The 57,671-nt window shown below is 59.4% G+C and carries 51 protein-coding genes and 1 pseudogene (1 of these 52 cut by a window edge); 28 read left to right on the top strand and 24 right to left on the bottom strand.

The features are described 5' to 3' along the window. Nucleotides 1-407: hypothetical protein (locus TK42_RS26910; RefSeq protein WP_158254349.1), on the bottom strand; the 407-nt coding region annotated here is incomplete at its 3' end. Between the two features lie 194 nt (nucleotides 408-601). Continuing rightward, nucleotides 602-1,174, bottom strand: coding sequence for a DUF2780 domain-containing protein (locus TK42_RS23470; protein WP_103735257.1), 573 nt, complete (start codon nucleotides 1,172-1,174; stop codon nucleotides 602-604). A 136-nt stretch (nucleotides 1,175-1,310) separates the two neighbouring features. On the opposite strand from TK42_RS23470, the gene TK42_RS23475 reads away from it, so the two are divergent. From TK42_RS23475 to TK42_RS23490, 3 genes are all read left to right on the top strand, one after another. Further along, nucleotides 1,311-1,769: an anti-sigma factor domain-containing protein gene (locus TK42_RS23475; RefSeq protein WP_005792120.1), complete on the top strand. Its 459-nt coding sequence runs from the start codon at nucleotides 1,311-1,313 to the stop codon at nucleotides 1,767-1,769. 403 nt (nucleotides 1,770-2,172) lie between these two features. Next, the gene (locus TK42_RS23485; RefSeq protein WP_248089971.1) at nucleotides 2,173-2,433 is read left to right on the top strand and encodes a hypothetical protein; all 261 of its coding nucleotides are present in this window, start codon (nucleotides 2,173-2,175) and stop codon (nucleotides 2,431-2,433) included. Nucleotides 2,434-2,585: 152 nt separating this feature from the next. Next, complete coding sequence (locus TK42_RS23490) at nucleotides 2,586-3,011, top strand: DUF3757 domain-containing protein (protein WP_103735260.1); 426 nt, start codon at nucleotides 2,586-2,588, stop codon at nucleotides 3,009-3,011. 89 nt (nucleotides 3,012-3,100) lie between these two features. Here the strand turns inward: TK42_RS23490 and TK42_RS23495 are convergent. Next, nucleotides 3,101-3,235, bottom strand: a pseudogene (locus TK42_RS23495) (formaldehyde dehydrogenase, glutathione-independent); the annotation flags it as partial. A gap of 204 nt (nucleotides 3,236-3,439) precedes the next feature. On the opposite strand from TK42_RS23495, the gene TK42_RS23500 reads away from it, so the two are divergent. Then, nucleotides 3,440-3,709 (top strand): hypothetical protein, encoded by a 270-nt coding sequence (locus tag TK42_RS23500; RefSeq protein WP_103735261.1) that lies wholly within the window; start codon nucleotides 3,440-3,442, stop codon nucleotides 3,707-3,709. Nucleotides 3,710-4,103: 394 nt separating this feature from the next. Here TK42_RS23500 and fdhA read toward each other — a convergent pair whose 3' ends face one another. The 8 genes from fdhA to TK42_RS23545 all read right to left on the bottom strand — a co-directional run bounded on the left by fdhA (nucleotide 4,104) and on the right by TK42_RS23545 (nucleotide 13,942). Further along, nucleotides 4,104-5,303 (bottom strand): formaldehyde dehydrogenase, glutathione-independent, encoded by a 1,200-nt coding sequence (gene fdhA / locus TK42_RS23505; protein ID WP_005792122.1) that lies wholly within the window; start codon nucleotides 5,301-5,303, stop codon nucleotides 4,104-4,106. A gap of 185 nt (nucleotides 5,304-5,488) precedes the next feature. Beyond that, on the bottom strand, nucleotides 5,489-6,346 hold the full coding sequence (gene purU, locus TK42_RS23510) for a formyltetrahydrofolate deformylase (RefSeq protein WP_005792124.1): 858 nt from the start codon (nucleotides 6,344-6,346) through the stop codon (nucleotides 5,489-5,491). A gap of 10 nt (nucleotides 6,347-6,356) precedes the next feature. Next, on the bottom strand, nucleotides 6,357-6,989 hold the full coding sequence (locus tag TK42_RS23515; protein ID WP_032879088.1) for a sarcosine oxidase subunit gamma: 633 nt from the start codon (nucleotides 6,987-6,989) through the stop codon (nucleotides 6,357-6,359). A gap of 130 nt (nucleotides 6,990-7,119) precedes the next feature. After that, on the bottom strand, nucleotides 7,120-10,137 hold the full coding sequence (locus tag TK42_RS23520; protein ID WP_103735262.1) for a sarcosine oxidase subunit alpha: 3,018 nt from the start codon (nucleotides 10,135-10,137) through the stop codon (nucleotides 7,120-7,122). Further along, a complete protein-coding gene (locus TK42_RS23525; RefSeq protein WP_027605979.1) occupies nucleotides 10,134-10,436 on the bottom strand; it encodes a sarcosine oxidase subunit delta in 303 nt (100 codons plus the stop codon). Before TK42_RS23525 ends, TK42_RS23520 begins: the two co-directional genes overlap by 4 nt. 15 nt (nucleotides 10,437-10,451) lie before the next feature. After that, nucleotides 10,452-11,702, bottom strand: a complete 1,251-nt coding sequence (locus tag TK42_RS23530) for a sarcosine oxidase subunit beta (protein WP_003176546.1) — start codon at nucleotides 11,700-11,702, stop codon at nucleotides 10,452-10,454. Nucleotides 11,703-11,724: 22 nt separating this feature from the next. Beyond that, a complete protein-coding gene (glyA, locus tag TK42_RS23535; protein WP_032879086.1) occupies nucleotides 11,725-12,978 on the bottom strand; it encodes a serine hydroxymethyltransferase in 1,254 nt (417 codons plus the stop codon). A 235-nt stretch (nucleotides 12,979-13,213) separates the two neighbouring features. Further along, a complete protein-coding gene (locus TK42_RS23545) occupies nucleotides 13,214-13,942 on the bottom strand; it encodes a TraX family protein (protein ID WP_103735264.1) in 729 nt (242 codons plus the stop codon). 90 nt (nucleotides 13,943-14,032) lie between these two features. Between TK42_RS23545 and TK42_RS23550 the strand changes: the two genes are divergently transcribed. After that, nucleotides 14,033-15,073, top strand: a complete 1,041-nt coding sequence (locus TK42_RS23550; RefSeq protein ID WP_032879081.1) for a low specificity L-threonine aldolase — start codon at nucleotides 14,033-14,035, stop codon at nucleotides 15,071-15,073. A gap of 193 nt (nucleotides 15,074-15,266) precedes the next feature. Further along, nucleotides 15,267-15,467: a hypothetical protein gene (locus TK42_RS23555; RefSeq protein ID WP_032879079.1), complete on the top strand. Its 201-nt coding sequence runs from the start codon at nucleotides 15,267-15,269 to the stop codon at nucleotides 15,465-15,467. A 94-nt stretch (nucleotides 15,468-15,561) separates the two neighbouring features. On the opposite strand, the gene gbcB is transcribed toward TK42_RS23555, so the two are convergent. Further along, nucleotides 15,562-16,662: a glycine-betaine demethylase subunit GbcB gene (gene gbcB, locus TK42_RS23560; protein WP_005792144.1), complete on the bottom strand. Its 1,101-nt coding sequence runs from the start codon at nucleotides 16,660-16,662 to the stop codon at nucleotides 15,562-15,564. A gap of 281 nt (nucleotides 16,663-16,943) precedes the next feature. Here gbcB and gbcA point away from each other — a divergent pair, with 281 nt between their 5' ends. Beyond that, nucleotides 16,944-18,239 carry a glycine-betaine demethylase subunit GbcA gene (gene gbcA / locus TK42_RS23570; protein WP_103735265.1) on the top strand — a complete coding sequence of 432 codons (1,296 nt, stop codon included), beginning with the start codon at nucleotides 16,944-16,946 and terminating at the stop codon, nucleotides 18,237-18,239. 778 nt (nucleotides 18,240-19,017) lie between these two features. On the opposite strand, the gene TK42_RS23575 is transcribed toward gbcA, so the two are convergent. The 6 genes from TK42_RS23575 to TK42_RS23600 form a co-directional block, all read right to left on the bottom strand. Then, on the bottom strand, nucleotides 19,018-19,788 hold the full coding sequence (locus tag TK42_RS23575; protein WP_005792147.1) for an electron transfer flavoprotein subunit beta: 771 nt from the start codon (nucleotides 19,786-19,788) through the stop codon (nucleotides 19,018-19,020). A 10-nt stretch (nucleotides 19,789-19,798) separates the two neighbouring features. Further along, nucleotides 19,799-21,019 carry an electron transfer flavoprotein subunit alpha/FixB family protein gene (locus TK42_RS23580; RefSeq protein WP_103735266.1) on the bottom strand — a complete coding sequence of 407 codons (1,221 nt, stop codon included), beginning with the start codon at nucleotides 21,017-21,019 and terminating at the stop codon, nucleotides 19,799-19,801. After that, complete coding sequence (gene dgcB / locus TK42_RS23585; RefSeq protein WP_103735267.1) at nucleotides 21,019-22,959, bottom strand: dimethylglycine demethylation protein DgcB; 1,941 nt, start codon at nucleotides 22,957-22,959, stop codon at nucleotides 21,019-21,021. Before dgcB ends, TK42_RS23580 begins: the two co-directional genes overlap by 1 nt. Nucleotides 22,960-23,133: 174 nt before the next feature. Further along, nucleotides 23,134-25,194, bottom strand: a complete 2,061-nt coding sequence (gene dgcA / locus TK42_RS23590) for a dimethylglycine demethylation protein DgcA (protein WP_032879068.1) — start codon at nucleotides 25,192-25,194, stop codon at nucleotides 23,134-23,136. A gap of 15 nt (nucleotides 25,195-25,209) precedes the next feature. Further along, nucleotides 25,210-25,740, bottom strand: coding sequence for a DUF5943 domain-containing protein (locus TK42_RS23595; RefSeq protein WP_005792152.1), 531 nt, complete (start codon nucleotides 25,738-25,740; stop codon nucleotides 25,210-25,212). Between the two features lie 52 nt (nucleotides 25,741-25,792). Then, nucleotides 25,793-26,770: a dipeptidase gene (locus tag TK42_RS23600; protein WP_005792153.1), complete on the bottom strand. Its 978-nt coding sequence runs from the start codon at nucleotides 26,768-26,770 to the stop codon at nucleotides 25,793-25,795. 218 nt (nucleotides 26,771-26,988) lie between these two features. Between TK42_RS23600 and TK42_RS23605 the strand changes: the two genes are divergently transcribed. From TK42_RS23605 to TK42_RS23615, 3 genes are all read left to right on the top strand, one after another. After that, complete coding sequence (locus tag TK42_RS23605) at nucleotides 26,989-27,390, top strand: lysozyme inhibitor LprI family protein (protein ID WP_005792155.1); 402 nt, start codon at nucleotides 26,989-26,991, stop codon at nucleotides 27,388-27,390. 131 nt (nucleotides 27,391-27,521) lie between these two features. Next, a complete protein-coding gene (locus TK42_RS23610) occupies nucleotides 27,522-27,989 on the top strand; it encodes a hypothetical protein (RefSeq protein WP_103735268.1) in 468 nt (155 codons plus the stop codon). A gap of 72 nt (nucleotides 27,990-28,061) precedes the next feature. Next, nucleotides 28,062-28,478 carry a DUF3010 family protein gene (locus TK42_RS23615; protein ID WP_103735269.1) on the top strand — a complete coding sequence of 139 codons (417 nt, stop codon included), beginning with the start codon at nucleotides 28,062-28,064 and terminating at the stop codon, nucleotides 28,476-28,478. A 31-nt stretch (nucleotides 28,479-28,509) separates the two neighbouring features. Here the strand turns inward: TK42_RS23615 and TK42_RS23620 are convergent, their stop codons facing one another. Then, entirely contained in the window at nucleotides 28,510-29,688 is a 1,179-nt protein-coding gene (locus tag TK42_RS23620) for a hypothetical protein (RefSeq protein WP_103735270.1), read from the bottom strand. Nucleotides 29,689-29,756: 68 nt separating this feature from the next. Continuing rightward, nucleotides 29,757-30,701 (bottom strand): GlxA family transcriptional regulator, encoded by a 945-nt coding sequence (locus tag TK42_RS23625; protein ID WP_005792161.1) that lies wholly within the window; start codon nucleotides 30,699-30,701, stop codon nucleotides 29,757-29,759. A 193-nt stretch (nucleotides 30,702-30,894) separates the two neighbouring features. Here TK42_RS23625 and TK42_RS23630 point away from each other — a divergent pair, with 193 nt between their 5' ends. The 5 genes from TK42_RS23630 to TK42_RS23650 all read left to right on the top strand — a co-directional run bounded on the left by TK42_RS23630 (nucleotide 30,895) and on the right by TK42_RS23650 (nucleotide 34,800). Beyond that, complete coding sequence (locus TK42_RS23630; protein WP_103735271.1) at nucleotides 30,895-31,839, top strand: choline ABC transporter substrate-binding protein; 945 nt, start codon at nucleotides 30,895-30,897, stop codon at nucleotides 31,837-31,839. Nucleotides 31,840-31,912: 73 nt separating this feature from the next. Beyond that, nucleotides 31,913-32,800, top strand: coding sequence for a 3-keto-5-aminohexanoate cleavage protein (locus tag TK42_RS23635; RefSeq protein WP_032879052.1), 888 nt, complete (start codon nucleotides 31,913-31,915; stop codon nucleotides 32,798-32,800). Nucleotides 32,801-32,841: 41 nt separating this feature from the next. Beyond that, complete coding sequence (locus tag TK42_RS23640) at nucleotides 32,842-33,807, top strand: L-carnitine dehydrogenase (RefSeq protein WP_078822524.1); 966 nt, start codon at nucleotides 32,842-32,844, stop codon at nucleotides 33,805-33,807. 12 nt (nucleotides 33,808-33,819) lie between these two features. Beyond that, nucleotides 33,820-34,311 carry a thioesterase family protein gene (locus TK42_RS23645; protein WP_032879049.1) on the top strand — a complete coding sequence of 164 codons (492 nt, stop codon included), beginning with the start codon at nucleotides 33,820-33,822 and terminating at the stop codon, nucleotides 34,309-34,311. Nucleotides 34,312-34,536: 225 nt separating this feature from the next. Then, entirely contained in the window at nucleotides 34,537-34,800 is a 264-nt protein-coding gene (locus TK42_RS23650; protein ID WP_032879047.1) for a hypothetical protein, read from the top strand. Nucleotides 34,801-34,888: 88 nt separating this feature from the next. Here the strand turns inward: TK42_RS23650 and TK42_RS23655 are convergent, their stop codons facing one another. Further along, on the bottom strand, nucleotides 34,889-35,992 hold the full coding sequence (locus tag TK42_RS23655; protein WP_005792167.1) for a GlxA family transcriptional regulator: 1,104 nt from the start codon (nucleotides 35,990-35,992) through the stop codon (nucleotides 34,889-34,891). 497 nt (nucleotides 35,993-36,489) lie between these two features. After that, entirely contained in the window at nucleotides 36,490-37,866 is a 1,377-nt protein-coding gene (locus TK42_RS23660; RefSeq protein WP_032879045.1) for an L-serine ammonia-lyase, read from the bottom strand. 416 nt (nucleotides 37,867-38,282) lie between these two features. On the opposite strand from TK42_RS23660, the gene TK42_RS23665 reads away from it, so the two are divergent. The 3 genes from TK42_RS23665 to choV all read left to right on the top strand — a co-directional run bounded on the left by TK42_RS23665 (nucleotide 38,283) and on the right by choV (nucleotide 41,320). After that, nucleotides 38,283-39,230, top strand: coding sequence for a choline ABC transporter substrate-binding protein (locus TK42_RS23665; RefSeq protein ID WP_032879044.1), 948 nt, complete (start codon nucleotides 38,283-38,285; stop codon nucleotides 39,228-39,230). A 69-nt stretch (nucleotides 39,231-39,299) separates the two neighbouring features. Continuing rightward, nucleotides 39,300-40,145, top strand: a complete 846-nt coding sequence (gene choW / locus TK42_RS23670; protein WP_003194913.1) for a choline ABC transporter permease subunit — start codon at nucleotides 39,300-39,302, stop codon at nucleotides 40,143-40,145. After that, a complete protein-coding gene (gene choV, locus TK42_RS23675) occupies nucleotides 40,142-41,320 on the top strand; it encodes a choline ABC transporter ATP-binding protein (protein ID WP_005792170.1) in 1,179 nt (392 codons plus the stop codon). The genes choW and choV overlap by 4 nt, the downstream gene beginning before the upstream one ends. Before the next feature lie 73 nt (nucleotides 41,321-41,393). On the opposite strand, the gene TK42_RS23680 is transcribed toward choV, so the two are convergent. Beyond that, complete coding sequence (locus tag TK42_RS23680; RefSeq protein WP_228309931.1) at nucleotides 41,394-43,328, bottom strand: BCCT family transporter; 1,935 nt, start codon at nucleotides 43,326-43,328, stop codon at nucleotides 41,394-41,396. A 390-nt stretch (nucleotides 43,329-43,718) separates the two neighbouring features. Here TK42_RS23680 and betI point away from each other — a divergent pair, with 390 nt between their 5' ends. The 3 genes from betI (at nucleotide 43,719) to betA (ending at nucleotide 47,742) form a co-directional block, all read left to right on the top strand. Further along, the gene (betI, locus tag TK42_RS23685; RefSeq protein WP_032879040.1) at nucleotides 43,719-44,312 is read left to right on the top strand and encodes a transcriptional regulator BetI; all 594 of its coding nucleotides are present in this window, start codon (nucleotides 43,719-43,721) and stop codon (nucleotides 44,310-44,312) included. Nucleotides 44,313-44,422: 110 nt separating this feature from the next. Next, entirely contained in the window at nucleotides 44,423-45,895 is a 1,473-nt protein-coding gene (gene betB, locus TK42_RS23690; RefSeq protein ID WP_032879038.1) for a betaine-aldehyde dehydrogenase, read from the top strand. A gap of 143 nt (nucleotides 45,896-46,038) precedes the next feature. Further along, the gene (gene betA / locus TK42_RS23695; RefSeq protein ID WP_032879035.1) at nucleotides 46,039-47,742 is read left to right on the top strand and encodes a choline dehydrogenase; all 1,704 of its coding nucleotides are present in this window, start codon (nucleotides 46,039-46,041) and stop codon (nucleotides 47,740-47,742) included. Nucleotides 47,743-47,839: 97 nt separating this feature from the next. Here the strand turns inward: betA and TK42_RS26855 are convergent, their stop codons facing one another. After that, nucleotides 47,840-48,427: a hypothetical protein gene (locus tag TK42_RS26855; RefSeq protein ID WP_146097895.1), complete on the bottom strand. Its 588-nt coding sequence runs from the start codon at nucleotides 48,425-48,427 to the stop codon at nucleotides 47,840-47,842. Between the two features lie 257 nt (nucleotides 48,428-48,684). On the opposite strand from TK42_RS26855, the gene TK42_RS23700 reads away from it, so the two are divergent. From TK42_RS23700 to dbpA, 7 genes are all read left to right on the top strand, one after another. Then, entirely contained in the window at nucleotides 48,685-50,127 is a 1,443-nt protein-coding gene (locus TK42_RS23700; protein WP_103735272.1) for a TldD/PmbA family protein, read from the top strand. Continuing rightward, entirely contained in the window at nucleotides 50,127-51,443 is a 1,317-nt protein-coding gene (locus TK42_RS23705; protein WP_032879031.1) for a TldD/PmbA family protein, read from the top strand. Before TK42_RS23700 ends, TK42_RS23705 begins: the two co-directional genes overlap by 1 nt. Before the next feature lie 247 nt (nucleotides 51,444-51,690). Then, nucleotides 51,691-53,208, top strand: a complete 1,518-nt coding sequence (locus TK42_RS23710) for a hypothetical protein (protein WP_146097896.1) — start codon at nucleotides 51,691-51,693, stop codon at nucleotides 53,206-53,208. Nucleotides 53,209-53,509: 301 nt separating this feature from the next. Beyond that, complete coding sequence (locus TK42_RS23715; protein ID WP_146097897.1) at nucleotides 53,510-54,022, top strand: hypothetical protein; 513 nt, start codon at nucleotides 53,510-53,512, stop codon at nucleotides 54,020-54,022. Between the two features lie 214 nt (nucleotides 54,023-54,236). Then, nucleotides 54,237-55,127, top strand: coding sequence for an alpha/beta fold hydrolase (locus tag TK42_RS23720; protein ID WP_103735275.1), 891 nt, complete (start codon nucleotides 54,237-54,239; stop codon nucleotides 55,125-55,127). Nucleotides 55,128-55,162: 35 nt separating this feature from the next. Further along, the gene (gene mdtD / locus TK42_RS23725; protein WP_032879027.1) at nucleotides 55,163-56,590 is read left to right on the top strand and encodes a multidrug transporter subunit MdtD; all 1,428 of its coding nucleotides are present in this window, start codon (nucleotides 55,163-55,165) and stop codon (nucleotides 56,588-56,590) included. Between the two features lie 130 nt (nucleotides 56,591-56,720). Then, nucleotides 56,721-57,671: the 5' portion of an ATP-dependent RNA helicase DbpA gene (gene dbpA / locus TK42_RS23730; RefSeq protein ID WP_235165500.1), read on the top strand. 387 nt of this gene lie beyond the right edge of the window; only the first 951 of its 1,338 coding nucleotides appear in the window; its start codon is at nucleotides 56,721-56,723; its stop codon lies beyond the right edge, outside the window.

Consider the following 57,671-nt stretch of genomic DNA (forward strand, 5'->3'; position numbering starts at 1 on the left):
TGACCGTCCGCACCCTTCACAAGGTGCACGCCGCCTTCAGGCAACGGTTTGCCTGCCGGCCACTCTTTAGCAGCAGTGACTGCTTCTGGTTGACCGTCCGCCCCCTTTACAAGGTGCACGCCGCCTTCAGGCAACAGTTTGTCTGCCGGCCACTCTTTGGCCCGAGCATTGGTAGAACCCGAGATTTGTTGCAGCCCAGACATCAAGTTATTGAGTGCCCGCTCAGGATTCGATCCATTAGCGACGGCACTCAGATCGTTGCGCAAGTTCTGCAACAAATTCGCGCTCAACCCCAGGTTATGCAACACATTGTGGTCGATCAGCCCAGCCTTGCTGGCCGGCACATTGGCGCCAACCTGGTTGTATATATTCTGGAGTGTGGTTTGCAGCTGGTTAATAGAACTCATCAGGCACCATGTAGTTAGTTCGTCGATTGACCTTCGAACAGCACCACGTGATGCTGCGAAAGTTACTACTACGTGGCACCCAACTTTCCTGCCGTTCCTACTGGTTCACTACAATTTATTTCGTCCACATCCAACGCATCATGAAAGATGATTCAGAAATAACTATAGGAAACGCGATTCTTGGAGAAGGCCGCTTAACTGCTGGCCCCCCAAGCCTGGACAAGCTTGCCCAGCACCGAGTCGCTGGCGCCTTGCCCGCCCAGGTATTTGAGGATCACCGGGGCAAACTGGCTTACCATCCCACTGTCCATGCCCAAGGCACTGAACGCGGTATTCAGGTCGTTGGTGTTCTTCACGTTACCCAGCAAACCATCAAGGCCGCTGGTCTTGCTGCCGCCGCTCTGGCCGAGCATCCCGCTTAAAGCGCCGAGACTGCCCAATGCGTTGTTACCCGACAATTGATCGAGGCCCGGCACGCTGTTGCCCAGTTGCGAATAGTCGTTGCCGCTCAGTTTGTTCTTGGCCAGGCCCAGCATGGCGCCCGTGCCGCCCACCGCTTGCTCGGGGGTGATGTTCAGTTGCGAGGTCAGGGCGCTCAGCAGGCCGGCCGTCTCGGACGAGGGTGCGGCGGCAGCGGCTTTGTTGTTGCCACCCTGCATACCGGAAATCGCGTTGGCTGCATCGCCAAGGCTGAAACCTGCGGCGAACACCGGGCCGGCGGCCATGGACAGCAGGCAGGAAAGGGCAAAACCGCGTGAAATCTTCATCAATACAACCTCAGGAGATGGATGCAAAAGCAAGCGTTGGACTAGGTATCCCGTCGGTTGTTCCAAGCCCTGCCCGGAACCCAATCGGGATAATCGGGTCCATGGATAGACTACAAAATTTGTCGAGAAGAGACTTATGACTGCGATCCAACCCCAAGTGATTGAGCAAAAGCCTCCATTCTGGAGCCGCCCACGCCTGTTCATCGGCGCCTGTGTGGTGGTGGTTGCCGGTATCGGCGGCGCGCTCTACACCCAGGACAGCGTCAAATCCGCGGCAACGCTGGTGAACACTACCCAGCAGCCGGCCGCGCAAATCATGGCCCACAAAGATTATCTTGAAGTGCAGCCGATTGCCTCCACGGCGCCGGCGCCAGACCAAAGCCTGGAGCTGTGGGCAATCCCTAAAGATGGCACACCGGTGTCGCTGGGCCTGTTGCCGGAAGACGGCGAGGGCATCATCGGCCTGAACCCGCGCCAGCAGGAAACCATCAGCAAGCCGGTGGAGTTGATGGTGAGTTCGGAGACCAAGGGTGGCTCCATCAGCAAACAACCGACAGGCCCGACTGTATACCAGGGCGCACTGGCCACTCGCTGATTCCTAAACACCATAAAACCCTTGTCGGAGGGGGCTTGCTCCCGATAGCGGCAGGCCAGTCACAGCAGTACCGACTGAGCCACCGCTATCGGGAGCAAGCCCCCTCCCACATTTTGATATTCAGTGCCTGGGTGGCTTACTCATGGCAAGGGATGGCGCTTATAGTTCGGCCGTCGTCCACATGGCGACACGGGTTTGGCGACCCGGTGAATGGTGCAAAAGCTTCTGCTTTTTTGCAGGTTCTTTTGCGTCCGCAATAGCTGCCTTCATGGTGGCTGTGCGCGGGAGACCTTCGGGTCTGCCGGTTCCATTCCCGGTTCGCCAACCTGCGTACAGCTGCCACCCAGTTCGTTTGGCGACGAACAAGTGTGTAGCCCACCTCTACTTGAATGGGTTTTAAAACATGAACCGATACATGCCGCTCACCGGCCACGACGCCACCACTCCCTCCCTACTCATCGACACCCAGGTCCCGCTTGACGTGCTCCACGACGCCGCCGTCTACCGCATCCGCGCGGTCACCCAAGTCATGGAAAACCTGGCGTTTCGCGAGGGCCTGCAAACCGACAACATCGTCCTCCAGGACTTCGCCCTGCTGTGCGCCATTCCATTACGCGATGGATGCGATTTGCTGGATGTGATCAGCCGGCGCTTGCAGGCGTAAATTCCAAAAACAAATAGGGCGACTTTTATCATCCTTCGAAATAACCTCGGATTGGTTAATCAGAACGACTTCTAAAAACTGTCATCTTTCACAGTATCCTCCTCCTTCTCTTTCTCATACTCTTTCCGAAACGACATAAAGGAGTATGAAAAATGAACACCTACAACACCCTTTGTCTGATGACACTTTTTCTCCTTGCGAACACCGCGTACGCCACTACCTGCCCGGAAGTTTCCAAAATTGAGCAAAAGCCGATGGTCGGAGGTGGTTTCAGCTACACCGCCGCAGGGCCAGACGGCAACGAGTGGGTGGGCGGAGATAAATGGACTGAAAAAAACGATCTATCAAGCTACGTCTTCACATCGGTACGCCTTCAAAAAGCAAGCTTCGACCCGGTCACTAAGAAGAGCAAAGACTCAGCTGTCATCTGCCGATACGAGGGAACCGGAGAAAACAGCAGGGATGGCGAAGCCAACACCGTCATGGTGCTAAAGACAGGTAAAGCACTGCTCCCAGTTGAAGGCAATTGGACTGTTGATTGCCAGGCCAAAGAACCGTCAGGCTGCACCTTCAATTGATCAGCGTGGTGCAGCAATAGTGTAATTGCACCGAATGCCTGGAATGTCAAACAAGAACGACGACCTGAAGGTCGCCGTTCATTTTCCACTTACGCCGCACTGAACAACTTATGCGGATCAATCACAAACTTCTTCGGTACACCTGCATCGAACTCGCCATACCCGCGTGGCGCATCGTCCAGGCTGATCACATGTACGCAGACGATTTCGGCAATGTAGATGCGCCCGCACTGCCTAAGCTATTTATTTTGAAAAATACTGCCGCAAACATCTTCAATGAGATAAGCAAAATTTTTTTCCAGTAAAAACACAATACATCATTCCAAAAAAATATAACAACCTGTCAACCTTGACAGGTTCCCATAACGCGCATTCTTAATACCATTACCACTCAAACCCTAAACCAAGCATTCATAAGGAATACCGCAATGAAAGAATATAACTTTGATTTCCGCATAGGTTCGACAACTGGCTACCGCAACGTACAATATGAAACTATAACTGCAGCTAGCGAGGCGGCAGCGTTTGAGAAGATGAAACAAAAGTACAACGACTCCCGCGATGTTATCACCTGCACTCGTTCGGGAGAAGCTGAGACAAAGGAAGATATAGCAAAGATAGAAGAAGAATTAAAGACCGAAACGAACCCGCAAATGATAAACATCCTCAAACACCAACTAGAAAAATTACAAGAATAGTTAAATGCAACACACTGGCTCAACACAACTTGCAGCATTAAAAGTCTACGACAGTGTGAAACAGAGACACTCAACGCACAGAATCGGCGACTCTTGCCCCCTAGAGTCGCCATTTTTCAGCTTTGGCTTTACGCAGCCCTTTGGTGTCAGGGTAGTTGTCGTGCTCACCGCCCTTAAAAAAGTATTTCAGGCGCGGCAAGAAGCAGCACCTGGTTCATCACTCGGATCGTAGAGTCCGATACTGCTCAGAGCTTTACCTGCGATTGCACGCCAAAAACACTATGTCAGATGTTCAATGAACGATGGCACTGAAATACAAAACACCCGATGCGGTGCATCAGGCGTTTTGAGGTTGAAATGGGTGTAAACCTATTTCAGACTGGACACGGTGTCATTACGCCGCACTGAACAACTTATGCGGATCAATCACAAACTTCTTCGGTACACCCGCGTCGAACTCGCCATACCCGCGTGGCGCATCGTCCAGGCTGATCACCTGCACACCGACGATTTCGGCGATATTGATCCGATCCCACATGATCGCCTGCATCAGTTGGCGGTTGTACTTCATCACCGGCGTCTGCCCGGTGTGGAAGCTGTGGGATTTGGCCCAACCCAGACCGAAGCGAATGCTCAGGCTGCCCATTTTCGCGGCGGCATCGACAGCACCCGGATCTTCGGTGACGTAAAGGCCAGGGATACCGATCTTGCCTGCCACACGCACCACGCCCATCAGTGAGTTGAGCACGGTGGCCGGGGCTTCGGCCTTGACACCGTCGTGGCCATGGCCGCGTGCTTCAAAGCCTACGCAGTCGACGGCGCAATCCACTTCCGGTTCGCCCAGCAACGCAGCAATCTGTTCGTGCAGCGGCGTATCGGTGGACAGGTCGACGATTTCAAAACCCTGGGCCTTGGCGTGGGCCAGGCGGATGGAATTGACGTCGCCAATGATTACAACGGCTGCACCCAACAGCCGTGCCGAGGCAGCAGCGGCCAGACCGACCGGGCCGGCACCAGCAATGTAAACGGTGCTGCCCGGGCCAACGCCGGCAGTGACGGCGCCGTGGTAGCCGGTGGGCAAGATGTCGGAGAGGCAGGTCAGGTCACGGATTTTCTCCATGGCCTTGTCGCGGTCCGGCAGTTTGAGCAGGTTGAAGTCAGCGTACGGCACCAGCACGTACTCGGCCTGGCCGCCGGTCCAGTCGCCCATGTCGACGTAGCCGTAGGCACCACCGGCACGCGCCGGGTTGACGGTCAGGCATACGCCGGTGTGTTGCTCCTTGCACGAGCGGCAGCGGCCGCACGCGACGTTGAACGGCACGGAAACCAGGTCGCCGATTTTCAGGTTCTCGACGTCGCTGCCTTTCTCGATCACTTCGCCGGTGATTTCATGCCCCAGCACCAGGCCGGTCTGGGCAGTAGTGCGGCCACGCACCATGTGTTGGTCGGAGCCGCAGATGTTGGTGGAGACCACGCGCAGGATGACGCCGTGCTCAATCTTCCTGCCGCGCGGGTCCTGCATTTTGGGATAGTCGATTTTCTGTACTTCGACCTTGCCGTTGCCGAGATACACGACACCACGATTACCAGACATGCTTTCACCTCGCTGTTGTTTTTATGGAACTGCGTTGCCGCTTGGGTGGCAGCGCGTTAGTGCTCGGGTACAGATGCTGTTTCTTGTGTTGCTTGTAATGGCCTCATCGCAGGCAAGCCAGCTCCCACAGTGGATCGGGTTCACACATCCTGGAATGTGGGAGCTGGCTTGCCTGCGATAGCGATCTAAAGAACGACGGTGCGATTGGCATTCAAGAACACCCGCCGCTCAATGTGATACCCCACCGCACGCGCCAATGTGAGCCCTTCGATATCGCGCCCCTTGGCGATCAAATCCTCGGGATAGTGGCTGTGATCAACCACCTCCACACCCTGGGCGATGATCGGCCCCTCATCCAAATCGTTGTTGATGTAATGCGCCGTGGCCCCCACCAGTTTCACGCCCTTGTTGTACGCCTGGTGATACGGCTTGGCGCCCTTGAACCCCGGCAGCAACGAGTGATGAATGTTGATGGCCTTGCCATCCAGCTTGCGGCACAGCTCCGGCGACAGCACCTGCATGTAGCGCGCAAGGATCACCAGTTCGGCGCCGGTGTCTTCCACCACTTGCCACACCTGCCGCTCCTGGGATGGTTTGTCGTTGGGGTCGAGCGGGAAATGGTAGTAGGGAATCTGGTGCCAGTCGGCCAACGGCTTGAGATCGGGGTGGTTGGACACCACCGCGACCACGTCCATCGACAGTTGGCCGATGCGCTGTCGGTACAGCAGGTCGTTGAGGCAGTGATCGGCCTTGGAGACCATGATCACCACTTTCGGCCGATAGTTCGGCGCCGTCAGCTCGAAGATCATGCCGAAGGCTTCACCACGGGTCGCCAGGCCATCGCGGAACGCCTGCTCGTCAAAACCGTCAGGCTGACGAAACTCCACACGAATGAAAAACCGGCCCGAGAGACGATCATCAAACGAGTGGTGCTCAGTGACATAGCAGCCCTGCTCGAACAGGTAGCGGGTGACCGCGTCCACCGTGCCGAGCACGCTGGGGCAGTCGGCAGTCAAAATCCATGTATCGGGTGCGCGGCTCATGGGCGATTCCTCAGGCTTGAACGCTCAGACCGAATTCGGCCGAGGCATCCTGCAGCCACAACCACCAGTAATCGGAGAAGCTGCGACGGATCAGCAGTTCCCAGGTGTCTTCAGCGGTATGGCGGATCACCAATTGCGACTTGGCGAACACCGTGCCCACCGCCTTGCCCACCGGGAAATTATTGGGGTGTACGTCGTAGCTGGTGGACTTCATCAGCACATCGCGCACGTTAGGGCCGCTGAGTTCGAGAATCTGCTGGCCGCCGCTGACGTTGACGATCTGGATGTGCAAATCCCCCAAGGCGGCACGCAGGTTTTGTTCAGCGGCAAATTCATCGCCGCTCGGCACGATCAGCAGCCACTCGTCCGGGCCGAGCCATTGCAGGCTGGTCTCGCCGTTGACGGTCACGCTTAGCGGGCCGGGCAGTTCAATGCCGACGGCCTGGAGTACGCCAGCGGCGAAGGCGGCATCATGGCCATCGCCACGGATAGTCAGGTGGCCGAGGAGTTTCTTTTCACGCACGGTCACGCCGGCGTTCTTGCGGCCCTTGCCGACCAGGCTGGCGAGGTCTGCATGGTGCAGCGACGACTCGGCCTTGGCGCTGGTGGTGGGGCGTTGTTGGTAAACATTGGCTGCTGTCATAAAGCACCTTTCCTGAATTCTGTTGTGAGGCTGATGGCCTCATCGGGAGCAAGCCCCCTCCCACATTGGAAGATATTCACAAATCAAAATGTGGGAGGGGGCTTGCTCCCGATGGCCGCGACGCGGTCTATCAAATGTTCTGGCGATCACCTTTCGGGTCAAAGAACACCGAGGACACAATCTCCGCCTCGATCACGCTGCCATCGGCCTGCGGTGAGAACACCCGCTCACCGATGCGCTTCAAGCCGCCCTTCACCACGCCCATGGCAAACGAATAACCCAGGGAGTTGTGCGCATAGCTTGAAGTGACGTGACCGACCATCTTCATCGGAATCGTCTGCTTTGGATCGAACACCAACTGCGCGCCTTCCGGCAGCCATACGTTTGGATCAATCGGCTTCAAGCCCACCAGTTGCTTACGCTCTTCACGCACACAGTCTTCGCGATTCATGCCGCGCCAGCCGATCCACGAGAACGGTTTGGTACGGCCTACACACCAGCCCATGTTCAGGTCGTCCGGGGTCATCGAGCCGTCGGTGTCTTGCCCGACGATGATGAAGCCCTTCTCGGCGCGCAGGACGTGCATGGTCTCGGTGCCGTACGGGGTCAGGTTGTACTTTTTGCCGGCCTCGACGATCTTCTCCAGCACGCCCATGGCGTAGTCGGCCTGCACGTTGACTTCGTACGACAGCTCACCGGTAAACGAGATACGGAACACCCGCGCCGGTACACCGCCGACCAAACCTTCCTTCCAGGTCATGAACGGGAAGCCGTCCTTGTCCAGGTCGATGTCGGTGACTTCCGCCAGCAGCTTGCGGCTGTTGGGGCCAGACAGGGTCATGGTCGCCCAATGGTCCGTGACCGAGGTGAAGTACACCTTGAGGTCAGGCCATTCGGTCTGTTGGTAGATTTCCAGCCACTGGAGAACGCGGGCGGCGCCGCCCGTGGTGGTGGTCATCAGGAAGTGGTTGTCGGCCAGACAGGCAGTGACGCCGTCGTCGAAGACCATGCCGTCTTCCTTGCACATCAGACCGTAGCGCGCCTTGCCCACATCGAGCTTGGTCCAGGCGTTGCTGTAGATGCGGTTGAGGAACTCACGCGCATCCGGGCCCTGGATATCGATCTTGCCGAGGGTGGAGGCATCCAGCAGGCCGACGCTGTCACGCACCGCCAGGCATTCGCGCTTCACCGCGGCGTGCAGATCTTCACCGTTACGCGGGAAATACCATGGGCGTTTCCACTGGCCGACATCCTCAAACTCGGCGCCGTTCTTCACGTGCCAGGCTTGCAGCGCGGTGTAGCGCACCGGTTCGAAAATGTGCCCACAGTGACGGCCCGCCACCGCGCCGAACGTCACTGGCGTGTAGTTGGGACGGAACATGGTGGTGCCCATCTGCGGGATGGTCACGTTCAGCGAACGGGCGGCGATGGCCAGGCCGTTGACGTTACCCAGCTTGCCCTGGTCAGTACCGAAGCCCAGCGCGGTGTAGCGTTTGACGTGCTCGACCGACTCGAAACCTTCGCGGGTGGCCAGTTCGATGGCGGCTGCGGTGACGTCATTTTGCAGGTCGACAAATTGCTTCGGCGCCCGTGCAGTGGCTTTTTCGTGGGGCACCTGGAACAGCGCCAGCGTCGGCTCTTCCAGACGGCTCAAGGCTTTAGGCAGCACACCTTCCACCGGCGCAAAACCGGCTTCACTGGCCGCACGCACGCCACCTTCAAAACCATCGGCGAGGGAATCGCCAAGGCCGTAGACACCGTTGATACCGCCGACGCACACGCGTTTCTGCGGTGCTTCGCCCGGTACAAACCCGAGGATATCTTCACGCCAGGTCGGCTTGCCGCCCAGGTGCGAGGCCAAGTGGACCACCGGGCTGTAACCGCCTGAACTGGCGACCAGGTCGCAGTCCAGCCACTCGCCGGGGCTGGTGACTTTATGCGCTTTCACATCGATCGCGGCCACGCGGGCAGCGGTCACATGCTTGCTGCCACGCGCTTCGATCACGGCGCTGCCGGTGAGGATGCGAATGCCTTTGGCGCGGGCTTCTTCCACCAGCGCGCCACGTGGGTTGTGACGGGCATCAGCCACCGCCACCACCGAAAGGCCCGCATCAAACCAGTCCAGTGCGACGCGATAGGCATGGTCGTTGTTGGTCGACAGCAGCAGTTTTTTGCCCGGCGCCACACCGTAGCGGCGCACATAGGTAGAGACCGCTCCGGCCAGCATATTGCCCGGCACATCGTTGTTGCCGTACACCAGCGGACGCTCGCACGCACCGGTGGCCAGCACCACGCGCTTGGCACGCACACGGTGGATACGCTGACGCACCACGCCAATCGGCGCACGGTCACCGAGGTGATCGCTGAGGCGCTCGTGAATGGTCAGGAAGTTATGGTCGTGGTAGCCGTTGACGGTGGCGCGGGGCAGCAGTACCACGTCCGGCAGGGCTTTCAATTCGGCAATGACGCTGGCAACCCATTCGGTGGCCGGCTTGCCGTCGAGGCTTTCACGGGAATCGAGCAGCGAGCCACCGAACTCTTCCTGCTCGTCGGCGATGATCACCCGCGCACCGCTGCGCGCAGCGGCCAATGCAGCCGCGAGGCCGGCAGGGCCTGCGCCCACGACCAGCACGTCGCAATGACGGTTGAAGTTGTCGTAGGTGTCCGGGTCGTTCTCGGTCGGCGAGCGGCCTAAGCCTGCGGCCTTGCGGATGTACTTCTCGTAGGTCATCCAGAACGACTGCGGGTACATGAACGTTTTGTAGTAGAAGCCCGGCGGCATCAGCTTGCCGCCGACCTTGCCGAGAATGCCCATCACGTCGTTGTTAACGTTCGGCCAGCCGTTGGTGCTGGTGGCAACCAGGCCCTGGTACAGCGCCTGTTGAGTGGCGCGCACGTTGGGAATCTGGGTGGCTTCGGTGGCGCCGATCTGCAGCACTGCGTTCGGCTCTTCGGCGCCGGCGGCAAAGATGCCGCGAGGGCGCGAGTACTTGAAACTGCGGCCGATGATGTCGACGCCGTTGGCCAGCAACGCGGCGGCCAGGGTATCGCCTTCAAAGCCTTTGTAAGTCTGGCCGTTGAAACTGAAAGTCAGGACTTTATTGCGGTCGATGCGGCCACCGTTGGACAGGCGATTGATCTGGCTCATACCTTCTCTCCAGAAGCCTTGGCGGTGAACTGGGGTTTTTCGCCAATCTTGTAGGTTTCAAGAATTTCGTAGGTGACGGTGTCGCGGGTGGCATTGAAGTACTGGCGGCAACCGGCGGCATGGATCCACAGTTCGTGGTGCAGGCCGCGAGGGTTGTCGCGGAAGAACATGTAGTCGCCCCACTCTTCATCGGTGCAGGCATTCGGATCCAGTGGGCGCGGGATATGCGCTTGGCCGGACGCGTGGAATTCCTCTTCGGAGCGCAGTTCGCCACAGTGAGGACAGAAGATATGCAACATAGGGAATTTCTCCTGTTAGTGGGCGACGGCCGCAGCGCCGTGTTCGTCGATCAGCGCACCGTTGTGGAAACGGTCGATGGAGAAAGGCGCGGCCAATGGGTGCATTTCACCTTTGGCCAGGCTGGCAGCAAAGACGTTGCCTGAGCCCGGAGTGGCCTTGAAGCCACCGGTGCCCCAACCGCAGTTGAAGAACATGTTCGGTACCGGGGTCTTGGAGATGATCGGGCAGGCATCCGGCGTGGTGTCGACGATGCCGCCCCACTGGCGGTTCATGCGCACCCGCGACAGCACCGGGAACATCTCGACGATGGCCTGAATGGTGTGCTCAATGACCGGGTACGAACCACGCTGGCCGTAGCCGTTGTAGCCGTCGATACCGGCACCGATCACCAGGTCGCCCTTGTCGGACTGGCTGATGTAGCCGTGCACGGCGTTAGACATGATCACGCTGTCGATAATCGGCTTGATCGGCTCCGACACCAGGGCTTGCAACGGGTGGGATTCGATCGGCAGGCGGAAACCGGCCAGCGAGGCCATGTGCCCGGAGTTACCGGCAGTGACGACGCCGACGCGCTTGGCGCCGATAAAGCCCTTGTTGGTTTCCACACCGATGCACACGCCGTTTTCCTTGCGGAACCCGATCACTTCGGTTTGCTGGATCAAGTCCACGCCCAAGGCATCGGCAGCACGGGCAAAGCCCCAGGCTACGGCATCGTGACGGGCTACGCCGCCGCGACGTTGCACGGTGGCGCCCAGCACGGGGTAGCGGGTGTTTTTCGAGCAGTCCAGGTATGGAATCTCGTCAGCTACTTGCTGGGCATTGAGCAGTTCGCCGTCCACGCCGTTGAGGCGGTTGGCGCTCACACGGCGTTCGGAGTCGCGGATGTCTTGCAGGGTGTGGCACAGGTTGTACACGCCGCGCTGGGAGAACATCACGTTGTAGTTGAGGTCCTGAGACAAACCTTCCCAGAGTTTCATCGCATGTTCGTACAAATGCGCGGACTCGTCCCACAGGTAGTTGGAACGCACGATGGTGGTATTGCGCGCAGTGTTACCGCCGCCCAGCCAGCCTTTCTCGACCACAGCCACGTTGGTGATGCCGTGCTCCTTGGCCAAGTAGTAGGCGGTCGCCAGACCATGCCCGCCGCCACCGACGATGACCACGTCGTAGACTTTTTTCGGCGTGGGCGTGCGCCACATTTTCTGCCAGTTTTCGTGATGGCTGAGGGAGTGCTTGAAGAGGCCGAAGCCTGAGTAGCGTTGCATAGTCATTACTCCAAAACCGCGCTCAGCGATAAACCGGAAAATCAGCGCACAGGGCAGACACGTGTTTGGCCACGTTGGCCTCGACATCGGCGTCGCCGAGGTTGTCGAGGATGTCGCAGATCCAGCCAGCCAACTCGATGCACTGCGGCACCTTGAAACCACGGGTGGTCACCGCCGGAGTGCCGATGCGCAGGCCCGAGGTCACGAACGGCGACTGCGGGTCATTCGGCACGGCGTTCTTGTTGACGGTGATGTGGGCGCGACCGAGGGCGGCGTCCGCGTCTTTGCCGGTGAGGCCCTGACGGATCAGGCTGACCAGGAACAAGTGGTTATCGGTGCCGCCGGAGACCACATCGTAGCCACGCTTGATGAACACCTCGGCCATCGCCTGGGCGTTGTCGATCACTTGTTGCTGATACGCTTTGAAGCCGGGCTCCAGCGCTTCCTTGAAGCACACCGCCTTGCCGGCGATCACATGCATCAGCGGGCCGCCCTGGGCACCGGGGAACACCGCAGCATTGAGTTTCTTTTCAATAGCTTCGTTGGCCTTGGCCAGAATCAGGCCGCCCCGTGGACCGCGCAGGGTCTTGTGGGTAGTGGTAGTGACCACGTCGGCGTAGGGCAGCGGGTTCGGGTATAGGCCGGCGGCCACCAGGCCGGCGACGTGGGCCATGTCGACGAACAGCAGCGCGCCCACTTTGTCGGCAATCTGACGGAAGCGTGGGAAATCCAGGGTTTTGGAGTAGGCAGAGAAACCGGCCACCACCATCTTCGGCTGGTGCTCGACCGCCAGGCGCTCGACTTCGTCGTAGTCGATCAGGCCGGTGTCGGTGTTGATGCCGTATTGCACTGCGTTGTACAGCTTGCCCGAGGACGACACTTTGGCACCGTGAGTCAGGTGACCGCCGTGGGCCAGGCTCATGCCCAGAATGGTGTCGCCGGCATTGATCAGCGCCAGGTACACCGCGCTGTTGGCGGACGAACCGGAGTGCGGCTGCACGTTGGCGTAATCGGCGCCGAACAGCTGCTTGGCGCGCTCGATGGCCAGGGCCTCGACCTTGTCCACATGCTCGCAGCCACCGTAGTAGCGCTTGCCCGGGTAGCCTTCGGCGTACTTGTTGGTCAGGCCGCTGCCTTGGGCTTGCATCACGCGTTTGCTGGTGTAGTTCTCCGACGCGATCAGCTCGATATGGTCTTCCTGACGCTGCTCCTCGGCATTCATGGCCGCCAGCAGTGCGTCGTCATATCCCTGGATCTGGTCTTGTTTGCTGAACATCGCGTCTCTCCCAGCCTTTCGTATTGTTGAAGCCCTCGCAGGGCCCTTTGATGCGATGGTAGGGCTGGCGCGTACAGGTCAAATGCCTGCGCACGCCACGCAAAGGTGCGTTTACGACATGGACTGAAGAATGTGCAAAGCTTGTGTGGGAGCTGGCTTGCCTGCGATGGCATCGCTGCGGTGCAACTGGCAGACCGAGGTGTCTGCATCGCAGGCAAGCCAGCTCCCACAGGGGTCAGGCGATGAGCTTGCGAACGAGTAGCAACAGAAGAAAATGCATGGGATACAGGGCATAGGCCCAGCGCCGCATGGCGGGTGGCTTGGCGTTTTTGCCATGTCGCAATAAGACCAATCCTGCCAGCGGCGCAATCAGACATGCAGCCAACCCCAACTGCGCCACAGGCGTGCCGCTATTCAGCAGAATCTGCCATTGATTCGCGGCGACGCAGACCAAACCCGGCAGCACGCTGAAATACCAGGGCCGGCGAAACACCAACAGAATCGCCAGTGGCAGCAATACACCAAAGAAACCGAACATCAACTGGGTTGAAAACACAGCTGCTATTGTGACGGCGATCAGCGCCAATCCTCGATCAACCAACGCCTTCTGCTGCCAACCTCGGGCAACCAGCAGGCCCAGCGCCAGAGTCGGCAACACGTTCAAGGTATCGGCATCTTCGATGAACATCCGATAAGGCACTTCGCTGATCACGCTGAACAGCAGCAACCACCCCAGGTAGCGCCGATGGCCGGTCACCGGAGCGTTCCGGGCCCTGTGCAAATTGGCCGCAATCGCCAGGCAAAACCACGGGAACGCCAGGCGCCCAGGCACATACAGCCCATTCAGGCTCAACCCCACATAGCGCAGGTGATCGAGCACCATGCTCAGCAGCGCCAGCCACTTGAGTAAGTCCAAAGCGCCATCTCGGACACGTCCGACAGGCAAGGTATGAGTACCGTGCATAATTCCCCAACGACTTTGCATTTACAGAGCGTGCGCGCCCCTGACAATCTTGGTTAAAGTGCGCACCAACATCGACCACAGGAATGGGCCATGACCGACAAGAGCCAACAATTCGCCAGCGACAACTATTCCGGCATCTGCCCGGAAGCCTGGGCCGCCATGGAACAAGCCAACCACGGCCATCAACGCGCTTACGGTGATGACGAGTGGACCCATCGCGCCGCCGACGGTTTCCGCAATTTGTTCGAAACCGACTGCGAAGTGTTCTTCGCCTTCAACGGCACCGCCGCCAACTCCCTGGCACTGTCCTCGCTGTGCCAGAGCTACCATAGCGTGATTTGCTCGGAAACCGCCCACGTTGAAACCGACGAATGCGGCGCACCGGAGTTTTTCTCCAATGGCTCCAAGCTGCTCACTGCACGCACCGAGAACGGCAAGCTGACCCCGGAATCGATCCGCGAGATCGCCCTCAAGCGCCAGGACATCCACTACCCCAAACCGCGCGTGGTCACCCTGACCCAGGCCACCGAAGTCGGCAGCGTGTACACCCCGGAAGAAATCCGCGCCATCAGCGCCACCTGCAAAGAGCTGGGCCTGAACCTGCACATGGACGGTGCCCGCTTCTCCAACGCCTGCGCGTTCCTGGGCTGCTCACCGGCCGACCTGACCTGGAAAGCCGGGGTGGACGTGCTGTGCTTTGGCGGCACCAAGAACGGCATGGCGGTGGGTGAAGCCATCCTGTTCTTCAATCACAAGCTGGCCGAAGACTTCGACTACCGCTGCAAACAGGCTGGCCAGCTGGCATCCAAGATGCGCTTCCTGTCCGCCCCGTGGGTAGGCTTGCTGGAAAACGATGCCTGGCTCAAGCACGCACGCCATGCTAACCACTGCGCGCAATTGCTCAGCAGCCTGGTTGCGGACATCCCCGGCGTTGAATTGATGTTCCCTGTGCAAGCCAACGGTGTATTCCTGCAACTCTCGGAGCCAGCCATTGCGGGGCTTACAGCCAAGGGTTGGCGCTTCTACACCTTTATCGGTAAAGGTGGGGCGCGATTCATGTGTGCGTGGGACACAGAAGAAGAGCGCGTACGAGAATTAGCCGCCGATATCAGGGAAGTCATGAGGGCTTAACGTGGGAGTTCGGCCAGCGAGTACTGGCCGATTGCCGAGTCTGTTTTTTGATATTTCTGACAGCTGCGCGCTGGATATTCGTTGACTAGCCTCTTGGTACCCGGAAGGAAAACGCAGTCATAACCGCCACTTTCCGGGTTCGCTACCCGCTGAATAATCGGCTGGAAACGTAAATCCAATGGAGAGCTTAATCATGGAATATCAAAGCAACGGCAACACCCTGCAAAGCGATGGCACTATCAGCACCACGGTGATTGACTGGGATGAGTTCAGGAAATACGCAAAGATCGGCGATACGATCCGCGAGCCTTCAAGGACGCTGAGGATCTACGACAAGGTCTATGAACTGACAGCATCCGGCCAGCACTTCGTCGTGCATATCTACGCGCAGTAACTGTTAACCCTTGAAGCCCGCGCCGAAGACTCATGACCCTCGGCGCGCAGCCGACCGGCCATTCCCACGCTCCTGCGTGGGAATGTGCAGGGTATTAGAACTCGATGCGCACATCGCCCTTGGGCACGCTGCAGCACGACAGGATGTAACCTTCGGCTTCGTCTTCCTCGGTGATCCCGCCGTTGTGCTCCATCTCCACTTCCCCGCCCAGCTTCATCACCTTGCACGTGCCGCAGATACCCATGCCGCAGGCTTTGGGGATCAACAGGCCAAGCTTGGCAGCTGCTGCGTGGACAGTCTCGCCGGGGGCCACCCGAATGCTTTTGCCCGATGCGATGAACTCCACCTGGTGCAGATCCGCGAGGTCGACTTCCGGCGCATCCGCCGCTTGCTCGGCCTGCTCCACGGCGTCGGCCCGCGCTTCCGGCGGCGTCGCACCAAAGGATTCTTCGTGATAACGCGCCATATCAAAACCGGCGGTTTCCAGCAGGCGTTTCACTGCGCTCATGTAAGGCGTCGGGCCGCAACAGAATACTTCGCGCTCCAGGAAGTCCGGCACCATCAGTTCCAGCATCTTGTGATTCAGATAACCGCGGTAGCCGGCCCAGGGCTCACCCAGGCCATGCTTTTCGCAAATCAGGTGCAAGCTGAAGTTGTCGATCCGCGACGCCATGTGCTCCAGCTCGCGGTGGTAGATGATGTCCTTGGGCGAGCGGGCGCTGTGAACAAAGGTCATGTCGACATTCGCGTTGGTGTCGTAGAACCAACGGGCCATGGACATGACTGGGGTGATACCGACGCCGCCGCTGAGGTACAGCACTTTCGGGCTGGGAAAGTCGATGGCATTGAACAGCCCCACCGGGCCGTGCACCGCCAGCTCCTGCCCTTCATGCAGCGTGTCATGCAGCCAGTTGGACACACGCCCGCCCGGTACACGCTTGATGGTTACCGAAAAGCTGTAAGGCACCGACGGTGAACTGGAGATCGTGTAGGAGCGCATGATCGGCTGGCCTTCGATTTCCAGCTCCAGGGTGACGAATTGCCCGGGCTTGAAGAAGAACAGGATCGGCTGGTCAGCCATAAAACAGAAGGTGCGCACGTCCCAGGTTTCCTGGATGACTTTGACGCAACGGACGATGTGCCGACCATTGGCCCAGGTCTGGGTGGTTACCGGATTCAGGAAATTGCTAGACATGTTGTTCTCCACCGCCGACGTCGGCCTTATGGTGGCGATTCTGCGTAACGCCGGGGCCACCCATTTACCTATCTGCGACATTCACATACTTACGGCGACCAGCCCCCAAAGACAGGGCCTTGCGCGTCGGGATCAGATTGGGCCATGTCGCCCATGGATAAGGTTCGACCCAACGCCGGGCCCACACTCGCTCCCAACAAAGACGCGTTCTTTACGCCTTGCTGCAAACCTGATCAGCCACTATTCGCCGGCCACACAGAATGGCCATGAGGACACACACGATGGACGTCACCGCAACCTTAAGCTTGGGCGATCCGCTGGAACCCGCACGCAAGGCCACCGCGCAAATGCTGCACGAGCGCGAGCGCACCTTTTCGCTGCCACAGCCGTTCTACTCTGAGGAGCGGCTGTTTGATATCGACATGCAGGAGATCTTCCAGAAAGAGTGGTTGATTGCCGGCATGACCTGCGAAATCCCCACCAAGGGCAACTACCTGACCCTGCAAGTGGGCAAGAACCCGATCATCGTGATCCGTGGCGCCGAAGGCGTTGTGCATGCATTCCACAACGTCTGCCGCCACCGTGGTTCGCGCTTGTGCACCAGCGAAAAGGGCAAGGTCGCCAAACTGGTTTGCCACTACCACCAATGGACCTACGAACTGGACGGTCGCCTGTTGTTCGCCGGTACCGAGATGGGCGCCGACTTCGACATGAAGCAGTACGGCTTGAAACCGGTAAACGTGAAGACCGCCGGCGGCTACATTTTCATCAGCCTGGCCGAGACCCCGCCGGCCATCGATGACTTCCTGTCGACGCTCAGCCATTACATGGAACCCTACGACATGGAAAACACCAAGGTGGCGATCCAGACCACCTTGTTCGAAAAAGCCAACTGGAAGCTGGTGCTGGAAAACAACCGCGAGTGCTACCACTGCAACGCGTCGCACCCGGAACTGCTCAAAACCCTGCTGGAATGGGACGACGTCACCGACCCGCGCGCCGACCAGGCGTTCAAGGACCACGTAGCCGCCTCCGCCGCCGCCTGGGATGCCGAGAAGATCCCTTACGCCCACGCCAGCTTCGGCCTGCGTAACCGCATCGTGCGTATGCCGCTGCTCAAGGGCACAGTGTCGATGACCCTGGACGGCAAGCAGGGCTGCGCCAAACTGATGGGCCGCATCAAGAACCCGGACCTGGGCTCGATGCGCATCCTGCACCTGCCTCATTCGTGGAACCACTGCATGGGCGACCACATCATCGTGTTCACCGTGTGGCCGATCAGCGCCCAGGAAACCATGGTCACCACCAAGTGGATCGTGCACAAGGACGCCGTGGAAGGCGTGGACTACGATGTGGAGCGCATGCGCCAGGTGTGGGACGCCACCAACGACCAGGACCGTCGCCTGGCCGAGGAGAACCAGCGCGGCATCAACTCCACCGCCTACCAGCCTGGCCCGTACTCCAAGACCTATGAGTTTGGCGTGGTGAACTTTGTGGACTGGTACAGCGAGCGCATGTTGAACAACTTGGGGGCCGCGCCTGCTCCGTACCTCAAAGGTGTGGCTGCACACGAGTAACTGACGCCCTATGGATCAAAAATGTGGGAGGGGGCTTGCTCCCGATAACGGAGTATCAGCCAATGCATGTGCAAGCTGAGCCATCCCTATCGGGAGCAAGCCCCCCCTCCCACACTTCAAGCAGACGCTGCCTACTATTTGATCAACTCTCGCGCAGACCGCTAACACCCTGCCCTCCAGCCTTTGCCCAACAACTTATCCACAAAGCCACCCACAGCAATTGTGGGCAAGTCAGTGTGCGGCTTAAATTAAATCAAGAAAATCCGTGACTTATTTGAAACCAAGGTATCCATCCTTACCTGATCATTTATTGATCATATCTGTGCAGACCTTGATTCATATGGTCTACAGCACTAAGCGAACACCTTATCCACAGATGCACCAACAGACTTTGGGGGCAACTTTATCCAACCTGTGGAAAAGCGCACAAACCCTGCATAAATCGGGCTTCCCAGGGTTTTAATGCAGAAAAAAGCCGAAATTGATCGATTTTTGATCGACCCTCTGAAAGCCTTTGTTTACATGGCTTACAGAAGATAGCGAACATCTTATCCACAGATGCGCCAACAGACTTTGGGGGCAAGTCAGTACTGCCAACCGGGAAAACTCCTGGAAAAACCGCAGTTTAGGCTGGCTATTTTTCGTACAGAGGGCTGCAAGGCTTGATACATAGGGGGTGTGGACAACCGCGAACAGGTTATCCACAAGCGGATCAACAGCGATTGTGGGTAAACCGCAGAACTCATGCGGGAGGGAGCGCGCCCCCTCCCACAGCGGATCAGCGTACGACACCCTCTTCAATCAACAGCTTGAGAATCGCCTGAGCGCCCTCTTCAGCACTCACACCCTTGAGCACCTGCCCACCACCGCCACTGGCCTTGGCCGTGGCAGCCTTCATACGGTCGGCGCCGCTCTTGGCCTTGATCACCTTGAGACGCTTGGGCCTTGGCTTGGCCGGTTGCAGCAGGGCGCCTGTGAATAACTCGTCCTGTTCGATCTCCACCTCATGGGCCGCCAGTTCGCCACGTTGCGCCGGGCCGTATGCACTCTGGCGCGGTTTGGGCGCAGCGTTATCCACGGTGGCCAGAAACGGCAGGCGCACTTTCAGGCGCCGCCGCTGGCCGCGAGGCAAGGCTTGCAGTACATGGGCCACGCCGGCGTCGATGGATTCCACCTGGGCCAACCCTACAACCAGGGGCCAGCCCAATTGTTCTGCCAGCAGAAACGGCAACATGCCCGAGCCTTCACCGGTTTCCGCCTGACTGCCGGTGAGTACCACCTGGGCGCCGGCGTCATGCAGGTATTCACTGAGTACCGGCAAGGCATCGGCGCCGGGCGGCTGTTCCAATACATGCAGTTGCGCCAGCCCCATCCCCAGGTAGCTACGCAAGGTCGGCTCGTTGATATCGCCGGCGTGCAGCACCTGCAACTTATCCCCAGCCATTTGCAGGCCCAGCTCGACAGCGCGGGCGTCCTGCTCCGCACGGCGCGGGCGCCCGGAAGTGGGGTGGGCGCCGATGGATACCAAGCTGATTACAGTGGTTGTCATGGTCATGTCCCTAAGCTGCATCGCGCTTGGCGCCGTTGCGGTAGGCCTGCACCGCATCGATCAAGGCTTGCAGAATCGCGGCGCTTTCGCCGATCACCGACAGGTCGGCACGCTTGATCATGTCGCAGGTCGGGTCGAGGTTGATCGCCACCACCTTGTCGCAGGCCCCGATGCCTTGCAGGTGCTGGATCGCCCCGGAAATACCCACGGCCACGTACACCCGCGCCGTGACCCAGGTGCCGCTGGCGCCGACCTGACGATCACGCGCCATGAAGCCATCGTCCACCGCCACCCGCGACGCGCCCTCGGTGGCGCCCAGGGCTGCGGCGGTCTGGTGGAACAGCGCCCAGTCCTTCACGCCATTGCCACCGGAGAAAATGAATTCCGCTTCGGCCATGGGAATCGCCGCAGGATCCACCGCCACCGCCCCCAGGTCCTCGATACGCGACAAACTGCGCGCCAGGCTTGTGGATAACTCTACGGGCAGTACCTCATGCCGGGTCTCGCTGACCGGGTCGGCACACTCAACGGCCGCCAGGATCAGGCGCGGCAGCGGCCGGGCCAAATCTTGCTGGCCCGCCCCCGCACGGCCGATGCACTCATCGCCCTTGATTTGCCAAACGCGTGTCGCCGGGCGTTCCTTGAGGCTGGCGGCAAAGCGCCGACCCAATTCACCGCCGCCGCTGCGGCTGTCCGGCAGTAGCCAGTGGCGCGGATTGAACTGGTTATCCACAGCGCGCAGGCCTTGTACGCGTTGCTCCGGTGAATAACCGTCGAACGCGTGGCCGTCCAGTACCAGCAGGCGATCGACACCGGCAGTGGCGAAGGTGTTTTCCTTGTGTTCGCCAAACACCACGGCCAGCACCGCGCCGTCGCTGCCAGCCAGTTGCCTGGCCAGGCCAAGCAAGTCACGGTCGTGGCTGCTCAAGCGGCCACCGACCATGTCCGGCACCACACTGATGTAGAACGCGGGCGTTGGCACCTGATGCAGTGGCAACTGTACCTCCACCGCCGCCGTACGCTTGGCCGCACCGCCCTGTTGGGCGCCGCTGCGGTCGATACGTTTGATGCCGTTGGGGCCGATAAAACCGACACCGTGCACGTTTTTACGAATGATGCCGTTGGGGCCCATCCAGCTCTGCTGCACGGGCTGCATGGCCGCGTGCAAGGGGTGAAGACGGTTACGGGCGATCCATTCGGCCCGAGGGTCACGGCGAATAATGTCGCTCATCAATGCACCTCCGCGGGTTCACGTTTAGGCGCTTTTGCCGGCACAGGGTCTTCAAGCAAAGCGTCGGCCACAAGCTCGGCAATATCCTTGATCAATGGCCGCGGCTCGACCACACCTTCAAGCATCGCCGTACATTGCGGGCAGCCCACGGCCACCAGTTCGGCACCGGTTTCGCGGATGTCTTCCATGCGCATGTCGGGGATACGTTGCTTGCCGGGAATGTCAGTGATCGGCGCGCCGCCGCCACCGCCGCAGCAGCGCGAACGGAAGCCTGAGCGTTGCATTTCCTTGACCTCGATGCCCAACGCCCGCAGCACTTGGCGCGGTGCCTCGTATTCGCCGTTGTAGCGGCCCAGGTAACAAGGGTCGTGGTAGGTCACGCTGCTGCCTTTGTGCTGGCCCAGGTTGAGCGCGCCGTCGCCGATCAACTCGGCCATGAAGGTGCTGTGATGCTGTACGACGTAATTGCCGTTGAAGGCGCCGTACTCGTTTTTCAGCACATGGAAACTGTGCGGGTCGCAGGTAACAATGCGCTTGAAGCTATATTTGCCCAACGTCTGGATATTGCGCGAGGCCAACAATTGGAAAGTTGCTTCATCGCCCAGACGCCGCGCTACGTCACCGCTGTCGCGTTCTTCCAGGCCAAGTACCGCAAAGTCCACCCCCGCCGCCTTGAGCACTTTGACAAACGCCCGCAGGGTGCGTTGGTTGCGCATGTCGAAGGCACCGTCGCCGACCCAGAACAGCACCTCGCAGCTGCCCTTGTCACTGAGCAACGGCAGGTTCAGGTCCGCCGCCCAGTTGAGGCGACCGCCCGGTGCGAAACCGCCGGGGTTGTCGGTGGCAATCAGGTTTTCCAGGACTTCGGCGCCCTTGTTCGGCGTGGCACCTTTTTCCAGGGTGAGGTGGCGGCGCATGTCGACGATGGCGTCAACGTGCTCGATCATCATCGGGCACTCTTCCACGCAGGCGCGGCATGTGGTGCACGACCACAACGTCTCGGCATCCACCAGGCCATTGACGATCGGCTGATGCGGGTTACCGCCGTGTTCGCCCACCGGTTTGCCTGGGTATGGGCTACCGGCGAACTTGGCATCGGTGCCACCGGCCAGGCCGACGACCATGTCTTGGATAAGCTTTTTCGGGTTCAGGGGCTGGCCGGCAGCGAACGCCGGGCACGCTGCTTCGCACTTGCCGCATTGCACGCAGGCGTCGAAGCCGAGCAACTGGTTCCAGGTGAAATCCTTGGGCTTTTCCACGCCAAGCGGCGCGGTTTTATCACTGAGGTCCAGCGGCTTCAAACCAGTGGAGCGGCCACCGCCGAAGCGCTCGGCGCGGCGGTGCCAGGCCAGGTGCAGGGCACCCGCGAAGGCGTGCTTCATCGGCCCGCCCCAGGTCATGCCGAAAAACATTTCCGATACGCCCCACAGCACGCCCACGCTCAGCAGCGCAGCGAGCAGCCAGCCGCCAAAGTCAACGGGCAGAATCCCGGCCACCGGCAAGGTCACCAGGAAAAAGCTCACCGAGAACGCCATCAGGCTTTTCGGCAGGCGCATCCATGGGCCCTTGGACAGGCGCGCAGGCGGATTGCGGCGGCGCAGGTACATGAAGATCGCGCCCACAAACATCAACGCCGAAGCCAGCAGCAAGGCATAGCCGAGAATGCGGTTCTGCAGGCCGAAGCCGTGCACCGCAATAGCCAGCAGCGCCGACAGCACAAAGCCCAGCGCCGTGGCGACGTGGGTATTGGCAATGTATTTGTCGCGGGCGACCACGTGGTGCAAGTCGACCATGTAGCGCTTGGGCATGGCCAGAAGACCGCCCAGCAGATCGACTTTGGATGCACGCCCACGGCGCCACATGTTCACCCGGCGCAGGGCGCCGAGGACCGCAAGGCCCAAAGCGGCAAACAACAGAATAGGCAGCAAGGTGTTCAACATGATGAAGCTCCCACAGACCACACAGGTCTACTGTGAAACTGGCCTTGAAATGTGGGAGGGGGCTTGCTCCCGATGGCGGAGTGTCAGTTGATACTGTTGTAGCTGACCCACCGCTATCGGGGGCAAGCCCCCTCCCACATTTGAACCGAGTCCACTTTTTGGTTCGGTGTCGGCTTAGAAATCCTTGCACAAGCGCAGGGCGTCGTAGATCGCAGCGTGGGTGTTGCGCTGGGCCACACAGTCACCAATGCGGAACAGCAAGTACCCTTCACCCGCTTCGCTCAGGCATGGCTGCGGCTTGATCGCAAACAGCGCTTCGACGTCGATCTGGCCCTTGTTGCGTGAGCCTTCCTTGAGCCCGTAGTAAAGGGCCTCGTCCGGGCGTACACCGTTCTCCACCACCACCTGGTCGACCACCCGCTCTTCTTTGGCGCCGGTGTATTCGTTTTCCAGCACTGCCACCAGCTTGTCGCCCTCGCGATAGACCTTTTCCAGCATCATGTCGCCGGTCATGATCACTTCCTTGGGGTACATGCTGCGGTAGTAAGTCGGGAACGACGTACCGCCAATTGCCACACCGGGCTTGATGTCGTCGGTGACGATTTCCACCTGGCAGCCTTTGTCCGCCAGGAAGTCCGCCACCGACATGCCGGTGAACTCGCAAATGGTGTCGTACACCAGCACGTTCTTGCCCGGCGCGACTTTGCCGTCAAGCACATCCCAACTGCTCACCACCAAGCCTTCGGCGGCGCCCCAATGTTCGTTCTGTTCGATGAACGGATGCCCGCCCACCGCCAGCACCACCACGTCCGGACGCAGGTCCAGAATGGTCTCGGCATCCGCCGCCACGCCCAGGCGCAGGTCAACTTTCAAGCGCGCCAACTCCAGCTGGTACCAGCGAGTGATACCAGCGATCTGGTCGCGCTGCGGCGCTTTCGAAGCGGTAGTGATCTGCCCGCCGATGAACTCTTTTTTCTCCAACAGGGTCACGTCGTGGCCGCGTTCGGCGGCGACACGTGCAGCCTCCATACCGGCGGGGCCTGCGCCCACCACGACCACTTTGCGCTTGGCCCCGGTGGTTTTCTCGATGATATGCGGCACGCCCATGTATTCACGGGAGGTCGCGGCGTTCTGGATGCACAGCACGTCCAGGCCTTGATACTGGCGGTCGATGCAGTAGTTGGCGCCCACGCATTGCTTGATCTGGTCGATCTGGCCCATCTTGATCTTGGCAATCAGGTGCGGGTCGGCGATGTGCGCACGGGTCATGCCGACCATGTCCACATAGCCGCCTTCAAGGATGCGCGTGGCCTGGTTCGGATCCTTGATGTTCTGCGCGTGCAGCACCGGAACCTTGACCACTTCCTTGATCCCGGCTGCCAGGTGCAGGAACGGCTCCGGTGGGTAACTCATGTTCGGGATCACGTTGGCCAGGGTGTTGTGGGTGTCGCACCCCGAGCCCACCACGCCGATGAAGTCGAGCATACCGGTGTCGTCGTAATACTTGGCGATCTGCTTCATGTCCTCATGGGACAAGCCGTCCGGGTGGAACTCGTCACCGCACAGGCGCATGCCCACACAGAAGTCATCGCCCACTTCGGCACGCACGGCCTTGAGTACTTCCAGGCCGAACTTCATGCGGCCTTCAAAGCTGCCGCCCCATTCGTCGGTACGCTTGTTGACCCGCGGGCTCCAGAACTGATCGATCATGTGCTGGTGCACGGCAGACAGTTCAACCCCGTCCAGGCCACCGGCCTTGGCACGACGCGCCGCCTGGGCGTAGTTGCCGATCACGCGCCAGATTTCTTCCGGCTCGATGGTTTTGCAGGTGGCGCGGTGCACCGGCTCACGCACGCCGGACGGCGACATCAGGGTCGGCCAATTGAAGCCGTCCCAGCGTGAGCGACGGCCCATGTGGGTAATCTGGATCATGATCTTGGCTCCATGCTTGTGCATGGCGTCGGCCAGGTTCTGAAAGTGCGGGATGATGCGGTCGGTGGACAGGTTCACCGAGCTCCACCACTCCTGGGGGCTGTCGATGGCCACCACCGAGGAGCCGCCGCAGATCGCCAGGCCGATACCGCCCTTGGCTTTCTCTTCGTAGTACTTCACATAGCGGTCGGTGGTCATGCCGCCGTCGGTGGCATACACCTCGGCGTGGGCGGTACTGAGCACGCGGTTGCGGATGGTCAGCTTGCCGATCTGGATCGGCGCAAACATTGCTTCGAAAGCCATGGCACGGTCCTCGGCTTACAACGGTTTGACGGTGAACAGGCCATCGTCGTGGCCCTCTTCGGAGCCTCCGTAGACTTGTTCGGCGACAGTGCGGATCTTGCTGCCACGGGCCTCAAGAATCTGGTCCATGGCACCGGCAAACCAGCCGGTGAACATGTAGTCGACTTTGCGCCCGACCTTGCCGTACACGTAGACGAACGCCGAGTGCTCAAGCTTGACGCTGGCGGTGCCTTTATCCAGGTCGATGTCCTGGATCTTGAACAGGCCCCAGCCGCGTTGCGACAGGCGCTTCATGTAGTGCTCGAACACCGCGACGCCTTCCAGGCCGTGGCACTCGGCTTCCTTTTCACACCAGTGCCAGGCGGATTTGTAGCCGGCCTTGTAGAGGATCTCGGCGTAGGCATCAGCGCCCAGCACCTCTTCGATACCCATGTGGTTGTTGACGAAGAAATGGCGCGGCACGTACAGCATGGGCAGGGCGTCGGAGGTCCAGACACCGGTTTCGCTGTCGACTTCGATTGGCAATTGCGGGGCGATCTTGGCCATGGAAACTTAACTCCAGAAAAATTCGTTGTGGTGTTGCCGATAGGTGTCTGGCTTATTCGCCCCAGACGTCCTTCAAGACGTTGACCCAGTTCTCGCCCATGATCTTGCGTACCACGCGCTCGGGGTGGCCACGCTTGAGCAGGGTCTCGGTGAGGTTGGGGAATTCACCCACGGTGCGGATGCCCAGCGGGTTGATGATCTTGCCGAAGCTGGTCAGGCGGCGGGCGTAGCCCTTGTCATGGGTAAGCATTTCAAAGAAATCCTGGCCATGCCCCTGGGTGAAGTCGGTGCCGATGCCGATGGCGTCTTCGCCGACGATATTCATGGTGTATTCAATGGCTTCGGCGTAGTCGTCGATGGTCGAATCGATGCCCTTGGCCAGGAACGGCGCGAACATGGTCACGCCGACAAACCCACCGTGGTCGGCGATGAACTTGAGTTCTTCATCGGACTTGTTACGCGGGTGTTCCTTGAGCCCGGACGGCAGGCAGTGGGAATAGCACACCGGCTTTTTCGATTCGAGGATGACTTCTTCGCTGGTCTTGGAACCGACGTGAGACAGGTCGCACATAATGCCGACACGGTTCATCTCGGCGACGATTTCGCGCCCGAAGCCCGACAACCCGCCGTCGCGCTCGTAGCAGCCGGTGCCCACCAGGTTCTGGGTGTTGTAGCACATCTGCACCACGCCAACGCCGAGCTGCTTGAAGATCTCGACATAGCCGAGCTGGTCTTCAAACGCATGGGCATTCTGGAAGCCGAAGATGATGCCGGTCTTGCCCTGTTCCTTGGCACGGCGGATGTCGGCGGTAGTTTTCACCGGGATCACCAGGTCACTGTTCTCGCGGATCAGGGTCTGGCTGGCGACGATGTTATTGATCGTGGCCTGGAAGCCTTCCCACACCGACACCGTGCAGTTGGCGGCGGTGAGGCCGCCTTTGCGCATGTCTTCGAACAGGTCGCGGTTCCACTTGGCAATAATCAGACCGTCGATAACGATGCTGTCGGCGTGCAACTCGGCTGGGCTCATCAGGCGTCCCCTTATTGGCGATTCATGCGCCGAATCGTCTGCCGGCGCTTTGGGGCCAGCATATGCCCAGGGACAACCCGAGCCGGGTGCAAAAACGACAGGGGAATTGCCGAAAGCGTCAATCCACGACAAAGGCTGTGTAGACATGCCTGACGGGCGGCTGTTCTTTGTCTTACGCTTGAGCCAGAATTGCGCATCACGTGATATGAGACGGCGCAATGAAATCGATTTTCCTGGCTTTGGCACTCATCGCAACCGGCGTTCACGCAGCCGAAGACACCGACAGCACGCCGTGCGACGGCATCGAAAACGACAAACAGACCCTGGCCTGCGCCGCCTACAACAAAACAACTGCCGAGCAATTGCTCAAGGATAACTATCAGGGCCTGCTGGAGCGCATGGCTTCAACCTACGGCAGCGACAAGACCAAACTGGCCGACATTACCGCCCGTCTGAAGGACGCCCAGCAGAAATGGGAAAAACTGCGCGATGCCGATTGCGCGGTGGACACCTTCCCGGCGGTCAATGGCAGCAAGGAGTATGCGATTGCGCAGAATGATTGCCTGGCGCGGATGAGTGATGAGCGGTCGGAGTTTCTGGAGTCGATTGGGCAGGAGTAAAGGCAGCGGCGTTTGCTCAGCAGCCAGGCACCTGTCAACTCTGACAGTTTACAGCGTGCCGCTCCATGCCTAAGTTCATCCGATGATCCGTGGTAGTCGATCATCGAAGAACCTAATCCAAGGAGCTGATCATGCTGACCAGACACGTCATACCTCAAAATTATGCAACGCCATCTCAGGGTAATCTCAGCGCCAGGATAGGCTCGGCTTCGAACACATTAACGGCCCAGAGCATCAATTTCGCGCGGGACTACTACACAACCGACCGAACGATGCGTATGACTCTTTCTGCGCTGGAAAAGCTGCCCGACATGATCCACGGTTTGGAAATTACCTTTCTCAGTACGCTCAGCGACGGTAAACACACGATTGAAGAAAAGAAGGTGAGTGCCGTTTACTGGAAATTACTGGCAGAGAACAACGAGTCGGTTTTCTACACCCATGACGCAGACTCCGGTTTCATCAACCTGACGTTCTATGATGCGCTCGAGATTGTCGAAGGAACCTTTAGCTTCAAGTCCACTGAGCCTGATGGATCTGTCCTGGTAATCGACGGCGGCAATTTCAAAATTACGGGGCGGGACGATCTCACACTCTAGAAGCAGTAGTGCACCGGGTGTGTATAGAGCACAATGGTTTTTCCATCCCATTCTTTCTGACCAAGGCTCTTCATGACCCTCTGCGGCATAGAAATCAAAGGCAGCGAAGCCATCATTGCCCTCGCCGCCCTGGACAACCAGGTACTGACCCATGTCGCCCTGGCCACCAAGAAAATCGCCCTTGAAGACGACGACGAAGCCGCCAACGTAAAAGCCTTCGCCGCCCAGGTAAAGGCCTTCGTGCAGGCGAACGCCATTACCCGTATCGCGATCAAGAAGCGCAGCAAAAAAGGCGAGTTTGCCGGCGGCCCGACGACGTTCAAGATTGAAGGGGTGTTTCAGTTGCTGGACGGGGTGGAGGTGACGCTGCTGTCGCCGCAGACCATCAATGCACAGAACAAGAAGCACACCTTTGATCTGCCCGCGACGCTGAACAAGTACCAGCATGAAGCCTACAAGGCGGCATGCTCGGCCCTGGTAAAGAAATAAGCCACACCCGCTCTCTTTAGGAGCCGGCCTTTTAGCGCGGTGCAGGGCTTTTGTGTTGCAGCCAGTCACCGAAGGTTTTGTCCTCCAGGGCATAGCCGCCTCGGCTCGACTTCCACACCAGTTCCTTATCGCGCAGGGCATCGATGCAGGCCTGGATGGTCTGGGTACCCGGCACCACGTCGCTACCCATCTTTTCCAGCGCCTTGCTGACAGCCGTGAGGGTGCTATCGGTGAATGGCGCGAAGGGTTCGTTGTTTTGAGAACGCTCCACCATCACCTCCAGCACGGCGCGCTGAGGGATGGTCAGGGCGTTCCAGGCGCTTTCGAACTCGGTCCATACACCCGCGCGCAGCAGTTCTGCACGACTGTGCAGCAGTTGGCCCAGATTGCTCGCCTCGCCCAGCTCCAATGCGACTTCACCGATGATCGTGCGCAACATCTCGGGACGCCGACCTACCCGCTCAAACGCCTCATCAATATCAGCCGCGTTGAATTGGTTGTTCTTGGCCAGGTGCGCGTTGAGGTGCACGGTGTAGGCCTGGGTGAACGCTTTGCCCAGCAGCGGAAACGGCGTGATGCTGGAACCGAAGAATGGCTGGCTTTTACCCAATACCAAATGGGCGAGCTTGTCGCGATTGGATCCGGTAAACACCAGGCGCAAACCGCTGCCCTCCTCGTAACGGCCTTGGTTGAGCTGATCCCGGGCAGCCTTCAACGCGAACATCGCATTGATACCTGATTCGGTGGTTAATGCGTGCTGTGCTTCGTCAATCACCAGCACAACGGGTTTTCCTGCAGCCCTATGGAGCAATTCCAACGCTTGGGTCAGCGTCGCACCGACAGGCAATTGTGGCTTGGTAAAGTCCCAGGAAAGCGTACGCAGAAAGCTTAGTTTCTCGATGCCAATGTTCTTTGCCAGTTTGCGAATGCCCTTTTCAAACGGCACCAACGCCCCCGCAATGGCACTCGCGATCAGCTCGGCGGGGTCTTTTTCCTTGTTGGCCCACAGGTCGACATACACCGCCAGCCAGCCCCGGAGCTGACATTCCGGAATCAGGTCCTCGCGCAGAAAGGTGCTTTTGCCCGTGCGTCGGGGCGCCGCAAGAAACAGGCCGGAGGTGAAATCCTGAATACCGGCCCCCACCAGGCCATCGGCAATACTGCTTGCCAGGGTGGGGCGGCGAAACACAAAGCCGCTGTGCGTGGACATGGTTTTATACTCAATTATGGAAAGGACTATAAATTATAGCGAAGAGTATAATTGACTATAATTGTCCGTCAAACCACCTCCCGTCGCCGATCCTCCCTAGGACACTTGGCAAACCTGGCGCGATAGCTGCGGGTGAAATAGGACGGCGACTCAAACCCACACGCAATGCTCACCTCCAGCACACTCATGTCGCTCTGGCGCAGCAGTTTCCGAGCTTTCTCCAGGCGCAGGCCGAGATAGAAGTTGCTCGGGGTGTCGTTCAGATGCAGACGAAACAGGCGCTCCAGTTGACGCCGGGTGACCTTGATCGCGTCGGCCAGGGCCAGGGTGCTCAGGGGCGGTTCGGTGTGTTGCTCCATTTCGCCGATCACGTGCACCAGTTTCTTGTTGTTGATGCCGTAGCGCGTGGCGATCTGCATGCGCTGGTGGTCTTTGCGTGGGCGTATACGGCCGAGCACGAATTGCTCCGAGACCTGGACCGCCAGTTCCGAGCCGTGGGCCTGGGCGATCAGATCGAGCATCAAGTCGATGGACGCGGTGCCGCCGGCGCAGGTAATGCGGCGACGGTCGATCTCGAACAGTTCCTGAGTCACGCTCAACTGCGGATAGGCTTCCTTGAAGGCGTCGATGGCTTCCCAGTGCAGGGTCAGGCGGTGGCCATCGAGCAGCCCCGCTTCGGCCAGCACACAGGCGCCGGTGTCGATGGCGCCCAAGGTCACGCCGTCGTGATCGAGGCGACGCAGCCAATGCTCCAGCGCCGGGGTGGAGCATTGCAAAGGCTCGAAACCGGCCACCACTAATAATGTGGCGCCTTTTTCCAGCGGCTCCAGCGCGGCGTCGGCGTTGACCGACATACCGTTGCTCGCCAGCACCGCGCCGCCATCTGCACTCAATATGTGCCAGCGGTACAACTCGCCACGAAAGCGGTTGGCGACCCGTAACGGTTCCAAGGCCGAGATAAAACCGATGGCCGAAAAACCCGGCATCAGCAAGAAGTAGAAATCCTGGGACATGGTGGCGCTCTCGTGGGGCGGGCAGCGTGGCACTGTGATACTCCCGTTCATGCACGGATTCAAGGGGACAGGTCGCTGCAGTGCAAGAGCCGGTCGCCGTCGTGCGCTTTGTGGTTCGCCAAGCTGCGTAACGTGGCGTCACGGTGCACAAAGACACCGGCCCCCACAATAACGACCTGCCGAGGGACCCACCATGAACCGACTGATCCGCCGTTGCGTACTTGCACTCAGCGCCAGCGCCGTTTTGAGCACTAACGCCATGGCAGCGGATGCCGCTTCATGCCAGAACGTACGCATGGGCGTGGTGAACTGGACCGACGTGATCGCCACCAGCGCCATGACTCAAGTGCTGCTCGACGGCCTCGGCTACAAGACCAAACAAACCAGTGCCTCCCAGCAAATCATCTTCGCCGGTATCCGCGACCAACGCCTGGACCTGTTCCTGGGCTACTGGAACCCGCTGATGACCCAGACCATCACGCCGTTTGTCGAGGCCGGGCAGGTCAAGGTCCTGGATAAACCCAGCCTGGAAGACGCGCGCGCCACCCTGGCGGTGCCGACTTATCTGGCGGACAAGGGCCTGAAGACCTTCGCTGACATCGCCAGGTTCCAGAAAGAGCTGGGCGGCAAGATCTACGGCATCGAGCCTGGCTCGGGTGCCAATACCCAGATCAAGGCGATGATTGCCAAGAACCAGTTTGGCCTGGGCAAGTTCCAACTGGTGGAGTCCAGCGAAGCCGGCATGTTGGCCGCCGTGGACCGCGCCGTGCGCCGCAAGGAAGCCGTGGTGTTCTTTGGTTGGGCCCCGCACCCGATGAACGTGAATGTGGCGATGACCTACCTCACCGGCAGCGAAGACGCCCTGGGGCCGAACGAAGGCCGGGCCAGCGTATGGACCGTCACGTCGCCAACCTACGCCGAGCAGTGCCCCAACGTGCACACGCTGCTGACCAACCTGACGTTCACCGCCGCCGACGAGAGCCGCATGATGCAGCCGCTGCTCGATCACAAGGATGCCCTGGAATCCGCCAGGCAGTGGCTCAAGGATCACCCTCAAGACCAGCAGCGCTGGCTGGAGGGCGTGACCACGTTCGATGGCAAACCCGCGGCCGCCAACCTGAAATTCACCAGCAAATAACCTTCTCCGAATCACCGTTTCGCGGCCACTTGCGACCGCGAACGGCACCACCACGCCTGTAAGGAACCGCCTCATGAACCACGACGTCATCATCACCTGCGCACTCACCGGTGCTGGCGACACGACCGCCAGAAGCCCGCACGTGCCGGTCACCCCCAAACAAATTGCCGCCGCCGCAGTAGAAGCCGCCAAGGCCGGCGCCACCGTGGTGCACTGCCATGTACGCGACCCGTACACCGGCAAATTCAGCCGCGATGTAGCCCTGTACCGTGAAGTGATGGAACGCATCCGCGAGGCCGACATCGACATCATCGTCAACCTCACCGCCGGCATGGGCGGCGACCTGGAAATCGGTGGCGGCGAGAACCCGATGGACTTCGGCCCCAACACTGACCTGGTCGGCCCACTGACCCGTCTGGCGCATGTGGAGGAGCTGCTGCCGGAGATCTGCACCCTGGACTGCGGCACCCTCAACTTCGGCGACGGCGACACCATTTACGTGTCCACCCCGGCGCAACTGCGGGCCGGCGCCAAGCGTATCCAGGCCCTGGGCGTAAAGGCCGAGCTGGAAATTTTCGACACCGGCCACCTGTGGTTCGCCAAGCAGATGATCAAGGAAGGGCTGCTCGATAACCCGCTGTTCCAACTGTGCCTGGGCATTCCCTGGGGCGCGCCGGCCGACACCACCACCATGAAAGCCATGGTCGACAACCTGCCCGCCGACGCGGTGTGGGCAGGGTTCGGGATTGGTCGCATGCAAATGCCGATGGCCGCGCAAGCGGTGCTGCTGGGCGGCAATGTACGGGTGGGCCTGGAAGACAACCTGTGGCTGGACAAAGGCGTGCTCGCCACCAACGGCCAGTTGGTGGAACGCGCCCGTGAAATCCTCAGCCGGCTGGGTGCGCGGGTCATGACCCCGGCCGAGGGCCGAATCAAGATGGGCCTGACCAAACGCGGTTAAACATGTGGGAGGGGATCCCCGAACTCTTTAGGAATGTGCCAATGAGCTTTATCACTGACATCAAAACCTTCGCTGCCTTGGGCAGCGGTGTTATCGGCAGCGGTTGGGTATCCCGTGCCCTCGCCCACGGCCTGGATGTGGTCGCCTGGGACCCTGCCCCCGGTGCCGAAGCAGCCTTGCGCAAACGCGTCGCCAATGCTTGGGGTGCGCTGGAAAAACAAGGCCTGGCAGCGGGTGCCTCCCAGCATCGGCTGCGCTTTGTCAGCACCATCGAGGAGTGCGTCAAGGACGCCGACTTCATTCAGGAAAGCGCCCCGGAACGCCTGGAGCTCAAGCTGCAGTTACACAGCCAGATCAGCGCGGCGGCCAAGCCAAATGCGTTGATCGGTTCGAGCACGTCCGGGCTGTTGCCAAGCGAATTCTATGAAGGTTCGACCCACCCGGAACGCTGCGTGGTCGGCCACCCGTTCAACCCGGTTTACCTGCTGCCCTTGGTGGAGGTGGTGGGCGGCAAGCGCACTGCGCCAGAAGCGATCCAGGCGGCCATCAAGGTGTATGAATCCCTCGGTATGCGCCCGCTGCATGTGCGCAAGGAAGTGCCCGGTTTTATTGCCGACCGGCTGCTCGAAGCGTTGTGGCGCGAGGCGCTGCACCTGGTCAATGACGGCGTGGCCACCACCGGCGAAATCGATGACGCGATTCGCTTTGGCGCCGGCTTGCGCTGGTCGTTCATGGGTACCTTCCTCACCTACACCCTGGCAGGCGGTGATGCCGGTATGCGGCACTTCATGGCGCAATTCGGCCCGGCGTTGCAGTTGCCATGGACCTACCTGCCAGCACCGGAGCTGACCGACAAGCTGATTGACGACGTTGTCGATGGCACTAGCGATCAGTTGGGCCAACACAGCATTTCGGCGCTGGAGCGCTATCGTGATGATTGCCTGTTGGCAGTGCTTGAGGCGGTGAAAACCACCAAGGCCCGGCACGGCATGACCTTCGCCGAATAAAGGGAACCGATAATGCCCGCATTGACCACCTATACCACCCGAGTCCTTCCCGACTGGGTGGACTACAACGGCCACCTGCGCGACGCGTTCTACCTGCTGATCTTCAGCTACGCCACCGACGCGCTGATGGACACCCTGGGCCTGGACAGCGACAACCGTGAAGCCAGCGGCCACTCATTGTTCACCCTGGAGCTGCATCTGAACTACCTGCACGAAGTGAAACTGGGCGCCGAGGTTGAAGTGCACACCCAACTGATCGCCCATGACGCCAAGCGCCTGCACCTGTATCACAGCCTGCACCGGGTGGGCGATGACAAGGAACTGGCCGGCAATGAACAGATGCTGCTGCACGTCGATCTGGCCGGGCCGCAAGCTACACCGTTCACCGAGGCCACGCTGCAACGGCTCGACGCGATCAGCGCTGCACAGGCCGAGCTGCCAAGGCCCGCCCTGCTTGGCCGTGTCATCGGTTTGCCGGCAAAAAAAGCCCCGAGCCAGCCGTGACTGGATCGGGGCAGAGGGGCCTTGTGTGAGCTGTGCATCTGGAGGGTGACCAAACCGTCAAGCTGCGTGCCTGGGATCAGTGTGCCTATTAACCGTATTGCCAAGTGACCCGAAAACGACCTGTTCATAGCCATCCAAGCCATTGCTCGATTCTGCGCTTGCCCACCCAGCGGGGGCCAACCAGAATCCAGGTCAATCCCTGTTCCCTACACCAGGATAAACGTCATGATGCACGCGGATTTGATTGACCAGGATGACCTGCTGAGCCAACTGCGCTCGCTGGGTTTTGAAGTATCCAGCGGTACCACCGCCGAGCAGGCGTGTGAATGTGCGGTGCGCGGTTTGAGCGAGGCGCGGGCCAAGGCGCTCAAGGGCATGGTTGAAAAAATGTACAGCGGCAGTGCGACGATTTTGCCGGCGGTACGCCAGGCGATCGACAAGCAGTTGTTGCCGGCGCTGATGCAATTCAAACAGAACTCCGGCGCCTGAAAATACCGCTATCGCAGGCAAGCCAGCTCCCACAGGAGAACGCATTCCAAGGTGGGAGCTGGCTTGCCTGCGATGCAGACGACTCGGTTTAGAGCCTTACACTGGCAAACGTCGACTCGTTCCTGGCCTGGCTCAACGCCGACATCGGCCCCGACAACGGTGACAACACCAGTGCCTGCGGAATCGGCATCATCGCCACTTGCTGGGTAGTGTTGGAGCCGACACGTTCATCGCGTGGCGGTATGCCGAAGTATTCGCGGTAGCACTTGGAAAAGTGCGGCGTGGACACGAACCCGCACACCGACGCCACTTCGATGATCGACATCGGTGTTTGCTTGAGCAACTGCCGTGCACGGATCAGGCGCAGCTTGAGGTAATAACGCGACGGCGAGCAGTGCAGGTATTTCTGGAACAGCCGCTCCAACTGGCGGCGCGACACGGCGACATACACCGCCAGTTCATCCAGGTCGATCGGCTCTTCCAGGTTGGCTTCCATGAGCGCGACGATTTCCTGCAGCTTCGGCTGGTTGGTGCCGAGCATGTGCTTGAGCGGCACGCGCTGGTGATCCTGTTCGTTGCGGATGCGTTCGTAGACGAACATCTCGGAGATGGCAGCCGACAATTCACGGCCGTGGTCGCGGCTGATCAGGTGCAGCATCATGTCCAACGGCGCAGTGCCGCCGGAGCTGGTGAAGCGGTTGCGGTCGAGCGTGAACAGACGCGTGCTCATCGCGACGCGCGGGAAGGCTTCCTGCATCGACGCCAGGCATTCCCAATGCACGCTGCAATCAAAACCGTCGAGCAAACCCGCGCAAGCCAGCGCCCAACTGCCGGTACACACGGCACCCAGGCGACGGGATTGACGCGCCTGGCTTTGCAGCCACGACACATGCTCACGGGTGACCGTGCGCTGGATACCCACACCGCCGCAGACGATGACCGTGTCCAACGCCGGCGCTTTGTGCATGGAGGCGTCCGGGGTGATTTGCAGGCCGTCGCTGGCCCATACCTGGTTGCCGTCCACGCTCAGGGTTGTCCAGCGGTACAGCTCGCGGCCGGACAACTGGTTGGCCATGCGCAGGGGTTCCACAGCCGACGCCAGTGAAATCAGCGTGAAATTGTCCAGCAGCAAAAAGCCGATGGATTGAGGCGCACGGTTCTGGGGTTGGGCCCCGGAGTTGAACGACGTCATCGCGGTATCTCCTCACACAAAGCGGGTGATGGCCTCAGGCGAGGCTCTTGTTATTGCGCTCATCCCCTGCGAGGGGAGAGAGGCTTTGAATTGACAGAGCAAATGCCATGCCGAAAATTGAATGGCTATTCAATAACTCCTGAAAACGACCTGTTGATGCGTCTATATAAGCCCGCGCGTGGGGTGCGGGATATGACGTGAGAAGGGTGCTACTCAAAGCGTGTGAGCAAATCGGTAGCACTTGTGGGAAGGCGCTTTGCGGGCGTAGGACATGTCTGTCACCCAAAGCACAATGCGCAGGTGACGAGAGGGAAATCGTTTGGTAGCTACTTATCTGTTTGCGACGCGCTAAAAGGTGGCGTTTTTTGATCTGGTGTTCACTTTATGAGCAATTGTGTCTGCACTATTGCTATCGGGGGCAAGCCCCCTCCCACATTTTGAAGGTGTTCACAAATCAAGTGTGGGAGGGGGCAAGCCCCGATGCAGGCGACTGGGTCTCAGCACTCAACCGCACTCACCGCCAACCCACCGCGTGATGTCTCTTTGTACTTGTCATGCATATCGGCCCCGGTATCACGCATGGTGCGGATCACCCGGTCCAGGGAGATAAAGTGCTGGCCGTCGCCGCGCAGGGCCATTTGCGCCGCGTTGATGGCCTTCACCGCCGCAATCGCATTGCGCTCGATACACGGCACCTGTACCAGGCCGCCGACCGGGTCGCAGGTCAGGCCGAGGTTATGTTCCAGGCCGATTTCAGCGGCGTTGCACACCTGCTCCGGCGTGGCACCTAGAATCTCCGCCAAGCCAGCTGCGGCCATCGCGCAAGCCGAGCCTACTTCACCCTGACAGCCGACTTCAGCACCGGAGATCGAAGCGTTCTTCTTGCACAAGATACCTACCGCCGCCGCGCCGAGCATATAGTCGACCACGTTGGCTTCGGTGACCTCCTCACTGAACTTCATGAAGTAGTGCAGCACTGCCGGGATGATCCCCGCCGCGCCATTGGTGGGCGCCGTCACCATGCGCCCACCGGCGGCGTTTTCTTCGTTGACCGCAAGGGCGAACAGGTTGACCCACTCCATGGCGCTCAAGGTCGAGCCGATCACATTGGGTTTGCCCAGCTCTTGCAAACTGCGATGCAACTTGGCGGCGCGACGGCGCACATTGAGGCCGCCGGGCAGGATGCCTTCGTGCTTGAGGCCCTGCTCCACGCAATCCTGCATGGCGCGCCAGAGTTTCATCAGGCCGCTGCGGATTTCTTCTTCGGAGCGCCAAGTCTTTTCGTTCGCCAGCATCAGTTCGGCGACGCGCAGGTTGTGGGTCTTGCACAGCTGCAACAGCTCCACCGCACTGGAAAAATCGTAAGGCAATTCGGTGCGGTCCATATCGGCCACGCCGCTTTGGGCCTGGGCCTCATCCACCACAAAGCCGCCGCCGACCGAATAGTAGGTATCGCGATGCAGTTCGCCGTCATCACCCCATACCACCAGGGTCATGGCGTTGGGGTGGAACGGCAGGTTCTCGTCGAGCAAGCGCATGTCCCGCGCCCACACAAATGGCACCGGCAAGCGGCTGTCCAGCAACAGGGTGTCGGTTTCACGCAAGGTTTGAATGCGTACGCCGATTTGCGAGGGGTCGATTGCGTCCGGCCACTCGCCCATCAGGCCCATGATGGTTGCGGTGTCACTGCCATGGCCGATGCCAGTGGCAGACAACGAGCCGTACAGTTGCACTTCGACACGCCGAACCCGTTCCAACAGTTCACGCTCACGCAACGCCTGCACGAACAACGCCGCGGCGCGCATGGGGCCCACGGTGTGAGAACTCGAAGGCCCGATGCCGATCTTGAACAGGTCGAAAACGCTGATAGCCATTAACGTGTAACTCCTCGATAAGCGCGGGCCGGGCTTGAACGAGGTGCTACGCTCAGATCGCCCAGATGGCGGCATCATCAAGCTTTTGTTGCTCGCCACGGCGTCTCACACCGACGCATCCATGCTCACCAGCGTCGCTCGCGTGCGAACGCCTGTTTTGGCCGTTTTTTGCGGTGCAGATGGGTAAAAACAGCAGTTTTACCTTGGGAAAAAGCTGTAAGCGACGTCATCGGTACTGGATGCGACCCTCCCTGTACTGGATACGACGCCCCCTGTAGGCGTCAGATTTTCACTGGTACATGATCAGTCTCGACTCGTTTGCAAGGCACCGCGCCAGAGCTGTTCTCGCACGCTCCAACCGCAACACTTATAAAGCGCGGCGAATGCCGCCAGAAAAGACACAGGAGTCTACCCCGATGAAAGGTTCACCCTCGTTGTTGTTGGCCGCCATGCTGAGTCTGCCCGTCATGGCACACGCCGCAGAACCGGAACAGTGCAAGACCGTCAACTTCTCCGATGTCGGCTGGACCGACATCACCGTCACCACCGCGACCACCAGCGAAATCCTCAAGGGCCTGGGCTACAAACCGCGCACCACGATGATTTCGGTACCGGTGACCTACAAGTCCCTGGCCGACGGCAAGAACATGGACATATTCCTCGGCAACTGGATGCCGACCATGGAAAACGACATCAAGCAGTACCGTGATGCCGGCACCGTGGAAACCGTGCGCGCCAACCTGGAGAACGCCAAGTACACCCTGGCAGTCCCACAGGCGCTGTACGACAAGGGCCTGAAAGACTTCGCCGATATCGCCAAATTCAAGGATGAGCTGGGCGGCAAGATCTACGGCATCGAGCCGGGCAACGACGGCAACCGCACTATCCAGACACTGATCGACAAAGACGCCTTCGGCCTCAAGACCGCCGGCTTCAAGGTGGTCGAGTCCAGCGAAGCCGGGATGCTCTCCCAGGTTGAACGCGCCTCCAAGCGCAACCAGGCCATTGTGTTCCTCGGCTGGGAACCGCACCCGATGAACACCCGCTTCAAGATGAAGTACCTGACCGGTGGCGACGATTCGTTCGGCCCCAACTATGGCCAGGCCACCATCTACACCAACACCCGCAAGGGCTACACCCAGGAATGCAGCAACGTCGGCCAGTTGCTGAAAAACCTGGTGTTCACGCTGGACATGGAAAGCACCCTGATGGGTAACGTCCTGGACGACAAGATGAAGGCCGACGCCGCCGCCAAGGCCTGGCTGCAGAAGAACCCGCAAGTGCTCGACACCTGGCTCGCCGGTGTCACCACCGTCGATGGCAAACCAGGGCTCGATGCCGTCAAAGCTTACCTCGCCAAATAGCACCCGCTGACCCCGGGCCGGTGCGCTGGCCCGGGATGTTTTCCCCTTCGCATGTGGACATTCACTACCATGCTGACTGAACAGAAAATCCCTCTAGGCCAGTACATCGCTGCCTTCGTCGACTGGTTGACCCAACACGGTGCCAACTATTTCGACGCAATCGCATCGACACTGGAAACGATGATCCACGGCGTGACGTTTGCGCTGACCTGGTTCAATCCGCTGGCATTGATCGGTCTGATTGCGCTGCTGGCTCACTTTATTCAACGCAAATGGGGCCTGACGGTGTTTGTCATTGCCTCCTTCCTGCTGATCCTCAACCTGGGGTACTGGCAGGAAACCATGGAAACCCTCGCGCAGGTGCTGTTCGCCACCCTGGTCTGCGTGGTCATCGGCGTGCCGCTGGGTATTGTTGCCGCGCACAAGCCGATGTTCTACACCATGATGCGGCCGGTGCTCGATCTGATGCAGACCGTACCGACCTTCGTCTACCTCATCCCTACCCTGACCCTCTTCGGGCTGGGTGTGGTGCCCGGGCTGATTTCCACGGTGGTGTTCGCGATTGCCGCGCCGATCCGCCTGACCTACCTGGGTATCCGCGATGTGCCGCAAGAGCTGATGGACGCCGGTAAAGCCTTTGGCTGCTCGCGCCGCCAGTTGCTCTCGCGCATCGAGTTGCCCCACGCCATGCCGAGCATCGCCGCCGGCATTACCCAATGCATCATGCTGTCGTTGTCGATGGTGGTGATCGCCGCGCTGGTGGGTGCCGACGGCCTCGGCAAGCCGGTGGTCAACGCACTGAACACCGCTGACATCGCCTTGGGCTTTGAAGCGGGGCTGGCGATCGTCTTGCTGGCCATCATGCTCGACCGTATCTGCAAACAACCCGACGCTAAAGTAGGGGGTGATGCATGAGCATTATCCGATTCGACAATGTCGACGTGATCTTTTCCAAAGACCCACGCGAAGCGCTCAAGCTGCTGGACCAGGGCATGAGCCGTAACGAAATTCTGAAGAAGACCGGGCAGATTGTCGGCGTTGAAAAGGCCAGCCTGGATATCGAGAAAGGCGAGATCTGTGTGCTGATGGGCTTGTCGGGTTCCGGCAAGTCGAGCCTGCTGCGCTGCATCAACGGCCTCAACACCGTCAGCCGTGGCCAACTGTTTGTAGAGCATGAAGGTCGCCAGATCGACATCGCCTCCTGCACCCCCGCCGAGTTGAAAATGATGCGCACCAAACGCATCGCCATGGTATTCCAGAAGTTCGCCCTGATGCCTTGGCTGACGGTACGCGAGAACATCAGCTTCGGCCTGGAAATGCAGGGCCGTCCGGAGAAGGAACGGCGCACGCTGGTGGATGAAAAGCTTGAACTGGTGGGCCTGAGCCAATGGCGCAACAAGAAGCCCGACGAGCTGTCCGGCGGTATGCAGCAACGCGTCGGCCTGGCCCGCGCCCTGGCGATGGACGCCGATATCCTGCTGATGGACGAACCCTTCTCGGCCCTCGACCCGCTGATTCGCCAAGGTTTGCAGGATGAGCTGCTGGAGCTGCAACGCAAGTTGAGCAAGACCATCGTGTTCGTCAGCCACGACCTGGATGAAGCGCTGAAACTGGGCAGCCGTATCGCGATCATGAAAGACGGCAAGATCATCCAGTACAGCGTGCCGGAAGAGATCGTGCTGAACCCGGCGGACGACTATGTACGCACCTTCGTCGCCCACACCAACCCACTGAACGTGCTGTGCGGACGCAGCCTGATGCGCACGCTGGACAACTGCAAGCGCGTGAACGGTTCGGTGTGCCTTGATCCGGGTGGTGACTCGTGGCTGGACCTGGCCGAAGGCAACACCATCCAGGGCGCACGCCAGAATGGCGTGGCGATGAACCTGCAGAATTGGGCGCCGGGGCAAGCGGTGGAAGGTCTGGGCCGGGTGCCGACGCTGGTGGACTCCAACATCGGTATGCGCGATGCGTTGCAGATTCGCTACCAGACGGGGAACAAGCTGGTGTTGCATGACAACAACAAGGTGGTGGGGATCTTGGGTGACAGTGAGCTCTACCATGCCCTCTTAGGCAAGAACCTGGGCTAGCAAACACTGCAAAGCAAAATGTGGGAGGGGGCTTGCCCCCTCCCACATTCAAAGCACCACCAGGCTTCAACTATCAGCTATAGACACGGCCAAGGAGCTGCCGATGGCTTTCAAACTGATCGAGCACATCCCGGGTGATCTGTTCCTGGGTGAAGCCCATCAGGTCGTATTCCTGAGGCCCGTTGTGCAGGTACACCTCGGCACGGTAATAACGGGTGCGCTCTTCTTCAGGCAAGTCAGCCGGCGCCGACGAGTAAGCATCCAGGCTCACTTCGTAGACAAACGGGTTGCCCTCTTCCATCTCGATGCGCACACCAATGCAGCGCTTGGATTTGCCCAACAGTGTCTGCACTTCCAAACCTTGCTCACGCAGCGCAACCGCCGCTTCTTCCAGCGCCGGCGTTACGTGCTTGTCCATAAAGCGTTGCACGGTGGCCTGGCTCGGTTGCAGGTCCAGCGCCGTCAAGCGCTCGCTGAACCCACGACGCCCGCGTTCAGCCAGTTGCGCCTGCTCCTGTTCGATGGCCACGTCCTGGCGCATCGCCTTGTGCAAACCGAACATAAAGAAGATCAGCACCACCGAGAACGGCAGCCCTGCCAGCACTACCATGGTTTGCATGGCTTCGAAGTTGCCGGCAAACAACAGACCGATCGTCACCAGCGTAATGACCGCCGACCAGAAGATCCGCAACCAGTGCGGCGCATCTTCGTCCACATTGCCGCCTTTGCAGGACAGATTGGCCATCATCACCGCGCCGGAATCCGCCGGGGTCAGGAACAACACAAAGCCCACGAAGATCGATACGCCGATAACAATTTTCGATGCTGGGTAATGCTCAAGCAGTTGGTAGATGGCCATGGACGGCTGCTCCAGAGCCGTCTTGCCCAACTCCACCGCCCCGTGGTTCAACACCAGGTCCAGGGCCGAGTTACCGAAGATCGACAGCCACGCCAGGGTAAAGCCCAGCGGGATAAGCAATACGCCCGCCACCAGTTCACGCACGGTACGGCCACGGGAAATACGCGCGATGAACATGCCCACAAATGGCGCCCAGGAAATCCACCAGGCCCAGTAGAACAGGGTCCACAAGCCCATCCAGCGCTCGGTCTTGTCGGCGTCGCCTTCGTACACATACAGGTCGAAGGTTTTCAGAATGATGCCGTTGAGGTAATCGCCGGTGTTCTGCACCAGGCCGTTGAGCAGGTGCAGGGTCGGGCCGAACAGCAGCACAAAAATCAGCAAGCCGCTGAACAGCACGATGTTGAGGTTGGACAGGCGGCGAATGCCGTTCTCCACGCCCGATACAGCAGCGATGGTCGCTACGGTGCTCATCACGATGATCACGATCAGCAAGTTAGTGTTGCTGTGCTCCATGCCGAACAGGTTTTCCAGCCCCGAGGACACCTGCATCGAGCCGATACCCAGGTTGGTCACCAGCCCCAGCAAGGTGACGAACATGCCGAAACCGTCTACCGCATGGCCGGCCGCGCCCTTCACCCAACGCTCGCCCACCAATGGGTACAGCGCCGAACGCAAGGCCAGCGGCTGGTTATGGCGGTAGGCAAAGTACGCCACGGCCAAACCGACCAGGGCATAGATCGCCCAGCCGTGCAGGCCCCAGTGCAGGAAGGTCAGTTGCAGCGCCTGGCGTGCCGCGCCATTGCTGGCCGCTGCACCTTCGGGCGGGTTGAAGTAGTGGTCCAACGGCTCGGACGCACCGAAATACAACAGCGAAATGCCGATGCCCGACGAGAACAACATGCCGGCCCAGGCGCCGTAGCTGAAGTCCGGGGTGTCGTCCTTACTACCCAGTTTCAATTTCCCGTAGGACGAAAACGCCAGACCGACCACAAACACCAGGTAGGCGGCGATAACCACCATGTAGTACCAGCCGAAGCTTTTCGACAGCCACGCCTGGGCTACGCCGAGCAGGCGCCCGGCCTCCTGCGGGGCGATGATCAGAATGGCGGTCAATATCAGAATCAGCGCGGTGGAGGTGTAGAACACCCAACCGTTGACCCGGACCTTTTCCGGCGGGGTCTTTATAAGAGAGGCAGAACTCATGGCGCAGATGCTCCAGGCAGTGCGAGAGAGAAACACAAGGCAACGGTTATCCCGGAACATCGATTTTTCGGCAGTCGACGGACGGGTGTTATAAAGACACCCCGAAAATTCTTGAGCCCGCCGAAGCGGTGATCAGGCTCTGAAGTGGCCTGTTTCAAGGGTTTTTGCAGGTGTCAGAGGTTGCAGCTCGCAGGTAGGAAATATCTGTAGGCAGCGACCATTTGTCGCAGATCTTATTCTTTGTTGATTGAACGTTCAATCAAAACAAAATAGACTGGCCCTCAAGCCGACGGACGTGGATCGCCCATCGGCAGGCCTAAGGAGAGGTGCTACATGCCCAAGGTCGGTATGCAACCCATACGCCGCCAGCAGTTGATCGAAGCCACTTTGACGGCCATCGATCAGGTCGGAATGGGAGATGCCAGCATTGCGCTGATTGCGCGGCTGGCCGGCGTCTCGAACGGCATCATCAGTCACTACTTTCAGGACAAGAACGGCCTGATCGCAGCGACCATGCGCTACCTGATGAATGCGTTGATCGAGAACGTCCACGAACGCAGGCGTGCCTTGAAGGAAGACAGCCCACGGGCACACCTTCAGGTGATCATCGAAGGCAACTTCGACGCCAGCCAGGTCAATGGCCCGGCAATGAAAACCTGGCTGGCCTTCTGGGCCACCAGCATGCACCACCCGTCATTGCACAGGTTGCAGCGGATCAACGATCACCGTCTGTATTCCAACCTGTGTTGCCAGTTCCGCCGTGCGATGCCGTTACCCGAGGCACGCAGCGCAGCCCGCGGCCTGGCGGCTTTGATCGACGGTTTGTGGTTGCGCGGCGCCCTGTCGGGAGACGCTTTCGACACGGAGCAAGCGCAACGGATCGCTTACGAATACATGGATTTCCAATTGGCCAAGCAGGTGAGTTAGAGCACTTATAAACGCTCAACCCCTGAACGTCCGTCGCTCAGTGTTGCCACAACTCCATGGCCCACTGTACGGCGGGTAACGCCAACCACTTATGCACTTGCGAGGACTTTATGGCCCGTTTCGACCTGCAAAAACTCTACATTGACGGCGGCTACAGCGACGCTGGCAGCGATGCCACCTTCGAAGCCATCAACCCGGCTAACGGTGAAGTTCTCGCCCAAGTGCAACGCGCCACGAAAGAAGACGTCGAGCGTGCCGTGGTCAGCGCTGAAAAGGGCCAGAAAATCTGGGCTGCCATGACCGCCATGGAGCGTTCGCGCATCCTGCGTCGTGCTGTCGACATCCTGCGCGAGCGCAACGATGAACTGGCCGCCCTGGAAACACTGGACACCGGTAAAGCCTTCTCCGAAACCAAGTACGTCGACATCGTCACCGGCGCCGACGTGCTGGAATACTACGCAGGCCTGGTGCCAGCCATCGAAGGCGAACAGATCCCGCTGCGCGACACCTCCTTCGTCTACACTCGCCGCGAGCCGCTGGGTGTAGTCGCCGGTATCGGCGCGTGGAACTACCCGATCCAGATCGCCCTGTGGAAGTCCGCCCCGGCCCTGGCCGCAGGCAACGCGATGATCTTCAAGCCAAGCGAAGTCACCTCGCTGACCACCCTGAAACTGGCCGAGATCTACACCGAAGCCGGCGTTCCGGCTGGTGTGTTCAACGTACTGACTGGCAGCGGCCGTGAAGTCGGCACCTGGTTGACCGAGCACCCGCGCATCGAGAAAGTCTCGTTCACCGGCGGCACCGACACCGGCAAGAAAGTCATGGCCAGCGCCTCGAGCTCGTCGCTCAAGGAAGTGACCATGGAACTGGGAGGCAAGTCGCCACTGATCGTGTTCGAAGACGCCGACCTGGATCGCGCCGCCGACATCGCGATGATGGCCAACTTCTACAGCTCCGGCCAGGTCTGCACCAACGGCACTCGTGTGTTCGTGCCCAAGCATCTGCAAGCTGCGTTTGAAGCCAAGATTGTCGAGCGCGTTGCGCGCATCCGTGTCGGCGACCCGCAGGACGACAACACCAACTTCGGCCCGCTGGTCAGCTTCGCCCACATGGAAAGCGTGCTGGGCTACATCGCCAAAGGTAAGGAAGAAGGCGCCCGCCTGCTGTGCGGCGGCGATCGCCTGACCGATGGCGACTTCGCCAAAGGCGCCTTCGTGGCTCCGACCGTGTTCACCGACTGCACCGATGACATGACCATCGTGCGTGAAGAAATCTTCGGCCCAGTGATGAGCATCCTCACCTACGAGACCGAAGAAGAAGTGATCCGTCGCGCCAACGACACCGACTTCGGTCTGGCTGCCGGCCTGGTGACCAAGGACCTGAATCGCGCCCACCGCGTGATTCATCAACTGGAAGCGGGTATCTGCTGGATCAACGCCTGGGGCGAGTCCGACGCCAAGATGCCGGTCGGTGGCTACAAGCAATCCGGTGTGGGCCGTGAGAACGGGATCAGCTCGCTGAACAACTTCACCCGCATCAAATCGGTACAGGTTGAGCTGGGCGATTACGCCTCGGTGTTCTAACACCCGAGCCTTGTATTGCCTGTAAGGCCGCCATCGGGGGCAAGCCCCCTCCCACCTTTGACTGTGTGAACCCGATCAAATGTGGGAGGGGGCTTGCTCCCGATGAGGCCCGACCTGACTAGACTTCAAAGAGGGTGCATCCAATGTCCCAAGAATACGATTACATCATTGTGGGTGCCGGCTCCGCCGGTAACACCCTGGCGACCCGTCTGACCGAAGACGAAGGCGTCACCGTTTTGCTGCTGGAGGCCGGTGGCCCGGACTACCGCCTCGACTTCCGTACCCAGATGCCCGCCGCCCTGGCTTTCCCGCTGCAAGGCCGCCGCTACAACTGGGCCTACGAAACCGATCCTGAGCCTCACATGGACGGCCGCCGGATGGAATGCGGGCGCGGCAAGGGCCTGGGTGGTTCTTCGCTGATCAACGGCATGTGCTATATCCGTGGCAATGCCATGGACTATGACAACTGGTCGAAGCTGCCCGGTCTGGAAGACTGGACGTACCTCGATTGCCTGCCGTATTTCCGCAAGGCAGAAACCCGCGATATTGGCCCGAACGACTACCACGGTGGCGAAGGCCCGGTCAGCGTGACTACGCCGAAAGCGGGCAACAACCCGTTGTTCCACGCCATGGTCGAAGCCGGCGTACAAGCCGGTTACCCGCGGACCGAAGACTTGAACGGTTACCAGCAAGAAGGCTTCGGCCCGATGGACCGTACCGTCACGCCGAATGGCCGTCGCGCCAGCACCGCACGCGGTTACCTGGACACGGCTAAAAAGCGTTCGACCCTGACCATCGTCACCCATGCCCTTACCGACAAAGTGTTGTTCGAAGGCAAGCGTGCCGTTGGCGTGCGCTACCTGATCGGCGCCGCCGAAGAGCGCGTTGAAGCCCGTGCGCGTAAAGAAGTATTGGTGTGCAGCGGTGCAATCGCTTCGCCGCAGTTGTTGCAACGCTCCGGTGTCGGCCCGGCCAAGCTGCTGGAAAGCCTCGACATCCCGGTGGTCCACGACCTGCCGGGCGTCGGCGAAAACCTGCAGGATCACCTTGAGCTGTACCTGCAATATGCATGCACCCAGCCGGTGTCGCTGTACCCGTCGCTGCTCTGGTACAACCAGCCAGCCATCGGTGCCGAGTGGCTGTTCAACGGCACTGGCATTGGCGCCAGCAACCAGTTCGAAGCCGGCGGTTTTATCCGTTCGCGTCCGGAATTCGAATGGCCGAACATCCAGTACCACTTCCTGCCGGTCGCGATTAACTACAACGGCAGCAACGGTGTGAAAGAGCACGGTTTCCAGGCACACATGGGCTCCATGCGTTCGCCAAGCCGTGGCCGCGTGCAACTGAAGTCGAAGAACCCACGGGACTACCCGAGCATCCTCTTCAACTACATGGCCACCGAGCAGGACTGGCAGGAGTTTCGCGATGGCATCCGCCTGACCCGTGAAATCATGCAGCAGCCGGCACTGGATCAATACCGTGGCCGCGAAATCAGCCCGGGTATTGAAGTGCAAACCGATGAGCAGCTCGACAAGTTCATCCGCGAGCACGCCGAAACCGCGTTCCACCCGTCCTGCTCGTGCAAGATGGGCACCGACGAGATGGCCGTAGTGGATGGCGAAGGCCGCGTGCATGGCATGCAGGGTCTGCGTGTAGTCGATGCGTCGATCATGCCGATCATCACCACCGGTAACCTGAACGCGCCGACGATCATGATCGCCGAAAAAATCGCCGACAAGATCCGTGGCCGCAAGCCACTGCCGCGCAGCACCGCCGACTACTACGTGGCAGGCGATGCGCCGGTTCGTGGCAAGCCGATGCGTGAAGTAGGGCCGGCTGCGCACTGATACTGCTAATGCAGGAGCGAGGGGACATCTGGTCTTACTCGCTCCTGCAACACCACGGCCACTAACCCCTTCGGGCTATGTGAAAATTGCCAAGACTTCATACTTCATTGGGTTGGCTTAAATAAGCGGCGTTACGCTCCAAAATTTTCAGTGTAAAAATTGGATTACTTGGAACTATACCTGCGCCTACGGCCACTAGGTGGGCCCACCATTGTGATAAAACATTCTTTTTCTCCTTCAAACAAAGTGAATAAGTAGTCTTGGCAAAGGTTTTCGGAAAATGGAAATGCATACCCACTTTTACTTCATCTTGGCTAAGGTGATCGAGTGTGACATGCTCCCCAGCAGAGTTGAGCAAATAAACATACATAGAATCATCATCCGGCTCCCCCCCACAGAGGAAATCATGTGTAGAAGCGCCACCCAGGGTCGTTCCTGATGTCTCCCTGACCGAGCCGATACACCCAGCACCGGCTGCTCCACCCCCCCTAAAAAATAAAACATAGTGATCATGTCTATACCTGAAATATATCTGCGCAGGCTCATCAGCGTGAGAATTCGCGCACATATATTTCCATTCTTTATTACGAGGTGTTCCGTGACTATCTTCGACTTTAGAAAAACTTACGGGCACGCCTTCTACCCACACCGAAGCTATAAATGACTTTCCACGATCCGTGCTCATAAAATTCACCTTATTAAATAAACGCGGCAATCTCTGCCGCACATCTTAAAGCTACATAATTAAACAGATGCCGCCACCTGTGAAAACTAACAGCCAGGTAGTCTATTTACGAATAAGAACCCAATAAGAAAGCACATAATTATCTAAGCCGAAGCCCCAAACTTGATACCTCCTCCACACCCGCCTACCCTGATGCCGCACTCACACCCCACGCTGCCACTGCTGCCTCAGCGCTCCACTACAAGGAGGTTCTCCGAATGTTCGACAACCACCAGCGGCTCAAACAGCACTTCAGTGCCCTGCGCACCCGTGCCGAATTCTTCTCCCTGCGCTACGTACGCGAATCCGGTCAGTACCTGTCGGTACGCAAGAACGTCGCCGAGCCACCACACCTGAGCCACGATGAAGGCGCCATGCTTACCGTGCGTCTCAATGGCGTGGAAGCCTATGCCGCGACCAACGACATTTCCCTTGCCGGCCTGCAAGCGGCCCTTGAGCGCGCCGAACAGCAAGCCCGGATGATCCAGCCCCACGCCCTGCTCGACCTGCACCAGCAGCCGGTTTCCAATGAAGTCGCCGACTACCTGTCTCCGGACCTTGATCAGCCCTTCCCGTCCCTGAGCGACTGCTACCAATTGCTCGGCGATGAATCTGCCGCCGTGCCCAAGGATGAACGCCTGGTGACTTGGGAAGTCAGCCTGGGCACCACCCATGTTGAGCAGATCTACCTCAACAGCGCCGGCGCGCAACTACGTCAGGCCCAGCGCTTCGTCTTCCCTGGCCTGAGTGTCACCGCCTTCGACGGCAACGACAGCCAGACCCGCACCCTGGGCGGTACCAACTTCGGCCAGCAAGGCAGTGCCGGTGTGATCCAGCGCTTTGGCCTGGTGGGCGCCGCCCGCAAGGTGGCCGACGAAGCCCTGCAATTGCTGCTCGCACCCAATACGCCCCACGGCCAACGTGACCTGCTGCTGATGCCCGACCAGATGATCCTGCAGATCCACGAGTCCATCGGCCATCCGCTGGAACTCGACCGCATCCTCGGTGACGAGCGTAACTACGCCGGCACCAGTTTTGTGAAGGCCAGCGACTTCGGCCATCTGCAATACGGCTCACCGCTGCTTAACGTGACCTTCGACCCGGACATCCCCGAACAGCTCGCCAGCTACAGCCATGACGACGACGGCACCCGCGCCAGCAAGCAATTCCTGATCCGCGATGGCCTGCTGCTCAAGCCCCTGGGCGGTGCGTTGTCGCAATTTCGCGCCGACTTGCCAGGCGTTGCCAACAGCCGCGCCTGCGGCTGGAACCGCCCGCCCATCGACCGCATGGCCAACCTGAATATCGAGGCCGGCGATAAAAGCATGGAGCAACTGGTGGGTGGCATTGAAAACGGCATCCTGATGTCGACCAACCGTTCGTGGTCCATCGACGATGCGCGCAACAAGTTCCAGTTCGGTTGCGAGTGGGGCCAGTTGATCGAAAACGGCGAACTCAAGGGCGTGGTGAAGAACCCCAACTATCGGGCAATTTCCGCGCAATTCTGGCGCAACCTCAGCGCGGTCGGCGACGCCAGCACCTTCAAGGTATTGGGCACGCCCAACTGCGGCAAGGGCGAGCCCAACCAGGTGATCCGCGTCGGCCATGCGTCGCCGGCCTGTGTATTCAGTAACATTGACGTATTTGGGGGCGATGCCTGATGAACCACTTCAAGGCACTGGTGGACTGGCTCAAGCAGGCCGTCACCGACAAGGAGCAGTTCCACCTGGGTTACGCGGATGAATCGTCCGAGTTCGTGCGTTTTAACCACGCACAGGTGCGCCAGGCCGGCCAAGTGCAACAGGCCAGCCTGAACCTCAAGCTGATCAACGATGGCCGCCACGCCGATCTGGGCATCACCCTGTCCGGCGAGGCGGCACTGGATCGCCAGCGTCTGGCCGATGCCCTGCAACAGCTGCGTGAAACCCTGCCGCTACTGCCACGTGATCCGTACCTGCTGCTCAACCACAACGCCTGGCAAAGCAGCAACGAACAGCGACGGCCGCTGCCGGCGCTGGCCCAGGTGCTGGACGATATCAGCCAGGCTGCCGACGGCGTCGACCTGGTCGGTTTCTACGCCGCCGGCCCCATCAGCCGTGGTTTCGCCAGTTCCTCGGGCGCGTTCGGCTGGCATTGCGCCAACAGCTTCAACTTCGATTTCAGCCTGTTCCACGCCAATGGCGAAGCGGTCAAGGCCAGCTACGCCGGGCACACCTGGGACAGCGCCGAATTTGCCGCACGCTTTCAACAGGCCCGCGAGCAACTGGCGTTTCTGGGGCGGCCGCTGCACAAGCTGGCGCCCGGCCAATACCGTGCCTACCTTGCACCGCCAGCGCTGGAAGAAATCATCAGCATCATTACCTGGGGTGGTTTTTCGGCCCAGGCCATCGCCAGCAAAGGCAGTTCGTTGCAGCGCCTGTATGCCGGTGAACAATCACTGAGCCCGCTGGTGACAATCAATGAACAGATCAGCGGTTCCCTGAGCCAGGCGTTTTCCACCGAAGGCTACCCGCGCGGGGATGTGCCCCTGATCCGGGCAGGCAAGGCCGAGGGTCAGTTGATCAACTCTCGCAGCGCCGCCGAATACGGTTTGAGCACCAACGGCGCCAGCAGCGACGAGTCGCCCAGCGCCTTGCAAATGGCGGCAGGCAGCCTGGCCCAGGCCGATATCCTCAAGCAGTTGGGCACCGGGTTATATATCAGCAACCTCTGGTACCTGAACTATTCCGACCTGCCAGCGGCGCGCCTGACCGGCATGACGCGCTTCGCCACGTTCTGGGTGGAAAACGGCGAAATCAAGGCGCCGGTCAGCACCATGCGTTTTGATGACAGTGTCTATCAGTTGCTCGGCTCGCAACTTGAGGCCCTGACCGCTGATCGGGAGTTGTTGCTCTCGGCCAGCACTTACAGCCAGCGCAATACCGCCTCCAACCTGCTGCCGGGTGCCTTGGTCAAGCGCCTGACCTTGACGCTGTGAAACTTTCACAGCCCGCGTAAAAACTAATGGCAGCCACTCCGGCTGCCATTAGTTATATAAGTGTCCGGCTATTTCCCTTCCTGCGTACAAACCGACCCAAGGCCGGATTTATCCTGCATCCAAAACCAATCGAGGTCACTCTCTGTAACCTATCCTCTCACCTATAGCGGGAACGCATTGCAGCAACAGGACACTTACAACAGTGATTCATTTGCGGGCAACCCACTATCAACTGCGGAGCATACTTATGAGCCTGAGCATTTCGACGCCCACCGGCAGTCATCGGTCGAGCGTAAATAGCTATTCACAAACAAGGGGCAAATCCGCAAATAACACGTCGAGCGCTGAAAACAAACTATTGTCTTCACACCTCCTCCGCGCCGTGCCTACCGAAACATCCGCAACACATGTCATGTCAGGAAAAGATAGAGGCGCCCCACCCAGTAACTTGTGGACTGGCTTGTATGCCACCTATGAAAAATACCCCTACTTTGGCCGTTATGACCACGATGACTGGGTGGCGGTAATTAAGGCCGCCATGTCGGGCCTCGGCCAGAGCCCCTTGAGTATTTTTGATGAAGTCAAGGACACCGGAAACGGCTACAACATCACCATGAAAGACGACTTCAAACTGCATATATCCAACGATGAACTAGCACTGGCTACCCACCATGCCAAGTTTGCGGGCGACGATGAGGGCATGCTAAAAGATGCACGCTTTATTTTTGCGATCATGAATAAACGCAAGCACCTTGAAGCACAATACAACTACAGAAAAATCGATTATCGCACCCATATTCACCAACACAGCTTTGGTGCTGTTCTGAGTTCTTCTGATTACGGGATCAGCGGGTACGAGGGTTTAAAGCTTTTAGGGCTTGACTACCAACTACAGCATGTGTGGTCTCAGGACGTAGGGAACCAGGTAGCCGTACCGGCAATGAAGGTATTTTCGAGTAAGCGCGGCATGATTAATGACGGCTTTATGGAAAACTACGGGCACAAGAAAAAAGTACCACAATGGATAGAAAGCTTTATTGTCCTCAAGGCCCCCCACACCTCCATGCCCACGCCTATTGCGGTCCCTCAGATATCAACACCTCCCACCTTCACGCTCGAACCCCTTCCCCCTGAAGGTGATGTTCAGGCCGACCATGAACTTCCGGAGCTTTCTGCCAAACGAAATGGACAGAAACCAGATAACCTGGTCACCGGGTTTTATACGCAAAGACCTTTTGTCTTTCAAGGTGAGACTTCAACCCACGCCGATGTCATAAAATTGCTGATGTCCAAGTTCGGGCAGAGCCCAACTGATGTTTTTTCAAATGTAAAATTTGCCCATAACGCCTATCAGGTCACCTTTAGGGACGGATTTGAATTGACCCTCTCGCGGGACGAACTTGAGCAAGCCCAACAACACTCCTTATTCATCGGGCACGATGATGGCATGATAAAGGACGCCAACTTCATCTTCGCAGCCTACATCAAACGTCAACAACTCCAGCCCCCCGTGCGCTCCTTTGGGCAGAGTTTCGAAGCAGCATTGATTGGCAACATTGATGGCCGTACGGTAAAAAATGTTCTGGAAGGGATGGGCGTGAGCTCATCTATTAAATACATGGAAAGAGCAGGCGATGCCGATGGCCTGACCGTGTTGATCGGCAGTAACGCTGGTGGGCTGTTCTACAACGGCAGGCTCATAAAGGAAGGTAAAAACCTTCCTGGGGATGAGAAGGTACACACCCACGGATATCAACTCGCATAATAATAAATCCTCACCGTCAGTTCTCAGACAACCTGTTCACCGACAGTCTCCTTTATGCACCCCGAGTCAATTACTATGAATATCGGTTTCTCTCCACTGAATGGCCTCAACTATCCAACCCCTTACGATAATAGTCGCATCAACAATCGCCACTTGGAAAAAGGCGAATTCAATGCTGCCTACACCCGCAAAGATGATGCCCCCGCCCGTACAATTGTTCGCTCGACCACCGACTCGGGCATCAGACCAAAAAAACATATGGCGAGATTTCTTTCAAGTCACCGAAGGTAACTGTGTCACGGTGTCAGCCATCAAGGCGGCGATGGCCAAGTTCGGCAGCCATCCAGAGGATATTTATAAAAAGATAACCCGGACACCTGAAGGTTATGACGTAGTGATGCGCGACGATGTCCGCATCACCCTGACCCATCAAGAACTGCTTCAAGCCATGGAGCGCACAGGATTCGCTGGTAGCGGCAAGGTCTTGCGACATGCCGTTTTTCTATATGCGGCCAGCGCAAAGCGGGCGCAGAACGAAAACAATGACCACCGGGCCAGCCAGAACTTTAAGACCGCAATGGACACCTTGAACGACGGAGAACACCCTGGTGAAGCGTTAACACGCCTTGGGCTCAAGCACTCTATGCGCAGCGGCACTCTTGAGGAATTAAAAAATGGAGCGATAGGTACCCTTGCCAACTCCAGCCATTCTGTCGCCGTCATTGATGGCCATATCGACTTGTGGAGTATCAAAGTTCCTCTTGGCGACTCACCATTCGACAGTAAAGAAAATACCGTATTGGTGTTGGCTTAAATCAATCTTTGCCTGACTTGCCTGTAAGTGGACTCATCTGTCAGGCAAATCCCTTCCCACTGGTAAACTTTCTGCGGTGCTCTCATTTGGCGAATCCGCCTATTGTCCCCTCCCTGATTCCTCGTTATAAGGCTTGATGGCATCCCGCCACCCCACCCACGTGCCCGCACGTGATGCATGACCTTGCCTGGACTGGGCAAGCTGGAGCCTTCAGATGAACCATGGAAGTTTTGTCATAGAGAAGCTGTTCAAACACTACAACGTTCACGTAGAGCAGCTCGGTAACCATCCGCATAGAAAAACCGTACTGATGGTCAATGGCGCGCTGTCCACCACGCGCTCCTTTGCCCGCACCAGCAAATGCCTGGCCGAGCATTTCAATGTGCTGCTGTTCGACTTGCCGTTCTCCGGCTACTCGCGCGAGCACAACACCGACCTTGACCTGGTCACCAAGGACGACGAGGTGCAAATCCTGCGTGCCCTGGTGGAACGCTTTGAGGTCAACCATCTGGTGTCGGCCTCGTGGGGCGGCATCTCTACGCTGCTGACCCTGGCGCACAACCCGCCCTCCATCGAAAGCTCGGTGGTGATGGCCCTGGCGCCCAACCTCAACCAGGCCATGCTCGAATACGTGGAGCGCGTTCGCGTGTTGATCGAGGCCGATGACAAATCTGCGGTCGGCCACCTGCTCAACGAGACGGTCGGCAAATACCTGTCGCCGCGCCTCAAGCGCAACAACCATCGGCACCTGTCGACCATGGCCACTACCGAGTACCGCCAGGCGCGCTTTCACATTCACCAGGTCCTGGCCTTGGGCGATGGCAACTACTTGCCAGCGCTGCGACAGATCGAGACGCCGGTGCACTTTCTCAACGGTGCCCTGGACGAATACACCCCGGCCGCCGAGGCCCAGCTGTTCAAACAATATGTAGGCCGCAGCAGCTTTGCGGTGGCCGAGCATACCGGCCACCTGCTGGACCTGGAGTCTCGGGAGGCGGCGCTGGCAGTTCACCGTGCATTGCTGGATTTCCTGGTCGGAGAGCACGCAACGTTGTCGGACTTAGACGAACCGCCAGTGGGAAAAGGAGCGACGAATGGCGCATAATCGCCAACACATAGCCTGCTAATAAAAGGGTCCCCATGCCGAATCGTGCCCCTCTCGATGCCAAGACCGCCCGCTGGCTCCCCTGGGTGGTAGCGATTGCCTTCTTCATGCAATCGCTGGATGGGACGATCCTCAACACGGCCCTGCCGGCCATGGCTCGGGACCTCGCGGAGAACCCGCTGCGCATGCAGGGGGTGGTGATTGCCTACATGCTCACCGTCGCCCTGCTGATTCCCGCATCGGGCTGGATCGCTGACCGCTTTGGCACCAAGAAGATTTTCTTTGGCGCGATCATGCTGTTCAGCCTCGGCTCGCTGCTGTGCGCGTTGTCCAGCAGCCTGACCATGCTGGTGGGCGCACGGGTGATCCAGGGCTTGGGCGGTGCGCTGATGCTGCCGGTCGGGCGGCTGGTGGTGCTGCGCGCTTATCCACGTTCCGAGTTGGTGCGCATCATGGGCTTCATCACCATCCCCGGCCTGCTCGGCCCATTACTGGGCCCGACCATGGGCGGCTGGATGGTGCAATACCTGACCTGGCACTGGATCTTCCTGATCAACCTGCCGGTGGGCATGATCGGCTGCTATGCCGTGTGGAAATTCATTCCCGACCTGCGCGGCAGCGAACGCACGCGCTTCGACGGCCTGGGTTTCCTGCTGTTCGGCGCGGCAATGGTGCTGATCACCATCGCCATGGAGGGCCTGGGCGAACTGCACCTGCCGCACCTGCGGGTCATATTGCTGCTGTTCGGCGGGTTCGCCTGCCTGGCGGCGTACTGGCTGCGCGCCGGGCATATTGATAACCCGTTGTTCTCGCCGGTGCTGTTCAAGACCCGCACCTTTGCCGTCGGCATTCTGGGCAACCTGTTTGCGCGGCTGGGCAGCGGCGCACTGCCGTTCCTGGTACCGCTGCTGTTGCAGGTGGCACTGGGTTACTCGCCATCGGAAGCCGGGATGAGCATGTTGCCACTCGCGGCGGCGGCGATGTTTGCCAAATCCGTGGCAAGGCCGCTGATCGAGCGCCTCGGTTATCGCATCGTGCTGACCGGCAACACCTTGGCTCTGGGCATCATGCTGGCGAGCATGGGCCTGGTCAGCGAGCACACGCCCTACCCGCTGCTGCTGGCAATGCTGGCGGTGCTGGGGGCGATCAACTCGCTGCAATTCACGGCGATGAACACCGTGACCCTGATCGACCTCGACGACGCCCAGGCCAGCAGCGGCAACAGTTTGTTGTCGGTGGTGGCGCAGTTGTCCCTCAGCCTCGGCGTAGCCTGCGCCGGCGCGTTGCTTGGCGGGTTTACTGCCGAGGCTGGCAATGACGGTGTGGAGAGTGTCCTCGGCGCGTTCCAGTTGACCTTCCTCACCGTGGGCATCATGGCGATGCTGGCGGCGGCGATCTTCCTGCAATTGTCGCCAAAAGACGGCAAACGCGTGGTCAGCCGCGAGCACGATATCGAGCACTGACGGGCTTCTCGTCGAGAACTTGCGGGGAAAATCCCACAGGGCTGGTACACTGCGCGACATTTTGTTTTGCAGAGCCAGTCCCGTGACTACCATCGCCACCGCTTTTAATACTTTGCCCCTGTCCGCCGCCATGCTGGCTAACCTCGACTCGCTGGGTTACGTCGAGATGACGCAGATCCAGGCGCAAAGCTTGCCGGTGATCCTCAAGGGGCTGGACCTGATTGCCCAGGCCAAGACTGGCAGCGGCAAGACCGCCGCCTTCGGCATCGGCCTGTTGAACCCGATCAACCCACGTTACTTCGGTTGCCAGGCGCTGGTGATGTGCCCCACCCGTGAACTGGCCGACCAGGTCGCCAAGGAAATCCGTCGCCTGGCCCGTGCCGAAGACAACATCAAGGTGCTGACCCTGTGCGGCGGCGTGTCCCTCGGCCCGCAGATCGCCTCCCTGGAGCATGGCGCCCACGTCATCGTCGGCACTCCGGGCCGCATCCAGCAGCACCTGCGCAAAGGCTCGCTGGTACTGGATGGCCTGAACACCCTGATCCTCGACGAAGCCGACCGTATGCTCGACATGGGCTTCTACGACGCCATCGAAGACATCATCAGCAAGACCCCACCACGCCGCCAGACTTTACTGTTCTCGGCCACCTACCCGGTGAGCATCAAGCAGCTGGCGTCCAAGTTCATGCGTGCGCCGCAGCAGGTGAAGGCCGAGGCGTTCCACTCCGACGACCAGATCGAACAGCGTTTCTTCGAGATCTCGCCAGAAGAACGCATGGACGCGGTGACCAAGGTGCTCGCGCACTTCCGCCCAGCCTCCTGCGTGGCGTTCTGCTTCACCAAGCAGCAAGTGCAGGAAACTGTCGACCACCTGACAGCCAAAGGCATTTCCGCCGTCGGCCTGCACGGCGACCTGGAACAACGCGACCGTGACCAGGTACTGGCGATGTTCGCCAACCGCAGCACCTCGGTGCTGGTGGCTACCGACGTGGCTGCCCGTGGCCTGGACATCGACTCGCTGGACATGGTGATCAACGTCGAACTGGCCCGCGACTCGGAAATCCACATCCACCGCGTTGGC

The sequence above is a fragment of the Pseudomonas sp. GZJR-8 genome (assembly GCF_002916705.1).
Taxonomy (GTDB): Bacteria; Pseudomonadota; Gammaproteobacteria; order Pseudomonadales; family Pseudomonadaceae; genus Aquipseudomonas; species Aquipseudomonas synxantha_A.

What these genes read in the sequence shown, in the direction of transcription:
- TK42_RS23470 (WP_103735257.1), bottom strand. Translation starts at nt 1,174, where the DNA reads ATGAAGATTTCACGCGGTTTTGCCCTTTCCTGCCTGCTGTCCATGGCC.
- TK42_RS23475 (WP_005792120.1), top strand. Translation starts at nt 1,311, where the DNA reads ATGACTGCGATCCAACCCCAAGTGATTGAGCAAAAGCCTCCATTCTGG.
- TK42_RS23485 (WP_248089971.1), top strand. Translation starts at nt 2,173, where the DNA reads ATGAACCGATACATGCCGCTCACCGGCCACGACGCCACCACTCCCTCC.
- TK42_RS23490 (WP_103735260.1), top strand. Translation starts at nt 2,586, where the DNA reads ATGAACACCTACAACACCCTTTGTCTGATGACACTTTTTCTCCTTGCG.
- TK42_RS23500 (WP_103735261.1), top strand. Translation starts at nt 3,440, where the DNA reads ATGAAAGAATATAACTTTGATTTCCGCATAGGTTCGACAACTGGCTAC.
- fdhA (WP_005792122.1), bottom strand. Translation starts at nt 5,303, where the DNA reads ATGTCTGGTAATCGTGGTGTCGTGTATCTCGGCAACGGCAAGGTCGAA.
- purU (WP_005792124.1), bottom strand. Translation starts at nt 6,346, where the DNA reads ATGAGCCGCGCACCCGATACATGGATTTTGACTGCCGACTGCCCCAGC.
- TK42_RS23515 (WP_032879088.1), bottom strand. Translation starts at nt 6,989, where the DNA reads ATGACAGCAGCCAATGTTTACCAACAACGCCCCACCACCAGCGCCAAG.
- TK42_RS23520 (WP_103735262.1), bottom strand. Translation starts at nt 10,137, where the DNA reads ATGAGCCAGATCAATCGCCTGTCCAACGGTGGCCGCATCGACCGCAAT.
- TK42_RS23525 (WP_027605979.1), bottom strand. Translation starts at nt 10,436, where the DNA reads ATGTTGCATATCTTCTGTCCTCACTGTGGCGAACTGCGCTCCGAAGAG.
- TK42_RS23530 (WP_003176546.1), bottom strand. Translation starts at nt 11,702, where the DNA reads ATGCAACGCTACTCAGGCTTCGGCCTCTTCAAGCACTCCCTCAGCCAT.
- glyA (WP_032879086.1), bottom strand. Translation starts at nt 12,978, where the DNA reads ATGTTCAGCAAACAAGACCAGATCCAGGGATATGACGACGCACTGCTG.
- TK42_RS23545 (WP_103735264.1), bottom strand. Translation starts at nt 13,942, where the DNA reads ATGCACGGTACTCATACCTTGCCTGTCGGACGTGTCCGAGATGGCGCT.
- TK42_RS23550 (WP_032879081.1), top strand. Translation starts at nt 14,033, where the DNA reads ATGACCGACAAGAGCCAACAATTCGCCAGCGACAACTATTCCGGCATC.
- TK42_RS23555 (WP_032879079.1), top strand. Translation starts at nt 15,267, where the DNA reads ATGGAATATCAAAGCAACGGCAACACCCTGCAAAGCGATGGCACTATC.
- gbcB (WP_005792144.1), bottom strand. Translation starts at nt 16,662, where the DNA reads ATGTCTAGCAATTTCCTGAATCCGGTAACCACCCAGACCTGGGCCAAT.
- gbcA (WP_103735265.1), top strand. Translation starts at nt 16,944, where the DNA reads ATGGACGTCACCGCAACCTTAAGCTTGGGCGATCCGCTGGAACCCGCA.
- TK42_RS23575 (WP_005792147.1), bottom strand. Translation starts at nt 19,788, where the DNA reads ATGACAACCACTGTAATCAGCTTGGTATCCATCGGCGCCCACCCCACT.
- TK42_RS23580 (WP_103735266.1), bottom strand. Translation starts at nt 21,019, where the DNA reads ATGAGCGACATTATTCGCCGTGACCCTCGGGCCGAATGGATCGCCCGT.
- dgcB (WP_103735267.1), bottom strand. Translation starts at nt 22,959, where the DNA reads ATGTTGAACACCTTGCTGCCTATTCTGTTGTTTGCCGCTTTGGGCCTT.
- dgcA (WP_032879068.1), bottom strand. Translation starts at nt 25,194, where the DNA reads ATGGCTTTCGAAGCAATGTTTGCGCCGATCCAGATCGGCAAGCTGACC.
- TK42_RS23595 (WP_005792152.1), bottom strand. Translation starts at nt 25,740, where the DNA reads ATGGCCAAGATCGCCCCGCAATTGCCAATCGAAGTCGACAGCGAAACC.
- TK42_RS23600 (WP_005792153.1), bottom strand. Translation starts at nt 26,770, where the DNA reads ATGAGCCCAGCCGAGTTGCACGCCGACAGCATCGTTATCGACGGTCTG.
- TK42_RS23605 (WP_005792155.1), top strand. Translation starts at nt 26,989, where the DNA reads ATGAAATCGATTTTCCTGGCTTTGGCACTCATCGCAACCGGCGTTCAC.
- TK42_RS23610 (WP_103735268.1), top strand. Translation starts at nt 27,522, where the DNA reads ATGCTGACCAGACACGTCATACCTCAAAATTATGCAACGCCATCTCAG.
- TK42_RS23615 (WP_103735269.1), top strand. Translation starts at nt 28,062, where the DNA reads ATGACCCTCTGCGGCATAGAAATCAAAGGCAGCGAAGCCATCATTGCC.
- TK42_RS23620 (WP_103735270.1), bottom strand. Translation starts at nt 29,688, where the DNA reads ATGTCCACGCACAGCGGCTTTGTGTTTCGCCGCCCCACCCTGGCAAGC.
- TK42_RS23625 (WP_005792161.1), bottom strand. Translation starts at nt 30,701, where the DNA reads ATGTCCCAGGATTTCTACTTCTTGCTGATGCCGGGTTTTTCGGCCATC.
- TK42_RS23630 (WP_103735271.1), top strand. Translation starts at nt 30,895, where the DNA reads ATGAACCGACTGATCCGCCGTTGCGTACTTGCACTCAGCGCCAGCGCC.
- TK42_RS23635 (WP_032879052.1), top strand. Translation starts at nt 31,913, where the DNA reads ATGAACCACGACGTCATCATCACCTGCGCACTCACCGGTGCTGGCGAC.
- TK42_RS23640 (WP_078822524.1), top strand. Translation starts at nt 32,842, where the DNA reads ATGAGCTTTATCACTGACATCAAAACCTTCGCTGCCTTGGGCAGCGGT.
- TK42_RS23645 (WP_032879049.1), top strand. Translation starts at nt 33,820, where the DNA reads ATGCCCGCATTGACCACCTATACCACCCGAGTCCTTCCCGACTGGGTG.
- TK42_RS23650 (WP_032879047.1), top strand. Translation starts at nt 34,537, where the DNA reads ATGATGCACGCGGATTTGATTGACCAGGATGACCTGCTGAGCCAACTG.
- TK42_RS23655 (WP_005792167.1), bottom strand. Translation starts at nt 35,992, where the DNA reads ATGACGTCGTTCAACTCCGGGGCCCAACCCCAGAACCGTGCGCCTCAA.
- TK42_RS23660 (WP_032879045.1), bottom strand. Translation starts at nt 37,866, where the DNA reads ATGGCTATCAGCGTTTTCGACCTGTTCAAGATCGGCATCGGGCCTTCG.
- TK42_RS23665 (WP_032879044.1), top strand. Translation starts at nt 38,283, where the DNA reads ATGAAAGGTTCACCCTCGTTGTTGTTGGCCGCCATGCTGAGTCTGCCC.
- choW (WP_003194913.1), top strand. Translation starts at nt 39,300, where the DNA reads ATGCTGACTGAACAGAAAATCCCTCTAGGCCAGTACATCGCTGCCTTC.
- choV (WP_005792170.1), top strand. Translation starts at nt 40,142, where the DNA reads ATGAGCATTATCCGATTCGACAATGTCGACGTGATCTTTTCCAAAGAC.
- betI (WP_032879040.1), top strand. Translation starts at nt 43,719, where the DNA reads ATGCCCAAGGTCGGTATGCAACCCATACGCCGCCAGCAGTTGATCGAA.
- betB (WP_032879038.1), top strand. Translation starts at nt 44,423, where the DNA reads ATGGCCCGTTTCGACCTGCAAAAACTCTACATTGACGGCGGCTACAGC.
- betA (WP_032879035.1), top strand. Translation starts at nt 46,039, where the DNA reads ATGTCCCAAGAATACGATTACATCATTGTGGGTGCCGGCTCCGCCGGT.
- TK42_RS26855 (WP_146097895.1), bottom strand. Translation starts at nt 48,427, where the DNA reads ATGAGCACGGATCGTGGAAAGTCATTTATAGCTTCGGTGTGGGTAGAA.
- TK42_RS23700 (WP_103735272.1), top strand. Translation starts at nt 48,685, where the DNA reads ATGTTCGACAACCACCAGCGGCTCAAACAGCACTTCAGTGCCCTGCGC.
- TK42_RS23705 (WP_032879031.1), top strand. Translation starts at nt 50,127, where the DNA reads ATGAACCACTTCAAGGCACTGGTGGACTGGCTCAAGCAGGCCGTCACC.
- TK42_RS23710 (WP_146097896.1), top strand. Translation starts at nt 51,691, where the DNA reads ATGAGCCTGAGCATTTCGACGCCCACCGGCAGTCATCGGTCGAGCGTA.
- TK42_RS23720 (WP_103735275.1), top strand. Translation starts at nt 54,237, where the DNA reads ATGAACCATGGAAGTTTTGTCATAGAGAAGCTGTTCAAACACTACAAC.
- mdtD (WP_032879027.1), top strand. Translation starts at nt 55,163, where the DNA reads ATGCCGAATCGTGCCCCTCTCGATGCCAAGACCGCCCGCTGGCTCCCC.